The sequence below is a fragment of the Bacillus sp. FSL L8-0358 genome, assembly GCF_038593095.1.
Taxonomy (GTDB): Bacteria; Bacillota; Bacilli; order Bacillales; family Bacillaceae; genus Bacillus; species Bacillus subtilis.
Genome location: NZ_CP151962.1, coordinates 2,414,458 through 2,469,736 on the forward strand (window position 1 = coordinate 2,414,458; position 55,279 = coordinate 2,469,736).

A 55,279-nucleotide genomic window follows, 5' to 3' on the forward strand; every position below is an offset into this window, starting at 1 on the left:
AGGCCTGCTTTTTTTGCTTCTTGCTTTGCATAGTTGGCTTTTAAGAGATTTTGGCGGGCTATATCTTTTACGCCGTTTTTTCCGAGAGCAGTCATGGCCACTGATGCTGCCAGCGCATTTAAAGCTTGGTTCGAGCATATATTTGATGTTGCTTTATCCCGGCGGATATGCTGCTCCCTGGCTTGCAGGGTAAGAACAAAGCCTCTTTTTCCGTTTTCGTCTTCCGTTTGTCCGACGAGACGGCCCGGCACCTTTCTCATTAATTTTTTAGTAACGGCAAAAAAGCCGCAATGCGGGCCGCCGTATGCTGAAGGAATGCCGAAAGGCTGCGCATCACCGACGACGATATCAGACTGAAACTTGCCCGGCGGAGTGAGAAGACCTAGCGCCAGCGGGTTGGCTGAAACAATAAACATGGATTTCCCTTGATGAGCGATAGGCTCAATATCCTTTAGCGGCTCGATCCGGCCGAAAAAATTCGGGTACTGAACGATCACTGCGGCTGTGTTCTCGCAAACGGTTTGGCGCAATGCATCAAGATCCGTAACGCCATCCGCAGCGGGTACTTCAACAACATCAATATACTGACCTTTTGCGTACGTTTTCAGCACCTCTCGCGATTCAGGATGCACGGTTTTTGACACAACGATTTTTTTCTTTTTCGTGTGGCCTGAAGCAAGCATTGCTGCTTCTGCCAAGGCTGTTCCGCCGTCATACATCGAGGAGTTGGCGATATCCATGCCTGTCAGTTCACAGATCATCGTTTGGAATTCAAAAATAGCCTGGAGCTCTCCTTGTGAAATCTCTGGCTGATAAGGCGTATATGCGGTATAAAACTCAGAGCGCGAAATGACATGATCCACAATGACAGGCTGATAGTGGTCATATACACCCGCTCCTAAGAAAGAAGCGTATTGAACGGTATCACGATTTTTAGAGGCCAGCTTTGTCAGTTCTCTTGTTAATTCTGTTTCTGATTTCGCTTTTTTGATTTGATACTCTTTTTTATATTTGACGTTTTCCGGTATATCAGCAAATAAATCATCGATGCTGCTTACGCCGATAGTGGCAAGCATCTCCTGTTTATCCTTTTCTGTTGCGGGCAAATAACGGTGCTTCATGTGTTGTCTCCTCTCTCCAAGAAAAAATATTAGCGTTTATAAAATGGTGTTTTGACAACTTTTGCTTTCACTAATTTTTTGCGAATCTCTACATCTACAACAGTCCCGATCTCACTCGTTTCCGAATCAATTAAGGCAAGGCCGACGTTTTTCCCTAATGTCGGTGACTGCGTGCCGGTTGTCACCTTTCCGACAGACCTGCCATTTTGGAAAACCTCATATCCGTGCCGCGGTATCCCTTTTTCAATCATTTCGAGACCGACAAGTTTGCGCTTTGCTCCGTTTTCTTTTTGTTCACTCAATACTGACTTACCAAAAAAGTCAGACTCCTTTTTGTGCTTTACAGCAAAGCCTATACCTGCTTCAATCGGTGTAATATCCCGGGTCAGCTCCTGACCGTAGAGCGGGAGCTTCGCTTCAAACCGGAGTGTATCACGTGCACCGAGACCGCATGGAATCAATCCGTATGCATCCCCTGCATCGATAATTTTTTCCCAAATATGCATAGCATCATCACTGCGGCAATAAATTTCATACCCGTCTTCTCCCGTATAGCCAGTGCGTGAAATAAGTGCTTTGCGTCCGCTGATATCGGCTTCATCAATAAACGCAAACGGCTTTAATGCAGACACATCTGCATCTGTCAGATTTTTCAAGATCGCTTCTGCTTTCGGTCCCTGTACAGCCAAGAGCGCGATTTGGTCTGACTGATTGTCAATCTGCACATCACCTGCTGCATGTTCTTTCATCCAAGCCAAGTCTTTATCTATATTAGAAGCATTAATGACAAGCAGATAGCGGTTCTCTCCTTTTTGATAGATAAGCAAATCATCGACGGTTCCGCCATCCGGGTAACACATCGCTGTATATTGAGCACGGCCTGGCGTTAACGCGGAAACATCATTTGTCATCAATCTTTGCAAAAAAGACAGACAGTCGTTCCCTGACACTTCGACTTCTCCCATATGAGATACATCAAACAAACCGGCTGCAGTTCGGACAGCCTCGTGTTCTTTTTTTATAGAAGAAAATTGAACAGGAAGCTCCCAGCCTCCGAAATCAATCGTTTTTCCTCCATATTCCTTATACAGGTCAAATAACGGCGTTCTTTTCAGCATCTAATTCCTCCCCTTTTTCAACGGCGCAGCTAAAAAACATACAAAAAAGGACAGAGAAACACCTCATGTAAAATGAAGGTTCTCTGTCCTGGCACCTGAAAGTTTACTTTGCATACGCAAAGACGTCCCCTTTGGTGGTTTGCGCATCCGCACAAACACTCTCCAGAGTTGCGTCGAGCAAGAGTTCTTTTGCCTGAGAGATTCACTCCGCAGTTTGCTCCTTCGGCGCCTGTATCCCGAGGTTTTCGGTCAGGTCTCTCCCCTTGCTGTCATTCGCTCATATTTTCATGCTGTTATGGACATACTATAGCAATATCTTACATCAAATACATACTCATATCCTACCATCATCACTATATGCTGGGCAACAGCAATTTGGGCAGATTTTTCTTATATTATTCATCTTAAGAATCGAAGAATAAGAAAGGCGGTTTCAAAGCAATGAATACAGAAATGATCTACGATGCAAAATGGCCTGAAGAATTTGCTGAAAGACTGAAAAACGATGGCCCTTGGGCAAACTGGGAACTGTACAAGCTCTCTGCAGAAATCCAGAAAACATTAGCAATTCCAGAGTTTGAAGGCTTACGGGCTCCTTTATATCTGCCTTCCTTTACGCCGCTCCCCCACCAGCTTGAAGTGGCGCAAAAAGTGGTTGAAAAAATGAACGGGAAAGCAATTTTAGCAGATGAGGTTGGTCTAGGGAAAACGGTTGAAGCAGGACTGATTCTAAAAGAATATATGATTCGAGGGTTAGCAAAAAAAATTTTGATCCTTGTGCCCGCTTCCCTTGTGTCACAATGGGTCAAAGAGCTTCAGGAAAAATTTTTGATTCCGGCTGTTGAACAAAAGAAAAGCTATGTGTGGGAGCAATGCGATATTGTCGTCTCATCAATAGACACCGCGAAGCGTTCGCCCCATCGAGAAATCGTTCTGTCTATCCCATATGATCTTGTCATTATTGATGAGGCACACAAACTGAAAAATAGCAAAACGAAGAACTATGAATTTGTCCGGAATCTCGTAAAAAAATATTGCCTGCTTCTTACCGCGACGCCAATCCAGAACCGTATCGAAGAGATTTTCAATTTGGTGTCCTTATTAAAACCCGGCCATTTAGGCAGTCAGAATCACTTTCAGGAGGAGTTCGCCAAGAAGAAATCCAGTTTAGAAGCGCATGAACATTTAAAAGATCTTGTGAATAAAGTCATGATCCGTAACAGGCGGCATGATACAGGGCTGAATTGGAAACAGCGCCATGTTGAAACAGTGCCGATTCAATTTTCTCCATCAGAGCAGGCGCTTTATGATGAAATTTCTCGCTTGAAGGAAAGTATCAATAAACCAGCCAGCATGTTCTCGATTATGACCTTGCAAAGAGAATGCTGTTCGAGCAGAGAAGCGGTGTATATGACGCTGAAAAAGATGCTTGATCAAAAAGAGAAACAAGCACCTGCCATTGATGAGGATACGATTTCAGTTTTAATAGATCGCATCAATCAAGTGACACAAAACTCTAAAGCGCTTCAAGTTGTTGACTTGATCAAAAAGATCGACGATAAGGTCATCATTTTTACAGAATACCGTGCAACCCAGATTTATCTGCAGTGGTTTCTTCAGCAAAACGGCATCAGTTCTGTGCCGTTTAGAGGCGGATTTAAACGTGGAAAAAAAGACTGGATGAAGGATCTTTTCCGCGGAAAAATCCAAGTCCTTATTGCAACTGAAGCAGGCGGTGAGGGGATTAACCTGCAATTTTGCAATCACATGATCAACTATGACCTGCCATGGAACCCGATGCGACTTGAGCAAAGAATCGGAAGAATTCACAGACTCGGGCAGGAGCGTGACGTGCATATTTATAACATGGCGACAAAACATACGGTGGAAGAGCATATTCTAAAGCTTTTATATGAAAAAATTCATTTGTTTGAAAAAGTGGTCGGTGAACTTGATGATATTTTAACGAAAATTCAAGTGAACAATTTTGAAGAGCACCTTCATGACATTTTGTATCACTCAGCAACAGAAGAAGAAATGAAAATAAAAATGGATAACTTAACCTCATTTTTGTCTTATAAAAAACAGCTGCCTGCTGAAAAAAGAGGATCTTAGCCTGTAAGGAGGTTTTATTAGTGAGACAGCAAGAGGTTCACGATTTTCTGCTGCGTTTTTTTCAAGCAAACAGCTGCCAAATCGTCGATCAAGGCTTAGGCTATATGACAGTGCAGCTTACAGTTGAAATGGACAAACAAATCATGAACCGCCCTTTCTACTGGCATTGGCGCGAGAAGACAGGCGGTGATCCGAATCCAATGAAAATCACTTTTATTACAGATAAAGAAAATGCGCCAAAAGACCTAGATGGTGAATTTATATATTTTGGGGCCCCGCGTCTTTTTCAAATATTTAAAGCTGTTAAACAAAATGGGAGATTTACCAGAATGTATGAGAAAATTGAATCAGCCGGAGCTAAAGTCCCACTTCAGCCTTGGCTTGGTATAAATGTCACGATTTCATACCAGTCCGACATGAAAAAGGATAAGTTATTGTCACTAGGTCTTCACCTAGTCTCTGGAACGATAATTGAAGATTTTCAAAGCAAGCTGACCCAGTTTTCACTGACGTCTCAAATATGTGACTATTGCTTCACCATTTCACCTATGATCAAACCAGAAAGCGGACTTAAGCGTATGGAAAACTATATTTCCAAATCCGCTATGCAGGAGCCGTCCGACTGGGCGGAACAGGCGGTTAACAGGTGGAAGAATGATATGACATTGCTTGATAAGTTTTACGAGCATATAGAAGAAAAACCAGAAGAATACCATCTAGAAAAACAGGCGCTGAAAACCTTGTATCAACCAAAGATATCAGTTGAAATTGAAAATGGCGGATTGTTTTATCTGCAAAATAATATTTCAAGCTAACTTTTTTACCATTCGACATCATTCTCGTTTTTTTTGAGAAAATACGATTATAATAAAGGTATATTGGAAAAAAATTCTGGCGATTTAATGGCAAATGACTTCCAGAGACTAATGAAGCATACAATAAGTCATGGCCGGACTGGCTGAAATACATAAACAAGTATTTTAGGAGGAGAAACTGCATGAAGAATGCAAAACAAGAGCACTTTGAATTGGATCAAGAATGGGTTGAATTAATGGTGGAAGCCAAAGAGGCAAATATCAGCCCGGAAGAAATACGAAAATATTTACTTTTAAACAAAAAGTCTGCTCATCCTGGTCCGGCAGCCAGAAGTCATACCGTAAATCCTTTCTGAATGTGCTATAATATCACAAGGAAGGTGATGACATTGATTGGCCAGCGTATTAAACAATACCGTAAAGAAAAAGGCTACTCACTATCAGAACTAGCTGAAAAAGCTGGGGTAGCGAAGTCTTATTTAAGCTCAATAGAACGAAATCTACAAACGAACCCCTCCATTCAATTTCTCGAAAAAGTCTCCGCTGTTCTGGACGTCTCGGTTCATACTTTGCTCGATGAGAAACATGAAACCGAATACGATGGTCAATTAGATAGTGAATGGGAGAAATTGGTTCGCGATGCGATGACATCCGGGGTATCGAAAAAACAATTTCGTGAATTTTTAGATTATCAAAAATGGAGAAAATCTCAAAAAGAGGAGTAGTGCCGGAGCAGAGGCACTAACTCCTCTTTTGTCAATAAACATCGAGACGGCCCAGTATATGAATACTGGGCCGTCTCTTTTTATGGCTGTTATTAATTTTTATCCTCGCTGTGCGCTTTTTCATTTTCTTTCACATAGCCGTCTTTATCAGTATGGTCCTTTTTGATTGTCAAGCCGTTCCACTGTGTAGCTTCGAACGAGAATTGAAGCTTAATGGAGTTGCCTTGATATTTATTTTGAACCATAAGCCCATTTTCATCTTTTGTTTTATCATCTTTGAATTGGATTTCCATTTGAACCTGATCGAAGTCAGTTGGTGTTTTTGGAACACCATCATATTCAGGAGCGGTTTTACCGTCAATTGTTGCTACATTGACTTTACCGCTTGCATTTAAGAATTTAGGGTCAATTTGTTTTTTGATTTTTTCAGTAGCCGCTGCATCATTTTTAGCAGACATCAAATACAAGTCTTTAAGGTTGGCATCATCTAAAATAATGTTTTTCGGGTAACCATTGCCGCCCTCTTTTCCAACTGTCAACAATGTCACTTCAAACTGGCTGAGGAAATCTTCTGGAGATGTATTGCTGCCGCCGTTTGCTTTAAAATCTCCATAATTAAGCGCCATTAAAACTTCTTTGATCGCAAGTGATCCGTTATTTTCAAATTGGAAATCCTTTGTCAACTTATCTCCCGGCTTTAGATTTGATAGGTTCACACTCGCTGAATTCTCTTTAGCAGATAAATCAAGCGTACCTGATGCAAAAGTAGCATCCTTTGATTTAATGTCGTTAAATGCTGCCCATGTTCCTCCTCCAACTAAAGCTAATCCTAGTGCTGCAGAAGCAACTCCTAAACTCAATTTCTTTTTCATACCCATGGTAAACTCCCCTTTTATTGAATGATTTTATATCGAAACCTGTTGCCAGGTTTACAACTGAAGTTAAGTAGACATGGTGCTGTCCTTTGTATCTGTTTCCAAGGCTTTTGTCTTTCTTTCAATTTCTCTAATGGCGCTGCTGATCGTCACAAAAGCGTACACTAACAGCATCACGCCGGGAACAATCAATAATACAGCCGTTCCAATCGGCTGGCTGGCAAAATGAAGCATATAGCCTGCATATGGAAGCTGAAAACCTGTGTATTGCGCGCGAACATTTTCGTCCGATACAGGGGCTGAATCAGCTGCTGCATTATTATCACCTTTTGTTTTAAATAACAAATGGTCTTCTTGCTTTGTTATGTCAACTATTCTGTGGGTGACCGCCGTATTTGCATCCTGCATAAATGTAATAACGTCACCTTTTTGGAGCTCTTTCACATCAGCGATTTCTTTTACCAATATTAAGGAACCTGTATTGAACTCCGGCTCCATCGAACCTGACAGAACTGATTTCAGCGTATACCCAAACACCGCCGGCTCTCCCCCGGATGAACGTGTTGAAATCACGACAAGTGTCAGCACAATAATAAGAGTAAAGATGATCACGTATAAAATATTACTGATCAGCTTCATTGCTTTTTTCATCCTCTTCCCCGCTTTCCTTCTGGTCTGATTGAGTTTCATTTTCTTTGGTTACAGCTTCTTGAGATGTTTCTTCTTTCATTGTTTTTTCCTGTATATCCTTTTGTGTTGTTTCATTCTCCTTTTTGACGTCCGACTTTGTTTCTTTTTTAGGGACTGTCGGTTTTTCATCGCATTTTGCAAGCGTCATAGGCTCCGACCACTCAAATGTACTTCCGTTTGCCGGGTAGCCTGCCGGTTTATATACTTTAAATGCATAAATGCCGGGTTTCATTTTTTTCTTCGTCTCAATTTTATAAAGTGAATCGCCAATTTGATTGGAGACAAATCCTTTTTCGATCACGTTCCCATCCTCTAACGGTTTGCGGGCATTTTTAAGCTTATGAAGCTCCCACTTCCACTTTGATTTCTTAAGTTTCTCACCTGTATTTTCGAGCACAGCAAATAAGGCGAAAGGTGAGCATACAGTGCCTTTCGTATCTGTTTGATCTGATATGTGCAAATCACTTTGATCCCAGCGTTTATCATAATGGCAGTTTTTATCTGTATGCTGAAAGTCTTTACACGTTTGAAGTGAGACATCAAATGTTTCAATATCATGAAAAGCAGCGCTTGTATCATCGGAAAATTGTAAGCATATTGCGGCAGTCAGACTGAAAATGACTGAAAGCTGAAAGATAAGCAGAACTTTCAGTTTCGTCTTCGTCTTTTGCTGATTGTGAAACAATCGAAACATATCTTACCTCCTGTAAAACACTGTAACTTGATATGACAGTCGTTCTCTTTAAAGAACCGCACAAGTAGAGTATAATCAACGATTTATAGATTTTAAAACACCGAAATCGCTCATTTCGTTCGTTTAAAAGAATGTTTTCGTCATATTACAAAGTCTTGCTCAGTATTGCTCATCTTTTCATTTTTTGAAATTTTTGGGATTGTTATGTGAGAATTTAAATGCATATACAATTATTATTTGGTAATAATAAACAAAGAAAGGGTGACAGCATGATGATCAAACAATGTGTGATTTGTCTATCTCTTCTCGTCTTTGGCACCACAGCCGCTCACGCAGAAGAAATACCGCTTGTAACCGCCCGCCACATGTCCAAATGGGAAGAGATTGCTGTAAAAGAAGCAAAAAAAAGGTACCCGCTCGCACAGGTACTGTTCAAACAAAAAGTATGGGACCGTAAAAGAAAAGATGAAGCAGTGAAGCAATACCATTTAACTCTGAGGGAAGGGTCAAAAGAATTCGGCGTTTTTGTGACGATTTCATTTGATCCTTATAGCCAAAAGGTCAATAAAATTGCCATATTAGAAGAATATCAATAAGGTCCTCCATTTTTTGAAGGACCTTATTCGTTTATTTGCGGTTATTTTTTCCGTTTCAGCCAAAGTCGGAAGCCATAGGGTAAAATACCGAACCACTGCTGGGAAACAGGCGTTTTTGTTTCTTTCCGCACCTCTTTTCGTTCTTTTCGCTCATCTCTCGGAGTATCTATATATTTGACAAATTGCTGCGTCATATATTTAACATAATCATTCGTTTTCACGTGATCACCTCATCATTCAATTATTATGAAGTGTTGTCTCACATGACTTTTTTTATACCCTTTACACTGTTTTATTCTGTCCATCTCAGCAGTTTTTTCTGTTTTTGATCAAACACGATCTGTGCAGTTCTTTCTGTTCCCGACTCCGTTGACACTCTTAAGTTGATTTCTTTTTGTTCTTTTATCGATGTATCATGAATGTAATAAGAAACCCGTCCATATGGAAATTGCTGCGTACCCTCCTGGCCTTTCCGTTCCTCTAGAACATGCCGAATCGAAAGAAGCACCCCATTTTGAAGCAAGTTCTCTCCTATGTATAACTCTTTTGTTTCCTTCTCAAACATGCAGCGTGAAATATATTGAGCAGCAGCAAAGTTCACGATTAACAGCACAAGCGCTGACACAAAAAGAACAGCTGGATAAATAAACCCTCTTGTACGGTACATTCACCCCCCTCCTAAATACGAATAGACTGGAAAAGCAGTTTGATACACTTTTTGGTCCTCACTCTCAATTTTCAGCAAAACAACACCATTTTCAATATCAGCTTTCATGGCAGTAATATGATCTAAAATCGGAACATGCCCTTTGCCATCCACTCTTTTTCTTATCATTGAGTGATAAATGTCAAAACGGATGTCTTGTCCGGAAAGATTGGTGCAGATTAACACGCTCCCATCCTCGGCTGTCTTAACTGCCTGTGACTCCTTGCATTCATTCATCATCTGTTCTATCGAAATCATCCATTCTTGCTGTGTGAAACCGTCATGTTCCTGCTGTCGAGACAAAAACAGATGGAAAATCGCAGCTAACGATCCTGATATGAGCAAAAAGACTGAGAGCGAAAATAATACGTTAAGAAGCGTGTAGCCATTCTGTCTGCAGGATGCTGAGGCAATATGATTTTTCTTTATAAGCTGTGGCTTTGATACATACGTTTTGATATTCACCCTCCTCCTCCCACTTCATTGCATAGATATGATTGTTCTTTGTAATCGTTTTTGACGCGGCTCCTTCACCACTCATGACATATTTGCTAATGCTCTCATTCATCATCTGATAGCCAATTTCTCGTGATTCCGCCATTTTTTCATCAGACATCAGCTTGTCCCACAAGGGGACGACTGTCAGCAGCACAAACAGCCACAGGCTTAGCGCTGACATTGTTTCTATTGTAGAAAAACCTTTATTTTCTCTCCACATTGACTCTCCCGCTCCCTAGATAAACTGTTATGTCATAAACGGCATGGCCATTTACTCGTATTTTTCCGCCTGCATTCGGGTGCCCTTTCTCATTAAATTCCAAACGGTCTTTTAATGTCAGCAGTTCTATAGATAGTCCCGTTGCATACGGACGTTCAATGACCGTATCACCAATGACTAATTGATATTCTTTTTTATGAAAGAGAATTTTTGTTCTTTGTTGACGGGAAATAGCAGTCTGCTGTGTGAGCATAATATCATTTTTCAGCTGCCTTGCTGCCTGTCGGACAGCTGTATTGTCATAAGCAGGAGGAAGTGTAGTGAAGACGGCAACCAGGAGGATAGAGGCAAGGCTTAACACAAGCAAACTTTCTAAAAGGGTAAACCCCTCCTCCTCGTTTAATTTAATGTTCAACCTTAACTTCTCCGCCGGTGATGATAATGTGCTTCCCATTTGGACAGACAGCATCCTTTTTCACATAGCCCTCTGACTGTAAATCGGCAAGGCTCGGAGTTTGTCCTTCATGATCAAGCTCAAATGCGGTCATTTGTGCCTTAACCATGTTTTGTAGGCCTTCACAGCCCTTTTTTTGAATGGTTTGATTATGTTTCGTGACGTTCGGTATCGTAATTAAAAGCAAGATCGAAATAATAAAGAGCACAATTAACATTTCAACAAGTGTAAATCCTTTCTCATTCATCAGCCTCTTCCTTTCACATTTGATTCATCATCTGATACATAGGCACAAGCATAGATAAATACACAAGTAAGATCATCGCTGCAACAAATCCATAAATCATCGGCTGAAGGATGCCTGTCCATTTTTGCGCTTTGTGTTCCAGCCGCTGCAATATGAACTGACTGTATGTGAAAAGCTCTCGATCCAATCGGCCGCTCAGCTGGCCGTGAGATATGACTTTTGAAAAATCAACTTCATAAAAAGGGCTTCCACAAATAGCGGCTTCAATTGACTCACCGGCTTTTAGCCGTTCAATCAATTGTTCAGCCTCGCAGCGGTAGAAAGGGAGAAACGTTTGATGTTTAAATGCATTAAGGCTGTCATAAATTGAGAGGCCCGATTTTAAAAGGCTGCTTAGCTGCAAAGAAAAAAAGTAGCTGTTAAACAGCTTGACAAGCTTTCCAATCAAAGGAATCCTGACACAAATCAGCATTTGCCGGGCAGGTGATTTTTTCTTAAACACAAGCCAATAATAAATCCCGATACCTGCTGTAAAAAGAGCCAACAAAATGATCACAAGATCAATATGCTGAAAAAAAGCAAAAAGCATATCGGTTGAACGTGAGGTTTCCATATTCATCGATTGATAGATACCGGAAAACTGAGGAATGATGATGGACTGTAACATATAAAACATGACAGCGACCGTAAAAATGAGGAAAAGCGGATAGCGCAGCACTCTTTTCAGCTGGTCTGACTGTGCAATTTTTCGTTCCAGCAGCTCTCCGCTCTGGATCATGGAAGCGGGCAGTTCACCATGTGTTTCAGCAAAATAACAAATACCTACGGCTTCCTTATGAAATGACAAACTCTTTAGTACTTGATAAAACGGAGCCCCTTCCCTCAAACAAGTGACCGTATCAGTCAAGTCAGCAGCCTGCCTCTTATTCATCTGAAGTTCCATCAGGCGTAATCCATCCAGAAGCGTATATCCGCCCGCAGTCATTTCACCAAGCCGCTTTAATAACCTGGCTTGATCCTTTAACGACCAGACTTTTCTAATCTTTTTCATGATAAACCCACCGGTCATAGTTGTTTGTCGTTATATAGCCGAGCGCAATTCCTTTTCTGATAATTTGACGAAGCGTTTGATATTGGTAATTTGCATGATTTCCTTTTGCCTCCTGGATACATTGCTGAAGATTTTTCCCGTAAAGAAGCTCATAAACGCTAGCTCTCCTGGTATTTCGTGACTGGCGGCAATACACTGATGAACATCCGTTTTCACAAAACGGGCAAGCCAAATCAACTAAGCGCTGAGCCGCTATTGCAATGACAGTCTGTTCGATTTCATTCATATTGATACCGAATTCAAGCAGTCTGTAAATTGCGCCCTTTGCGTCTCTCGTATGAAGGCTCGTCAGTACCAGATGTCCCGTCATCGCTGCCCGCACCGCAATTTCAGCTGTTTCCGCGTCTCTGATCTCACCTAAAATAATCATATCGGGATCATGGCGCAAAATTGCTTTCAGACCTGCGGAATAAGTTACACCGGCTTTTTCATTCACCTGAACCTGAAGAACATCTTCGTCCCTTGTTTCAACAGGGTCCTCTAATGTGACAATATTTCGATTAAAGTGTTTTTTTGCATATTGAACGAGAGAGTATAATGTGGTAGTCTTCCCTGAACCAGTCGGCCCGGTAAAAATGAGCATGCCATGGGAATGTTTTAAAAATGAGAGTAATGTGGCTCCTGTCTTCGGAAATAGCGACAATTTATCAATCGAAGGGATATTGTATTGGGGCATCACTCTGATCACGAGGCTTTCTTCATTAATTGTGGGCAGCGTTGACATTCTTAAATGAACATTTCCCTCTTTCAGCTTTAACGTAAGCGAACCGTTTTGCGGCTTTCGCCTTTCACCTATATCCATTGCTGAAAGAAATTTAAAATGTGAAATCAGCCTTACGCACTCTTCTTTTTTCATGTCCCTTTTTTTCAGCAAGGCATGATCGACACGAAAATGAATGATAGCGTCCCGCTCCCTCGGCACGATGTGAATATCAGAAGCCTTTGTTAGATATGCCTCTTCAATCAAGTTTTTGCTTACCTTTTCTATTGAATCCAATTTGATTCCCTCTCCTTTCAACGCATATTGTAGAAAAAGAAGAAACGGTAATCAAACAGGGAAAACGTGATTTTGTGAGATGTTATATGCTGAAAAACCAATTCTTTCTGGCAAGAAAAAAACTTTCAACTGAATGTGCCCCTTTCATTACAATTTTCCCAATAATAAAAAAGCAGACATGGTCACCATGCCTGCTTGATTCCATTTTCATTATGCTGTTTTCGCTTTTTGACCAGTATCTTTTTCAACGGAAAGGTCGCCTAATGCAACAATACCGGTCATTTGGTCATTTTCAAGAATCGATAAACTGTGGATTTAATGCTCTGCCATAAGCGCCTTGACATCGTATCCGGTCACCCTGATATGTCTGGTGAAAAAGCGGGGCACGCTGCACAAAATATGAAACATCCTATAGAGTCCGCCTTTTCCGAGGTTTCTTTTTCTTCTTCCGTTCCTGCAGCATATCTCCCGTCCAGCCTTTTTTCCTCAAATAGAGGTAGATCAGAACTGTAGATGTGACAATCAATAAGAGAGAAAAGAGATATCCGTATTTCCAATTCAGTTCCGGCATCACTGAAAAGTTCATCCCCCATAAGGCACCCAGAGCTGTAATCGGCGTAAAAAGCGTCGTGAAAATGGTCAGTGCTTTTACAATTTCATTCCCCCTATGTGAGGTAATGACTTCCTCTGAATGCAGCAGATTGTTAAGCTCTCCTTCAAATTCGCTGATGTATGTAAATCCCCTGTCAATTTTCAGTTGTGTCCGCTGATAATCCTTTTTCTCTTCATTTTGAGGTAAAAAGGTTTCTTTCAACGCCATTTCAATTTTTTTAGCGCTTAATATCAAGTTTTTCCAAATCATCAGTTCATGGCGCAGGAGATGGACGCGGTTTAAAATGCTTTTGCTATTGTCGTCTTTAATCTGCCATCTAAGCTTTCTCAGCTTTACTTCAAATTCATCAACACCGATTAAATACGCATTCATTAGCTCGCCGAGAAGAATTAAAAACCCCTCTATCGCATTGTCCGCTCTTTCCATTTGCCGGACAACTTCTTTTCCTTTAATCTCTCTCAAAATCGAAAAGTCAAAGTTGATTGTAAAAAAATATTGTCTGGTGATATAAAAGTGAAAAACAGTATGGTCTTTTTCTTCACCAAGCCCCTGATCATAAACAATCGACCCAAATACCGCTTCATTTTCCGTCTCAGTTGTATCTACTCTCAAAAAATTAACGTGATGGTTATTTTCAAACCACTTTTCACACTGAGGCCAGTGAGAAAAATGGATTAGATCCCTTGCCTTACTTCTTTCTTGAGGCCCCATTTGGTACCAAAACCAATCCTTTCCTGTATGTGCCTTCATGTCAAGATCCTCCAAACTTTTGTTCTTTATTCTTTAATTGCCCAATAACCGCGTCACTAAACCAGTCTGCCGCTTCAACACATGTTTTATGAGCATTTTCAGGTGGTATGGAATGTAGAAAGACATCGGAAAAGGGAGGTGCATGCCTTCCTTGGAGAAGGCAGTTGTTTTGGAATTTGTCAATTTACTAGCAGTCGCTATTCTCATTTTGTTAACAGGATTTTTTGTTGCCGTAGAATTTTCAATCGTAAAAGTGCGGCGGTCCAAAATTGATCAGCTTGTCGCAAAAGGAAAGAAAGGTGCTAAAGCGGCAAAGCATGTCATCACTCACCTTGATGAATATTTATCAGCCTGTCAGTTAGGCATCACAGTCGCAGCTTTAGGACTGGGATGGCTTGGGGAACCGACTGTGCAAACTCTGCTTCGACCGCTTTTTCATAAAGCAGGCTTAAATGAATCGCTTACCCACCTGCTTTCACTCGTCATCGCATTTTTAGCGGTTACGTATTTAAATGTCGTTATTGGGGAACTGGCGCCAAAGAGTTTCGCCATTCAAAAAGCAGAAAGCATTACCTTGTTGTTCGCTAAACCGCTTATTTGGTTTTATAAGATCATGTTTCCATTCATTTGGCTGTTGAACCACTCTGCCCGATTGATTACAGGAGTGTTTGGGCTGAAGCCGGCATCAGAGCATGAGCTGGCTTATACAGAGGAAGAACTTCGGGTCCTATTGGCTGAAAGCTATAAAAGCGGCGAGATCAGAAAAAGTGAATTAAAGTACATGAATAATATCTTCACCTTTGATAAACGAATGGCAAAGGAAATTATGGTGCCGCGAAATGAAATGGTTAGTTTGTCACTAGATGAAGACTCCATTTCAAATCTTCAGGAAACAGTCAAGCAAACAAAATATACCCGGTACCCGGTTGTAAGAGAGGATAAAGATAACGTCATTGGCGTGATTAATATGAAAGAAGTGCTGTTTTCCATGCTGACGAAAGATTTTTCAATCAAGAAGCATCAAATTGAACCTTTCGTACAGCCCGTTATCCATGTCATTGAGACGATTCCTATTTATAAACTATTGCTGAAAATGCAAAAGGAACGCACTCATATGGCGATCCTCATAGATGAATATGGCGGGACGTCCGGTTTGGTCACTGTCGAAGATATTATCGAGGAAATTGTAGGAGAAATCCGTGATGAATTTGATGCGGATGAAGTGCCTCATATCCGCGAACTTGGAAAGGATCACTACTTGTTAAATGCAAAATTATTAATCAGCGATGTTAACAGCCTGCTTGGAACCGATTTATCAGACGCAGAAGTAGACACCTTGGGCGGCTGGTTTTTGACACAAAACATAGACGCTGAGCCTGAAAGTACCATAGAATATGATGGCTACTCTTTTAAGGTAAAAGACATCAACAGCCATCACATTTTATTTATAGAAGTTAAAAAAGCTGAATAGCCCGTGAAAGGCTGTTCAGCTGCTATCTTTCAAGATAAACATGGCAAAGGCATCAACACTCTTTTATTTTAAACCCTTTATTGGCCAGGGCTTTAGCAAGACTTTGCTCGGTTTTCACATTCGAAAAATCTAGACCCAGCTTCACGACAGTTTGGGCAATTTCCGGCCTGATTCCTGAAATAATCGTCTCAATGCCGAGCAATTTGGTGCTGTCAATCACTTTAAAAATTTGATAGGCTACCATGGTATCAACGATAGGAACGCCCGAAATATCTAAAAATAAATACGAGAGCTTTAACGCTGAGCACTGCTCCAGCACAGACTCCAAAATCGTCCTCGCTCTGTACGTATCAATCTCACCGACAAGCGGAAGAATCCCAATTCCATCAGTAATCGGCATAATCGGCGCACTCAATTCATTAATCATTTCTTTTTGCGCGTTTAATTGTATCATGGTCACCTGGTGATATTCTTCCGTAAACACTTCGATGATCTCATCAATGTTTTGATTCAAGATCCGGCTCCACTCATAAAAATCCTGAATGCTGATGTCTTGAGAAGAAGCTTCGCTGAATTTCTGAATCCATTCAAACATGATATGCCTGAAGGTGTTAAACTGGCCGACACTTTCTGTTACCGTCACTTCATGAACGGCACGGTCTCTGGCGCATTGAAGAGACCACCGGTTGAGCTCATCCTCTACGTCTTCTTTTCTAAGGGATTTTGCTACGATGGTCACCAATAATTCATGCTGGTCTTTTAACTTTTGTTCTAGTTTTTGCTGATCTTTCGCTGAATACAGCCAGCTGCCTTTTGACGTACAAACTTCCAGCCATTGTTGCGTGATATCTTCTTTGTGCTCTGTTAAGTGCTGATCAAGAGCTATCATCTTAATGAGTTACCTCCTGTTTTTGAAAAATGTACGCTATATATGTATAACGCGTCTGCCTTTACACATACTATGTTTATATTCAATGGGCTATAGCCAAGCGGTAAGGCAATGGACTTTGACTCCGTGATCGTTGGTTCGAATCCAGCTAGCCCAGTTTCTGAACAGGTGAAAAACCGAAGATAAGCTGATTCGTATAAATCAGCGGATCTTCGGTTTTTCATCATGCAGATTGATGAACCGTTTTCTTCTTCGATAACTTCAACAGTTCTCCCGGGTTATAACCAATCACCAGCTTTTTGTTGTCTACTAGAATCGGGCGTCGCAAAAGCTTCGGCTTCTCGATTAAAAGTTCCAGCACCTCATTTACCGTCATTTCTTCAATGTTTAAATTTAAATTTTTGAAAGTCTGGCTTCTTGTCGCCAAAATTTCATCAATTCCTTCTGTCGTTAACGATAAAATGTACTTTAATTCTTCTCTTGTCGGGGTTTCTCTGAATAAGTGCCGTTCGTTAAATTCAATTTGATGTGCTTTAAGCCAATGTTTTGTTTTTCGGCATGACGTGCAGCTTGGATATGAGTAAAAAGTTAATTGTTGTTCCATTCGTTTTTTCCTCCTCAGTTAACCATCTCTTTGTAGAATAACTACCCGGATCATTTTTCATTTAAACCATTTACAGAACTTTTTTCGGATTATTTTTTAAAAAACATTCATACAATAGAAAACACAATCAAAGGGACAAATTCCATTTGTATATTAATAATGAAAATGTTTACATTTCTAGGTGTGATCTATTATAATAACAGTCAGAGGGACTCTCGGGAGGGGATAAAAATGAATCGCATGTTCCGGGTGTTAGGATTTTGGACGGGAATTTTTGCAGTCATGTTTTATTTAGGTGATATGAAAGATGCTTCCCTTTTATTTTTTGGACAGACGATCTTATTTGTGTTTCTATCGTATTTGAACTTAACCGAACGCATGTATATTTATATTTTTGGCGCTTATTTAACAATTTTCTTCGCCGGCTTTACATATTACTCAATTTTTATTATGGTGCCCGGCGGCGGAGGCCATTAAATGCAGAAAGAGACAAACCTTATCGGTTTGTCTCTTTTTTTACAATGAAAAACCATTTAAAAACGGATTTTGGTCCTGCTCAGTCAGTACGTCTGTTTCAGGTCCATGGCCGCTTAACACCAGCGTGTGTTCCGGAAGCGTAAGCAGTTTTTCATGAATGGACGTCAGCAGCGTCTCTTGATCGCCGCCTATTAAATCCGTACGTCCTATACCGCCTTGGAACAAAACATCACCGGAGATGACCAAGTCTGCATCTTTCACGTAGTAAGACACACTGCCTGGTGAATGTCCCGGCGTAAATAATGTTTCCAAATGAAACGGCCCGATATTCAACTCACCGTCACCTTCAATTAGATGATCTGCAGGCTTAGCTGTGACTTCTATCCCTCGCAGCATGCCGGAGCCGTTTAAAGAAGCATCCGTAAGCCAATTTTTTTCATTTTGATGCAGGTAAACAGGGATATCCCATTTTTCTCTCACTTCATCAAGCGCCCCAATATGGTCAAAATGGGCATGTGTAAGCAAAATGGCTAAAGGCGTCAGCCCTTTTTCTTTTATGTATTGATTGACTTTATGTCCCTCGCCGCCCGGATCAAAAATCAGGCATTGATCATCACTGATAAGAAAATATGCGTTCGCTTGAATCGGCCCTACTGGCATTCGTCTCCATTTCACTATTATCACCTCTTTCTTTTTTATGCTCTTATTATGAGGTTTTTTTAAAAAAGATTCAAACAATCGCATTGAAAACGCTATCGACAAACCTATAAAAAACAGGTAGAATAAAACTGGAAAGAATTGCAGGTTTTTCAATGTAAAGGGGGCTGTGTTATGTTACTTGTCGTGATTTTCGGCCTTGTCGCTCTTTTCGCTTTATGGGGAGTCTTGCGTTCTGTTAGAAATAAAAATATACTCGGGTTTTTATTAGCCGGTGCCACCTTATTTGTCTTTGGATGGTTTACCGTGATGACCGTAATAAACAGCGGGTATCCAACCGCACATTAAAACCTGTATCCGATCGGATACAGGTTTATTTTTATGGCTGTAAATGTTTATTGACACTTTCTATTTTGCTCTCAAGCGTCGTTTTTTTGTCACGCCTGTCATCGATACGGATATTCGTTGCCACTCTGTGCAATCCTTTTTGAAATGGCGCTTCGTGAATTGCCTGAATGACTGCAAAAAGGTCACTGAGTTCTCCCTCGATCAGCGTATTCATCGGTGTCAGCTGATATTTGATTTTCCCTTCTGCTTGATATCCTTCTAATATCTTTTGCACATCGGCTACGTAAGCACTGACACTGGGTGTTTCCGTACCGATTGGGATAATGGTTACATCTGCGATAGCCATCGTTATTCCATCTCCTTTTGATCAATGATAAGTTGCTTCGTTTCATGTGATTTCAATAAAATAATTTGCTCAAAATGAAAGCCGTATAACGCATATTTCCCGTTCGGAGATATTTGAATCGGCTCCATTTCCCGCAGAGACACAAGATCTTTTGTCTCTCCCGATGCTACATCGACTGCTGCGAGCTTATATGCATCGCCGCTTTGTTTGAATGTATAAAACAGGCCTCCTGTTTCATCATAGTCATACTCCATTGGAGCCAAACTTGTATATTTCGCTTGGAGCGGCCATTTCGCTGTAACAGGTGATGTTGATTGCGGCGTTTTAAACTGATACGTCCCTTTTCCTCCGGAAGCTGATTTGACAGTAAAGCTCATTTGAAGGAAAGAATCGAAGAATAGAACGTCATCCTCAAGCTTCTGTTCCATCTTAGAAGCTGTATCGAACGTATATAAAGGCCCTGTTTTATCGTCTCTTTCCTCTTTTACATAATCAAATGTATTTTTGGATGTCCAATGAATGAACGGAACCTGTACCGGACTTAAGAAAGATTCGCCTTTTTTAGCATTCACCTGATATGTATGGAAATCCCAGTTTTCATTGAATTCCGTAACCATCATTTGATAAGGATCATACTGATTCCAAGCAGCCTCAAGCTCATACGTTTCGTAATCTTTTTCGTAAAGCGTCTCCCCTTCTGCATTAAGCAAAACCACTGCCGTCTTTTGGCTATGTGTGATTTGCAGCAGAATCATCTGCTCCCTCGCATTGATTTGAACATCAACGATTTGACCATCCGTTTGATAGAGCTTTTTCGCTTTGCCTGTAAAGATGCGGTACGCAAAAAGCTCTGTTTTCGTCGGATTAGACGCAGTATATAATATTGTGCTGTTATTCAGCCAGCCTTCCGCCCCATCCGCTTTTTCCGCGGAAAGCGGTATGATGTCTTTTTTCTCATCTTTTGCCGCCGATGCCTGTTTTTGCTGCTGATGAGATGGTTCGCATGCCGATAGACTAAACAGCAATACCGTCAGCAGAATAAAACAAACTGATCTCATCAGCATTCCCCTCCGATCATCTTTATTCTCTCATATTTGCTTCGGCAGAAAAAAGAAAAAGTTTCAGTTACTCATGAAAAAATAACGCCCTCCACAAGATGCCGTTTGTGGCGTTATATATGTGTGAAAACTGCTGAAACGGCAAAGGATTTTGGCCTTTTCCAAGTTCCACCGTATACCCTTCCTTAAAATAATGGTGAATAAACCAATCACGAAATCCAGCATAGCTGTCTATATCCCTTACTCCCTTATAAATGTTCCCGCTTAACTCCTCAAAATCCTTTATGACGGCAGAAGATTCCTCAGGCTCAAGGCCTTTATAGCCCCAATAAATTTCTTCTCCTTGAGTATGAAGAGCCAGCAGTCTGTCAGGCGGATTCTCCGTGATCAGCCGGTACATCGCAATAGATTCCGGCTCCGTAAGCGGAGAGATTCCCGGAAAATCGCGGTAGCTGGGTGCTGTCGGTTTTCGGTATTTTTCAATTTCCCATAATGATGGAAATTGTTTATTTAAATCAACCCCGTTTATATTCGCCTTCCATTCATTAAAATTCGGACGATGTTCATTTAGCCTTTCGAGCTCATCTCTTCTGGCTCCCATGACTTCTGATCCGTTTAAAACAAGATCAACGCCATCCGGATTGACAAGAGGAACGAGGGATAAGGATGTGCTGTTAAACAGCTTCATGGGAGAAAAGCCAAAGAAAGGCGAATTGCAGCATAATGACATACAGTATTCCTTAAACCATTTTAGCAGGACAGACGTTGTAATCCACTCATTCGCATGAAATGACGCGTTCATATGGACCTTTTTTACGGCATGCTCCCCACCAGCCTTCAGCTCCCAGATAGGCCTGCCGAGTACAGAACGGCCAATTTCCCGGCATGAGACAAACGGAAAAACATCAATAATCTTCTTTATTTCCTTTTCAACAGCTGAATCATCATAGATTTTCTCTTGCTCAATCCAGCTATCAGAAAGTTCCAGCTGCCGAGGCTGTAAAAAGCGCTTTATGTCCTGAATGGTTTGAAGCTCTTTGTCGCTATGCTCCTCTATCACATAACCAGGGCAATACAATTGATGTTTTTGTGCGGAGCGATTTGCACTTTTAAGCAATTCCTCGTCTATCTTCAGTTCTTTCGCCACTCTGGCCAAATTGTTCTTGATCGCAGGTTTCACCGTAATAAACGCCATCATCATCCCCCTTTTTTGTTACTATATGACAGCGTATTTAAAAAAAGAAAGCCTCCCGCTCACTTTGACGCGGGAGACATTGTGATTACGATGCCTGATCAAGCATTTGTTTTTCTTTCCGTTTTGACGAATTGTCCAGCCTTTTCTGGTCATAAAATCGCAACAAATCCCCATAAATGATTTCATCAGAAAGTGATAGCTCCTGTTTTGCTTTATCAGCAAATGCTTCACATTGTTTTGTCTCTTCTAACGGTTTTCCCGTCTCTTTGTCATAACACGCACCGTCTGTATAAACAACCTGATCTGTGATAAAGCTCCCGTCCCGGAGCACCGTAAAGTCCAGTTTTTCGTCTGAAAGCAGATCGTTGCCGAATTGAATTTGATCTTTCGTATCAATCCCTAAAAGATTCATCAGCGTCGGCCTGATATCAATCTGCCCGCCTACTGTTTCAATGGTTTGCGGCTTTTTATCAGTAATACCCGGAATATGAATGACCAGCGGCACTTTTTGGAGCTGTACCTCTTCAAATGGGGTTATTTCTTTTCCTAAAAACTGCCCCATCGCTTCATTATGGTTTTCTGATATACCATAATGGTCACCGTACAATACAATAACAGAGTTGTCGTATAATCCGTCTTCCTTCAGCTTTTCGATAAACCGTTTCAGCGCCTCATCCTGATAACGCACTGTCGGAAAATATTTATTTAGCGTCTGGCTGCTTGAATCATATTCATCAATCAATTGATCCTCTTCATCAAGATCAAACGGGAAGTGGTTCGTCAGTGTAATCAGCCTCGAGTAAAACGGCTGAGGCAGATTTTTCATCAGCTCTGAAGACTGCTCAAAAAATTCTTTATCCTTAAGTCCCCAGCCGACTGAATTTTCGTCAGTTACATCATACGAGTTAATATCAAAAAACGAATCATATCCAAATGAGTCGTACATTAAATCACGATTCCAAAAGCTCTTATTATTAGCGTGGAGCACCGCTGAATAGTATCCGCTGTTTTTCAAAATTTCAGGAGCGGCCATATATTGATTGCCCGCATTCGTAAAAAACACGGCACCTCGTCCAAGCGGATACAGTGAATTGTCCACGATAAATTCAGAATCCGAGGTTTTCCCCTGGCCTGTTTGGTGGTAAACATTATTAAAGTTGTAGCTCTGTTTTATAAAGTCATTCAGAAAAGGCGTGATTTCTTCTCCATTCAATTTTTCATTAATCACGAAGCTTTGCGTCGACTCTAAGGATACGAGAATGACGTTCCTTCCTTTTGCAGCGCCGAATAAGCGTTTGTTGGCATCCTTCGCATTAGCGGTTACGTAGTTTTCAATTTCCGTCAGGCTGTTGCTGTCTGCCAACGCTCTCTGTGCGGATTGCTTTGACTGAAGAACGCCATCGTAAATATGAAAATTAAACAGGCTAATGTTTTTAACAAGCATTTCTCTGTCAAATGAGCGTGTCAATAGCTGAGGTCTTTCCGCCTCAGACAAGCCCAGGTTGAAGAAATAAACAGAAGCAACGAACAAAAAATAAGCCGCCCGTTCATTTTTCGTTGAGGGAATGTCCGATTGAAAAGCTTTTTGCCGGATGTGAAGCCATATTAAAACCGCAATATCTACAGCTAATAGGAGGTCTGTCGGCTCAAGAAGTGTTCCGATGCTGCTTCCGAGATCACCCATATTGCTCGTTTGAAAAAGAACAGGGATTGTTAAGAAATCATTGTAAAAACGGTAAAAAACCATATTTGCCAGCAATACAAACGTGACAAGACAGCTCATCGCGATAATGTAGCGATTTCTGTTTTTGCCTTTTAAAAACAGGCTGAGGCCAAAAATAAGCAACAAAAAACTCAATGGGTTGATAAACAGAATAAATTCCTGTGTTAGATTGTCGATTTTAATATGAAAACTGGTTTTGTAAACAGCATACGTTTTCAGCCACATCAATAAAATGGCAATCAGCATAAATGAAATCTTCGAAAAAAACGTTTTTCGCATTTCAACCTCCTATGCAGCACGCTCAAAAAATCAGTCTATTCCCAACATTCTCATTAACACATCAAATTAAATCTTAACCTGAGCACAACAAAAAATCAATTTCATTTACACAATTTTAACAATTTTGATGTTTCAGCCATTCATTTTTAGCGATCCAAGCGCCTCCGATAACGCCGGCATCATTTCCAAGTGCTGCGATTGAAATATCAGCAGCTTGGGCCGCCCGCGGAAACGCGCATTTGCGGAATGTTTTCTCAACTTTTGATCTCAGCAGTTCTCCGGCTCTCGATACGCCGCCGCCAAGAACGATTTTGGATGGATTAAGCGAGCTTGCCAAATTTCCGAGCACCAAACCAAGGTGCTTGGCTACATAATCAACCACCTCAAGGGCAATTTCATCATTTTCACCCGCCGCTTCAAACACATCCCGCGCTGACAATTGTTCGGTTGCTTTTAAACATGTCGTCTTTTTAGCATTTGCTATTTTTTCTTTTGCAATTCTTACAATTCCGGTTGCTGAAGCAATTGTTTCGATACAGCCCGTTTTGCCGCAGTTGCAGGGCGCTCCGCCTTCAGGGATGCTGCAAATATGGCCGATTTCTCCGCCGGCGCCATTTATGCCATGTACAATTTCACCATTTGCAATGATGCCGCCGCCAACTCCTGTGCCAAGCGTCACGAGAATGACGTCTTTTGCGCCATCACCCGCTCCCTTCCACATTTCCCCGAGCGCAGCAATATTCGCGTCATTTTCTATAACAGCTGGGATGCCGGTTTCTGTCTCCAGATGGTTTTTTAAAGCATAATTTTTCCACCCTAGATTTACTGTTTCATAAACAACTCCTGCCGCCATATCTACAGGGCCTGGTGCACCCATTCCGATGTATTTGATGATGTGCTTCGGTTTTTGCAGCTCATCCAGCTTGCTGTCGATTGTTTTTGCAATTGTGACAGTAATCGTGTCGCCGGTTTTATCAGTCGGAACTTCCCACTTATGCTGAATTTCGCCATATTGATTAATAAAAGCGAGTTTAATCGTCGTTCCTCCCAGGTCAATGCCCGCAAACCATATCTCGTCCATTTTTATCACCTTAGCCTTTATAGAAATCTCTTCCGTTTTTTGTTTGCTCCAATTCTTTTCGAAGGACAGCTGCCGCTCTGGTCCACTGCTCCTTTTCAATCATGTGGTTCATGTATAATTCCTTTAATTCATCCAGCATAAACTCAATTTCAAGCTCTCTGTCTCCAAAATAAACAATGTGGCCAAACGTTTTTAACAGCTGCTGCACATCATAAAATGTATTCATTTTCCTCACCATTTCTTGAACTTAACTATCATAAGCGTATTCATAAGGAAGCGGTCAGTCAAGAAGAAAACGCTGACAAAAAAGCCAGCCTCCTTTCCATATTCCACCTTTATGATTCTTTATTGTTTTCAATTTGTTGCTGAAGCTCCTTGTAGCGCTGCTCCTTCGGCTCCAATTTTAAAGCCAGCCTGATAGCCTTTTCTGCTTGTGCAAGCTCATTTTTTTCCGCATACAATAAGGCTAAATTGTAATATGAGGCATGGTCTTTAGGTTCTTTTTTCACTGCTCGTTCCAAAAGGGAAACCGCCTGATCATATTCGCCGATTTTAATATCAGAAACAGCAAGAATTTTCAAAAGATCGGCAGAGGCATCTTTTTGCGCTGCTTCTCCGTTCAGCAATTCTGTTACTTCTTCATACTTTCCTTCCTGATACAGCTCGCTTGCCTGCTGAATCAGCGCTGACTCCTGGTGTGAAGGCGAATGCAATCCGTAATATAAAAATCCGGCAGCCAAAGCAATCAGCAAAACCGCTGACAACAATCTTTTTCCAAAGGCTCTGGCTTTGGGCAACCCCAATGCCGCTGCAGCGAAAAAGCCGCCAATCAAGCCGCCGATATGTCCTGAATTATCAATATTCGAAACTGCAAAACCAAAGCCCAGATTGATGATAATAATGACAATAATATTGGTTCCTATGGTTCTTAAAAACATTTTTCGATTAGACAAAGCAACATACAGTAATGCACCTAAGCATCCGAATATGGCTCCTGATGCCCCTGCCGAAGGATACGGGCTGAACACAAAACTCGCAATCGAACCCGTAATGCCAGCAGCCAGATAAATCAGCAAAAACCTGCCCGATCCATACATCCGCTCAACCGCTGTACCAACCGACCATAAAGCCAGCGTATTAAAAGCTAAATGCGCTATGCCGATGTGAAGCACAATGGGTGTCAGAAGCCGCCACCATTCTCCTTGTGCAATCAGGCTGTTTTCTTTTGCTCCAAAAGCGACCAGCGTCTCCGTATTAGTGCTGCCTCCGTTTATTTCGAGCAAGAAAAACATCAGGATCTGAAGCGCAATAAATAAATATGTAAAAATCGGTTTTCCGTTTTGAAAAACCGCCGCTTCAGTTTTTCTCTGTTCTTCTTGTTTCAGCACTAGCGAAAGGAAGCGTTCTCGCGCCATTTGCGAGTCTTCAAACGAAATGTGTTCCTCTGTACAATCTTCTGTACGAAATGATGGAAAAACCGCTTGAAGATCATCTCGAAGCATCGTTCCTCTAACGATTGCCGGCTCAACTGACACAGTTCCCTTCTCAAAAGTTTTTTTTGCAATCTCTTCCCAGTCATCAACAGGGGCTTCCGTTGAAAAAAACACATTCAGCAGCTTCATCCTTCGTCTGCCCAATTGATGTCTGACTCGTTCTACTCGTTCGGCCTGCTCTTCGATGTCTCTAACCATTTCTTGACGGAAATCAAGATCGTGCTTATATAGACGAACTAGATCATGAGAGGACTTGTCCGGAGCTTCCAGCCATATTTCATCTGACTCACCGGCTTGTATGACGCCATACCCGCTATTCACCAGGTGCGCCGCAATTTTCCAATATGTATACTCCAGCAAAAACATGTTTACCGCTCCAATAGTTTTTTTTCATTATAACAGCTGGCGCTCCGAAACGCCTACTGAAAGCAAAAAATCCCGTTTTTCACGGGATTTTAGAAAGCTTGCTGTATAAACTTATTGCGGATAAATGGAATTCTTAAAAACAAATGGATAAAAGACCGCCTGATTCCTGGCTGGCTGAGTACAGTATTCATAAGACGGTAGCGATTTTGATAAAACATGACGGCAGAAACCGCGAAAATGGCATATATCAAAAGTTTTTTCATTATATCCCTCCTGCCAATAGGGTTTGTTATTCTACCTTATTTATTCTCGAATAAGGGACATGAAAGTTATGAAAAACAAGAAATAATCCGATCCTCTGTTATCAGCTTATGTACCGGGATGTCATGCGGCAGACTGGGTACGTGCGCAAACAACTGGCACTCCAAAAGCAAAGAGACTGTCTTCCCTTCATATTCACTTAAATAGCGATCATAATAGCCGCCTCCAAAGCCGACCCTAAACCCGTTAACATCAAAACAAACACCTGGAACGATCATCAAGTCAATTTGTGATGGGTTTACTTCTTTTGTTTTTTCAATTACCGGCTCGAGCAGTCCGGCGTAAACGGTTTCGAGCTGATCATCGGTCTGATATGTGCGAAATTGCATTTTCTTCGTGTCCGGATGGCATTTTGGGATGCAAACTTGTTTCCCTTCTTCCCAAGCCTGCTCAATGACAGGACGCGTCGGTATCTCTAATCCTCTGGAAATAGTGACGGCAATGGTGCCGGCATTTTGCCACTCCGGCAGAGAAAACAAGTACTTATACATACGTTCCGTTTTTTGAAGCAGATCTTCATTTGATAAAGCAGACAGTGCCTCCAGCGTCTTTTTTCTTAATTGTGATTTCATCTCTCATCCCCCTCGGAATAGAAAAAAAGCCAGAACCTTTTTCAAAGCTCTGGCTTTTTTCTTACACCTCAAACAGCAAGGCTGTTATTTTGTTTCACGGTGTAACGTAGATTTTTTATCACGTGGGCAATATTTTTTAAATTCAACGCGGTCTGGATTGTTGCGTTTGTTCTTTTTAGAAATATAGTTACGCTCACCACATTCAGTGCAAGCCAAAGTAATATTAACGCGCATTATTTTCCCTCCAAACTAAAATCATTTACTTATTCAGACTTATATATAATACCACTATAATGGACGGAATGCTAGGCTGTTTTTCAATGAATTGCTGAATTATTGAAGATACGCTCATAAAGCTGCAAATATGATGACATAATGAGTCGGGGGTGGTGGAGCTTGAACACTTGTTGTCTGCCAGCTTCTTTTATCCGGCGGGCTTTTCCCTGGTCTTTAAAAAAACTGTCCAGCAGATCAGCCGCTTCCTGTACGAGCGTAAAATCAGCGATGATTGCCGTTTTGTCATGAACGGCATAATCACAAAAACCACCCGACTGAGAAACGACAGTCAGCACACCTTGTTCCATGCTTTCTTGCGCGGCAAGCCCAAACGGTTCATAAGAACTAGGGAAAACAGCCATTTCACATTGAGACAGTAACGTTCTGATGTCTTTCCTATTGAGAAACGGCAGGAACATGACGCGATCCTTCAGGTTATATGCCGCAGCCAATTTCTCATAGCAGGACAGCGACGGCCCCTCCCCAGCCAGCACAAGATAGAGGTCAGGCTGACGCTGCTTCAAGATGGCAAACACCTTTAACAGCTGCGAAAATCCTTTTTCCGGAACAAACCTTCCATATGAAAAGAGAAATCTTCTATTCATGCTTCTTGGGATTTTCCCCTTCTCTTCCTCCATCGATACAGGACTCGGGATAACGGTTAATTTTTTATGTGCCGCCTTATCAAGAGACCGCTTCATAAATGTGCTTAATACGATCAATGCATCAGCGGATTCAATAAGGAGCCGTTCGGTCTTGAGCCTGTATGGGTGTGGGGCTTCTCGGCACACCTTCTTCCTTTCGCTTTCAAGGCCGTGGATTGTCGCAGCAAGCGGAAGACCAAGCCGTTGTTTCAAATACTGGGCGGCAGGGGCTGTTGTGTCATCATGGGCATGAATCAGATCAAAGCGTTCATTGCGTGATAACACATGGCGAACCATTGTAAAGTTAGCATCAGCTATGTAATCTTCAAACTTCGCATACGAAAACAGCTGCCCGCTCGGAGTACAAACCGTAATGTTGATTTGAGGGTTTAAATAGGAAATGAGGCGGTTTAAATGCACACCGAGCCCACTTTTCGGCTCATCGGGATGTTCGGGTGAAAGCATGAGAATGTTCACCGTTCTCTCTCCCCTCTCCCATAACAGGTGTATGCAGAAAATTGCTCCTCCCATCTGGTGTGCGCTTCCTCAATCTGAAAGCTGCTTATATGACGAATCCCATTTTCATCAAGATAGATGTCGTCTGTACCGGCAAGCTTGAGAGAGACATTCATTGAATTCACAATTCTGTATTCAGCCCGATATACAGCATCACCAGCCGCCTGTCTAATCGTCCATTCGCCTTTATCATACGTTGTGCGTTTTGTCCTGACAGCTTCAATGTCTTTTCTTTTGATGACAATGCGCAATTCTTTTATCATATCCTGCGTTTTTTCGAAAAGGACCGCTTCAGCCAGCCGCATTGTTTCTTCTGAGATTTCCCAGCTTACGGTCAGGGTGTGAGCGTTTTGAATGATCATGTCGAATGTGTCCCTAAAAAAGGCAAGCTTATGTCGTATATTATAGGGAAATGGGTGTTTATCCATGGACTCCTAACATTTCTCCTTTCCAATCGTTCACTTCGTGTTCCTATTAAACCATTACATAAAGAAGAAGCAAAGAAAGATTTCTCGACAAAATCTCGTTTTTTTCGCGAATTCCTTTAGAAACTATTGGTTTTATGGTATAAAAAAGAAGGATAAAAAAAGAATAGAAGGTGATGAAACGTGGAAATTGCTATTATTGCGTTGTTTATCGTCAGTATAGCGCTAATTGCATTCTCATATTCTCAAAGAGACCCGATGAAAGATGTAGAACAGGAGCTCGAAACACTGCAGCTTTCTGCGATGCAGGAAATTTACAAGCTCAAAAAGAAAATGACAGTGCTTGAGGAAGAATTACTGGAAACAAACCTTGTCATTCGCAAATCAAAGCAGAACGACATCAATCAAAAAATCGCTAAACAAATACTTTCTAAATATAATAACGGTATGTCAGCTGAAGCGATTGCTAAAGCTGAGCATGTATCAGTGGAAGACGTGAATACGATTATCAAAGATAATGAGAAGGTGCTCGTATGACAAAACGGGGCATTCAGGCATTTGCTGGCGGCATCATTTTAGCGACAGCCGTTCTTGCAGCTGTTTTTTATCTGACTGACGAAGACCAGGCCGCTGCTGTAAAAGATAATAAAACAGTAACTGAACAAGACGTGAACAATTACCTTGATTCTAAAAAAATGGTTTCTGTGAACCGTGATGAATATCAAAAACTTCTTGATTCAAAAGAGAAATCGTTGACCGATGACAGTAGCTCAGACACGAAAACAGACAAAGTCAAAACGTACAAGCTCAAAATTAAAGATGGCATGAGCACTGCGGATGTATCTGCTATTCTTGAAAAAGAGGGCATTATCTCTTCGGCTCAAGACTTTAATGACTATGTCATTGATGCCGGCTATCACAAAGAAATTCGTGCCGGCGAGTTTAAAGTAAAATCAGACATGAGTTTCAAAAAGATCGTAAAAACGTTAACACGATAAAAAAACAGGCTGACTCAGCCTGTTTTTTTCATCCAAACTTTCCTGAAATGTAATCGAGCGTTCTTTGGTCCTTCGGGTTAGAGAACATTTTATTCGTATTGTCGCATTCAACAAGCTCGCCCATGTAGAAAAAGGCGGTTTGATCAGAAACCCTTGCTGCCTGCTGCATGTTATGCGTGACAATGACAATTGTATATTTATTTTTCAGCTCTAGAATGAGTTCTTCAATTTTTCTCGTTGAGATTGGATCTAGTGCAGATGTCGGTTCATCCATCAGCAAAATATCAGGATTGGTCGCAAGTGCTCTAGCGATGCAAAGACGCTGCTGCTGGCCCCCTGACAGCGAAAGAGCGGACGTATGCAATCGATCCTTCACCTCATCCCATAATGCCACGTCTTTTAATGACTTTTCCACAATTTCCTGAAGCTTCTTTTTATTTTTGGTGCCGTGGACTCTCGGTCCGTAAGCCACATTATCAAAAATAGATTGCGGAAACGGATTCCCTTTTTGGAATACCATGCCGATATTTTTTCGCAAATCCACGATGTCCACTTTATCCTTTAAAATGTTGCTGCCATTATAGTTCAGCTCACCTGCAAGCTTTACATTCGGCGTCATTTGAATCATTAAATTCAATGTCTTGATAAAGGTCGATTTCCCGCATCCGGATGGCCCGATAATCGCCGTAACCTCATTTTCATAAATGCTCAAATTGATATTTTTTAAAGCATGATGCTGTCCATACCATAAGTTCATTCCATTGACTTGATAGACTTCCTGTTTCATTACAGCTTCGGTAGCAATACTCATTGCCGCCCTCCTATCCGAATTTTCCGTTAATATAATCCTCTGTCTTTTGCTTTTTCGGACTCGTGAAAATCTGTTCGGTCTGTCCGTACTCTACAAGCTCTCCGTTTAAAAAGAATGCCGTCCGGTCAGAAACCCGCAGAGCCTGCTGCATATTGTGCGTGACAATAATAATTGAGTATTCTCTTTTCAATCCTGTAATTAATTCCTCTATTTTTGCATTTGAAATCGGATCAAGCGCTGAAGCTGGTTCATCAAGCAGAAGAACAGCCGGCTTCATCGCAAGCGTTCTCGCGATGCATAAACGCTGCTGCTGGCCGCCGGATAACGAGAGTGCTGATGAATGTAAACGATCCTTCACCTCATCCCAGAGCGCTGCTTTTGTTAAACTTTCTTCCACAATTTCATCTAAAACGGCTTTATTCCGCTCTCCGGCATATTTCAATGCATGTGTGATATTCGCATAGATCGATTTCGGAAATGGATTTGGTTTTTGGAAAACCATTCCGATTTCTCTTCTCAAGCTGACAACGTTAATATTGCCGCCCAATATATTTAATCCCTCATAAAGGATTTCACCTTCCGCTCTTGCAGATGGAATTAAATCGTTCATTCGGTTAATATTTCTCAAAAAAGTGGATTTTCCGCATCCCGACGGCCCAATTAAAGCAGTCACCGCATTTTTTTCAATATCCATGTTTACATGATGAACCGCTTGTTTATTTCCGTAAAAAATAGACAGATCTTTCACCTCAAGCACGTGGTTCTGCTTCGGAACAATAACAGCTCGCTCAGGTTTTTCTTTTACCATTTGTTCAGACATGTTTTTCGCCTCTTTCCGTTCTAATTAGCCGTAAGCTTTTTGTAGATCATCGTGCCAAGCCATCTCGCTGCGAGATTAAACACAAGAACAGAAATCACCAGCACGGCAGAACCACCGTTGGCAATCGCTTCAGCATCCGGAATCATTCCTTGTGTATTGACGTTCCAAATGTGGACCGCAAGTGTTTCAGCGGGCCTGAAAATATTAAGCGGTGATGTTTCCGAAAACGGGTTCCACTCCGTAAAATTAAGACGCGGTGTTGTCAGGCCTGCCGTAAATAATAATGCGGCCGCTTCCCCGAACACCCTTCCTGACGCTAAAATTGCTCCTGTGATAATAGAAGGAATCGCACTTGGAATTAAAACCGTTTTTACGGTATGCCAGCGTGATACACCTAAAGCGAGAGAGGCTTCCTTCAGATCTTTAGGGACTGAACGGATCGCGTCTTCTGTCACACGCACCATGACAGGAAGGTTAAAAACAGTTAACGCAAGCGCCCCGCCTATGATCGTATATCCCCAGCCTGTTAAGTTGACAAACATCAATAATCCAAACATCCCAATGACAATAGACGGAAGAGATGAAAGCACCTCTATACATGTTCTGATGAAGTCAGTCACTTTGTTATTAGGCGCATACTCAGCCATGAAGACTCCGCCGCCCACACCGAGCGGGATTGTAATCAGCATTGTAATAAACAAAGTATAAAAGGAGTTAAACAGCTGATCTCGTATGCCTCCTCCAGCTGCAATGGCGCTCGATTTTGTTGTAATAAATTGAAAACTGAGCTGAGAAACACCGTTTATAATAATATAGGAAAACAAACCTACTAAAATGGCAGCGATAATGGCTGCACACAAACCAAACATTCCGGTCGCCAGTTTATCTGTTATTTTGCGGTTCATTACACTTTCCTCCTAGATGACAAGTAGCGAATAAGCAGGATGAACAAGAATGACATCACCAGAAGCACAAGCCCCATTGACCACAGCGTATTGTTTTCAACGCTTCCGTATGTGGTGTGGCCCATATTCAGCGTGATGATCGTTGTCAGCGTTCCCGCAGTGTCAAACAGGCTTTCCGGCAATACTCTTGTATTTCCAATGACCATCTGAACAGCCAAAGCTTCGCCGAACGCCCGAGCCATGCCTAACACAACAGCTGTCATCAATGTTGGAAAAGCTGCAGGCACAAGTACTTTTCTGATCGTCTGCCATCTTGTCGCACCAAGCGCGTAAGAACCCTCTCGTAAACTCTTCGGAAGAGAAGCCATTGCATCAGCAGAAATCGATGTGATCGTCGGCAGAATCATGACGGAAAGGACAATCGTTCCCGCCAATAAACTGTGCCCTGTTCCGCTCGATTTGAACTGGGCGATAAACGGCACCAATACTGTAAGACCTATGAATCCATAAACAACAGATGGAATACCGACTAAAAGCTCAATTACCGGCTGCAGCACTTTCTTTCCCCAATTCGGGGCAATCTCTGTCATAAAAATCGCACCTGCAATGCCAAGCGGCGCAGCGATTAGAGCAGAAAGAATCGTTACTGCAAATGAGCCAAAAATAAATGGCAGCACTCCGTATTTCGGATCAGTATCTGTAGGATTCCAATTTAAGCTCGTTAAGAATTCAATTGGGCTTACACCATTTACAAGAAAAGATTGCAGCCCCTTCACGCCGAGGAAAATGGTGATTGCAACAGATGCCGCAATCATAATCAGCGCACATGCTGTTACAATCATTCTTCCCCGAACTTCATCCAATTGCCGATTTTGCCTTGAGCTGATTAAACGCTCGCTCACAGACATATTTTCTCTATTGTTTATCATTGTTTTACACTCCTATGAATGTGTTAAGAGGAGAAACGGTTGTCCCCGCACTCCTCTTTTTATTAAGATCAGCTTTGCTTCCCGTTGGCATCGCGTGTCACTTTCATATCAGTAACCGGAATGTAGCCTTGGTCAGTAACAATGCTTTTTTGAATGTCTTCACTCTTTAGATAATCAAGAAATTCTTTAGCTAAACCTGTCGCTTCACCTTTTGTATAAGAATGCTGATAAGCCCAGATCGGATACTCGCCAGTTGCTACATTTTTCGCTTCAGGTTTAACACCGTCAATAGATAGAGCAGTTACTTTGTCATCTGTTAAATATGAGAATGCAAGATATCCAATCGCTCCCGGAGTATCAGCAATGATCTTTTTCACCGTGTTGGAGGAATCTTCAGTAATGCCTTCTGCAGGCTCCGCTCCGTCAAGCGCATATTTCACAAATGTAGCACGTGTGCCAGAAGAATCAGGACGGTTTACAAGTGTAATCTTTTGGTCTTTGCCGCCGAGCTCTTTCCAGTTTTTGATTTTTCCAGTGAAGATTTTTTTCAATTCATCTTTTGAAATATCCTTCACACCAGCATCAGGGTTTACAGCTGCTGCCATACCAACTACAGCGACTTGATGATCGACAAGCGCTTTTGCATCGATGCCTTCTTTTTCTTCAGCAAAAACGTCTGAATTCCCGATCTGAACAGCACCTTCAGAGACTTGAGAAAGCCCTGTTCCAGAACCGCCAGCTTGTACCTGTATATCAGCATCAGGGTTTTCTTCCATAAATTTTTCCGCGGCTGCAAGTACTAGTGGCTGCATAGCCGATGAACCAGAAATGGTTAAAGAACCTGATGCCTTTTCTTCTCCTTTTGCAGAATCGCTATTCGATTTTTTACTTTCTCCTGCATTTCCGCATGCAGCTGCAATCATCATAAAAGCAGCCATCAGAAGCATAAGCATCAATTTGTTTTTTTTCATTTCCTGAATTCCCCCTGCGTATAATGTGTAATTTGTCCTACACGTATAGAGTAAAGGTTCTATGTAAAAAGGGTTTGAACCGAATGTTAAGGTTTTGTAAATCAGTGCGTTTTTTTGTATAAAAAAAACGCCCACATCATGTGAGCGTTTCTTTTTAGTTATCAGAAGACGTTGTGTTTTCTGCACTTTCTTCGATTTTGTCTTTATTCTTTTGCTGAGTATCTTCTTTGTCCTGCTTCGATTTCAGCTCAAAATATTTATCCATTACTTCCCTGCCGATTTCGTTTGTAATGGTATATTTAGCGCTGTAATCAATATAAGCCCAAGGGACTACTACAGAGATTGCAATCTCAGGATTATCAGCCGGTGCATAGGCGACAAGTGTCGTATTATAAGTCGATGTTCCTGTTTTTGATTTATCAGGTCCATCATAGAACGATTGTGCTGTTCCTGTTTTACCGGCAGGCTGATATGACGCTGAAGCAAATTGGCTGGCAGCTGTCCCTTTTGTCATCACCCGTCTGAATCCGGCCTGAACCTCTTTAATGTATTCACTCTTCATGTCGATTTTATTCAGCACTTCTGGCTGAACGGATTGTACGACAGCACCGATCCCTCTTTTAGCATCAGGTTCTCTGACTTCCTTTACAAGCTGAGGCTTTAAGCGATATCCGCCGTTTGCAATCGTTGATACGTATTGCGCGAGTTCCAGCGGTGTATACGTGTCGTATTGGCCGATCGCATAGTCAAGCAAGAATCCCGTCAATCTGTCTGTTCCTTTATAGCCTGTCATTTCATTCGGAAGATCAATTCCAGTTTTGACACCCAGTCCAAATTGGCTGAAGTAATTACGGAACGTATCAAAGGCCGTCGTATCAATCGGTAAAGCCTGGTGCGGTTTATATTCACCTTTTCCGAGCGCGATCGCAGTTTTAAACATAAATACGTTGGAAGACTGCTCTAAGGCTCTTTGAATATTGACCGGTCCTAAGTTAGTCCATGACTTTTTACCGCGTTTATCCTGACTGCCGATATACAATGGTTCATCTTGAAAAACAGTATTCAGATTAATAGCTCCGGTTTGAAGGCCTGTCAAGACTGTTGCGCCTTTGACCGCTGATCCCATGGCATAAGATGACGTCATTGTACCTAAAGCGTAATCATCAATTTTATATTTCCCATTTTCTTGTTTAATCTGCTTGCCCGCCATTGAAAGCACTTCACCGTTTCTTGGGTCCATCATGACAACGAATGCACGGTCTAACAATTGCGTGCTTGGTCTTGCTTTAGCAGATTTGAGGTTCTTCTCAATGATTTTTTCCACTTCTTTTTGCAAATCAATGTCAATCGTAAGCACGAGATCTTTACCGGCTTTGCCTTCAGATACCGTTTTTGTTCCCGTGACATTGCCGTTTGAATCTGTGATATTTTCGACTTTGGCTTTTTGGCCCTGCAGAAGGCTTTCATATTGGTATTCCAAATAGCTTTTTCCGACCCTGTCATTACGGCTGTAGCCAAGCGACAGATAATGGTCGAGCAAGTTGGACGGCAACCCTTCATTAGAGCTGGAAACACTTCCGAGCACTGAGCGAAGAAGGTTTTTATACGGATATTCACGTTCCCAATCGGACGTGACATCAACACCTGGCAGTTCGTCTAAATGTTCACTTACCACTGCCATTTCCTTCGCTGATACATCTTCGTTTTTGATATATTGAGGGGTCAATGCATAGCCCGAATCCATCTGTCTTTTGATAGCGAGGATCTGCATATCTTTATCCGTTAATTCATTCAGCTGCTTATCAGTAATCCGTTTTAGCTGAAGCTGGTATAAATCGTCATCGGATATTTTTTTGTCTTCAACCTGCTGTCTTTCTTTAGAGCTAATGAGCTTTTTCGCTTCTTTCGGTCTAGTCAAAATCCAATAATCTTTTTTATCCCGTTCTGTTACTTTTTTTGTATCGACTTTGATCATGTCAGACAGCTTTTTTGCGATCTTTAAGCGCTGTTCTTGCGTGGTCGATTTAGATCTCGTGTATGTGATTGCATTTAAAGCCTTATTTGTCACAATGGCATTAAAGTTTCGATCATAAATTTTCCCGCGCGGTACCGCTGAGCTGACTTCACTTTGTTCCTGCTTATTCGCTTGGTTTTTGTAATCATCGCCTTGCACGATCTGCTTGATGCCCAGTTCCACAATAATCCAGGTAAATATAACAAAGGCAGCTAAAAATAAAATATTCAGCCGGATCGGAAGCGACTTCTTTTTCTCTTTATGATTTTGCTTTTTTGGTTTATTTCTCCTCATAACATCACCTTTTCTATTTACAGAAAGAAAAGACACTCAAGTAAGAGTGCCAGTTTTCATTTTAAAGGTTTTTTCGACTTTTTTCTACAGATAACCCCTTTTTGGCAAAAAAATTATCTCTCGCCTTTTAACAGGGTCGGTTCTGTTACCCGTTTTTGGCCGTCTTCTTCCATGGTTTCATTTTCCCCTTCTTTCTCCTTAAAACGGATATCCTTGACAAAGTAATAAATCAAAGGATGTCCTATACCCAATATCGCAAGTGACAAAGGAATTCCCACATCCTCTTTCAGAAGGGCCACAATCAGGAGAAAGCACAAAATGGAAACAATTCTGCCGGCGTTCAAGAACATTTCTCTAAGCACGATATATTCAATTCTTGCTTTTCTTGCATGCCTCGCGCGCCCTATCACATCATATGTAAGTGATACATATGGCACAAGCAACAGAGGATAGCCGATGGCAATAAAAACGCCGTACGTTAATAATGTCGAAAAGCTCATATGGAACAGAATCAAAAACAGCGCGCCATACAAAATAAGTCCGCCCAGCAAAATCGATTTTTTTCTCGCCTTTTTCTTAATCAGCCTGGATGCAAAGTAGTAGGCAAAGAAGGAAACAGCTGAATTGACAAGACCGAATGTACCGAGAGCAAGTTCGCTGTTTGTCTCAATAAATACAAACACACTGATTAAAAAGACAAAAATCCCTTCTCTCAAACCCTGAAAAAAATGCGCATTCGTGATTCTCCGCCAATTCATATTGCTATGGCGCTCTCCAAATACTTTGCTCAGCATAAAACGGCCCTTTGATTCTCTCCGTTTTAAGAAAAAGCTCATCACGACAGCCAGGGCAAATAAACTGAGGGAGAGACTGAAAATCACTGTATAACCCGTATTATTTTCAAGCCTTGAGATCACGAATCCGGCTACAATCGGGCCGATCATTCCTGCAGAGGAAGACAGAATGCCCATAAACCCGTTGAAAAAGTCCCGCGTATCCGGCTCTGTTATTTCAAAGGTCAGCACGTTAAACGCTAGCCAATAAAAGCCATAGCCCACTCCGAGCACCGCGCCTATTAGCACGAGGCGGCTGGCCGCCGTTTCTCCGGCTAAAAGCACACTTAAATAAAAGGCAGCTAAAAAAATGACGCCGAACCTTAAAATAAATACCCTGTCTATTTTTTTGGCTAACCGTCCAGCCAAATAAAAGGTTATCGGCTGCATTGTCACAATGGATAAATTATATATCGCCAAATCAATAAATTTCCCTGACTGCTTCCAAAGATACACATTAACAAATGTATTGGACAGTGCAATTCCCAGCGAGTAAAGCCCGCCAATGGTCAGCAGAAAGAGTAACCCTTTGTTTACGTCTACATCGCCTATCACTTTTTTTAGTTTGCTCATTACTGACTCCCCTTTACTATCCCTTAGTCTGTCTCACTCAAACCGAGATATGTAAAAAGAAGACATAAAAAAACAAGGTCCCATAATGAGGACCTTGTTTGTGCCATTATTTTGCTTCACTGTATAGACGAGCCACTTCGTCCCAGTTTACAACATTCCAGAAAGCTGAAATGTAATCAGGACGGCGGTTTTGATAGTTAAGGTAGTAAGCATGCTCCCAAACGTCAAGACCTAAGATAGGCGTTTTGCCTTCTGAAAGCGGAGAATCTTGGTTTGGCGTGCTTGTGATTTCAAGTTTACCGTTGTTCACAACAAGCCATGCCCAGCCAGAACCGAAGCGTCCAGCTGCAGCTGCTGCGAATTGCTCTTTGAATTTGTCAAAGCTTCCAAATACACTGTTGATCTCTTCAGCAAGCGCGCCAGTCGGTTCGCCTCCGCCGTTTGGAGATAAAAGTGTCCAGAATAATTTGTGGTTCGCGTGTCCGCCGCCGTTGTTGCGGACTGCAGTGCGGATGTTTTCAGGAACAGAATCAAGATCTGCAACAAGCTCTTCAACTGATTTGTTGGCAAGAGCAGTGTTTCCTTCAACCGCTTTGTTTAAATTTGTCACGTATGTGTTGTGGTGTTTCGTATGGTGAATAGTCATAGTTTCCTTGTCGATATGCGGTTCTAAAGCATCGTACGCATAAGGTAATTCTGGAAGTTCGTAAGCCATGATAATTCCTCCTTAGTATATATGTACTGAAATGCCGCTTCACAGCGAGCCTTTCTTCATTCAATGTAACAAAAGAATGCTTTGTAATCAATGAAAAAGCTCACGATTTGGCTCATTTCAGCGGACATACTTCACTTTAACCGATAATCTGCCCCATTAAACCTGCCGCCAGCATTTCTTATAGGACCGTCCATAAAAAGTATCCGATCATCAAAAGCTGTATGATGCCCTTGGCAATAACCCCTGTTAAAAAACCAATGAGTGAGCCGAGGCCAATTTTAAACGCTGACTTTAAGTCCTTCTGATGGACGATAAGTTCTGCGCAAACAGCCCCGATAAACGGGCCCAATATGATCCCTGCAACCGGAATGACAAAAGGCCCGACTAATAAACCGATCGTGCTTCCCCATATGGCAGCTTTGCTTCCTCCGAACCTTTTTACTCCAAGCAGATTCGACACGTAATCTGCTGCGAATAATACTGCGGCAAAAACTGCCTCAACAAGCCAGAACATATAAGAATACGGACTGAATGAAAATAAAAATCCGTACAATACAAATCCGGCAACAATAAATACTACGCTCGGAATAACAGGATACACCAGCCCGATAAAGGCAATGATAAAAACCGCTGCAATCAACAGCCAATACAACATATCCATAGCTTCCATCCTCCCATTTTACTCTGTCTTCTTCATGTCTTCCTTGTATTCACACGCATGCAACGATACAATAAGCAACATATATTAGTTTAGCTAGGAAGTGAAGATAGTGAATGTGTTTCAGCTTTTCATTAAAAGTACATACTCTCCCCGTGATATTGCAAAAACAAGATTTCAAGGAATCGGAAAAGCGATTCTTTATGTATTTTTGCTCTCTGTCCTGTTTGCAATCCCTACCGCTTATTATGTAAGTACAGGGACCGTAAAATCAATGAACGGCTTTAAAACTGTTTTAAACAAAGATTTCCCTGATTTCACAATTTCAAACGGCAAACTTCAAACGGATGAGAAAAAAGCCACGGAATCTCAAGCAAATGGTTTCGTTATCGTGTTCGATCCGACAGACTCCTATGGCACTGAACAAATTGAAGCAAAGCAAAACGCGATCGGCATCCTTCAGAACAAATTTGTTTTGGCCATTGACGGACAAGCCCAAGAAATGTCTTACTCAATGATGCCGTCAGAGTTACAGAAAAAAGATGTCATTGCAGGGTTAAACCAAAATAAAGCGATGATTGTCACTGTTCTCTCAGCTCTTATTTTTCTCGTAACAGCAGCGGGAAAATTTATTGAAGTATCGTTTTTAGCGCTTATCGGGTTAATCATTAAGAATTCGCAGAAAAAACATTTATCCTATCATCAGCTCTGGAAGCTTTCTGCTTATTCCATCACCCTTTCAACTGTATTCTTTACAATCATGCGGGCATTAGAAGCAACCGTACCAAGTGAATTTTTGCTGAACTGGTTTGTCAATTTTGTCATCCTGTTTCTCGTTTTAAAAGAGATTCCGTCCAAAAAAGCTGCTGTATAAACCGAGGCTGCATTCGCAGTCTCTTTTCTTTTGTCATGAATCTAAATGGACAAGCATACTATGGTATAAAATTTCGTATGCGGGAGGAAAAGCGATGAAGCGTCTCACCTTAGTATGCAGCATTGTTTTTATACTTTTTATTCTTTTTTATGACCTTAAAATTGGAACCATACCCATTCAGGACCTCCCTGTCTATGAAGCATCAGCAAAAACGGCTGCACAAGAACCGGATTATAAAACGGTGAAGGTAAAGCCGGGTGAGACGGTTATGTCGATAGTCGGATCAGCAGGTTCTCCGGATGACATTGTAAAGGATTTTGAAGCACTGAATCCAAATGTGAAAGCCAATGCCATTCAAGCGGGAACAGCGTATAAATTCCCGGTCTACCCTTAATTTAACGTTAATTTCTTGTCAGTTCGGCGAAGACACTGTTACAATGTAATTTGTAAAATAAATTCACATAAACCATACTAGAATTGTTATATCTAGAAGCGGCAACTACAATTAAGGAGCGATTGCAAGTGAGTGAAATCACACATCGTACAAAAACGCGTCCCGTCAAAGTGGGACCTTTAACAATAGGCGGCAACAATGAAGTTGTCATCCAAAGCATGACAACAACAAAAACACATGATGTAGAAGCAACGGTTGCGGAAATTAACCGTTTGGCTGAAGCCGGATGCCAAATCGTTCGGGTAGCATGTCCGGATGAACGGGCAGCAAACGCCATTGCGGATATTAAAAAGCGCATTTCCATTCCTCTCGTTGTTGACATACATTTCGATTATAAACTTGCGTTGAAAGCCATTGAAGGCGGCGCAGATAAAATCCGAATCAACCCCGGCAACATCGGCCGGCGCGAAAAAGTTGAAGCGGTTGTTAAAGCGGCCAAAGACAAAGGCATTCCGATCAGAATCGGAGTAAACGCCGGTTCATTGGAAAAACGGATTTTAGAAAAATACGGTTATCCGACTGCCGATGGAATGGTAGAAAGCGCACTTCATCACATTAAAATTCTTGAGGATCTTGATTTTCACGATATTATTGTCAGCATGAAGGCCTCTGACGTGAACCTTGCAATCGAGGCTTATGAAAAAGCGGCGAAAGCGTTTGACTACCCGCTTCACCTCGGGATCACCGAGTCAGGAACGCTGTTTGCCGGCACAGTAAAGAGCGCAGCAGGACTCGGCGCCATTTTAAGCAAAGGCATCGGGAACACCATGCGCATTTCACTAAGCGCAGACCCTGTAGAAGAGGTAAAAGTAGCAAGGGAGCTTCTGAAATCTTTCGGCTTAGCCTCCAATGCTGCCACGCTCATCTCATGCCCGACTTGCGGCCGTATTGAGATTGATCTAATCAGCATTGCCAATGAAGTGGAAGAGTATATTTCTAAGATAAAAGCGCCGATTAAAGTTGCTGTTCTCGGCTGCGCTGTAAACGGCCCTGGTGAAGCGAGAGAAGCTGATATCGGAATCGCCGGCGCACGCGGTGAAGGACTGCTGTTCCGGAAAGGGAAAATTGTCCGTAAGGTTCCAGAGGAAACGATGGTAGAAGAACTCAAAAAAGAAATTGACATTCTTGCTGAGGAACACTACGCAAAACTTGAAGCTGAAAAAGCAAAATTAAAAGAAGAAACACAAAAAGCTTGACGGGAACCCGTCAAGCTTTTTTGTGTTAGAAAAATGGAATAATAAATATTCCAAGCACTAATGAAACGACACCGATACCCATTGCCCAGGCTCCAAGGCCTTGAGCACCTCTTCTTCTTGCGATATAGCCGACAATAATACCAGCAGCTCCCAATAAAACAGGCAGTACAAACAATGATATGATGGACAAGGCTAAAGCGATATATCCTATTCCCCGTCCTTCATTGACATTGCCGCCGCTGCGATCATTGTCTTGGTCATTGCTGCGGTCAGCAGCACGATAAGGCTCTGCGATTTCAGCAGCTGTTTCCTCAAAAAAACCGTCATTGTCGCGGGTAATATTTGTCCCTTCAGATCCATGATCAACATAGTAACTGTTGTTATCACGCTTTTCGTAATCGTTTGCCACCTTCAATTCCCCCTTCTGTTTTATTAAAGGAGCTTTTATAGTTTGATCCATTTTGCCTGATTCATGTTTGCTAAACTTTTCTGTTAATGTCAATTGTTTATGTTACACTTGAAGGGATGAAACTGAAGGAGTGTGGGCATGTTACGCTTAGGAATAGATATTGACGGCACAATCACGGCTCAGGATACATTCGTCCCTTATTTGAACCGTTCGTTTAATCTTTCCATTTCATTAAACGATATGACGGATTATGATTTAACAAAGCTGTTAAACATTACCCAGGAAGAATTTTGGGATTGGATGAATCAAAATGAAGCGATCATATATAAGGAAGCATTGCTTGCACAGCATGCGAAACAGTCACTTGATCTTCTCAAAGAGGAGCACAAGCTTATTTATATTACAGCGAGACGGACTCATTTAACTGATATTACCTATGAATGGTTTGACAGACAAAACATTCATTATGACCACATCGAACTCGTTGGCGGTCATCACAAAGTTGAAGCGGTCAAGAATCATAACATCGACCTGTTTTTTGAGGATCATCACGGGAACGCCATGATGATTGCGAAAGAAGCCGGGATACCGGTGATTTTGTTCAATTCCCCTTATAATCAGCTTCCGATTGATTCAAACATCATCAGAGTAAACAACTGGCTAGAAGCCGTTCAATGGATGAACAACAACAAGCATCACTTAATACGCGTCAATAACTGAAAAAGGAGCCCAAACCGGGCCCCTTTTTCATATATACGCATTTTACGCAGTAGTGTTTTCTTGGTTTTCCGCTGTACAATCAGGGCATGTGCCATAAATCTCAAATTTATGCCCGCTGACCTGATAGCCATCCAAATCATCACAAAGCTTGTCCATCGGACATGATTCAATTTCCTTTGTTTTGCCGCAGGCAAGACAAATAAAATGATGGTGGTGATGGGTGAATGAACACTTAAATCGGAAGAGCTTTTCACCGGACAGCTCAGTTGTTTCCAAAATCCCAAGTTCTTCATATAAAGAAAGATTTCTGTAGATTGTATCAAAGCTTAAGCCTGGATAATCATCATTCAGTGCAGACAGTACGTTTTTAGCGGTAAGATATCTGTCTGAATCAGCAAAAAGCTGCAGCATATCCTCCCGTTTGTTTGTATATTTATATCCGTTTTCTTTTAGTAGGTTCAGCGCTTCTTGTACGTTCATGAAGGGTCCCCCTTTTCGCTTTGCTTAAGAACGTATCACATGTATGAAAAAGAAAATGGCAGCTGTCTGTCCAGCAAGCCATTTTCTTTACTGCAGATAAAATTATACCCATAAAATGAATAAAAGTAAATGAAAGCCTAGTGGATTGCGTTTTTGAATTTTCCGCCTCTCGTTTCATGAGTATTCATAATTGTTATGAATGCATTTTGATCAACTTCAAACACGATCGATTTGAGCTTTGTCACTTCCAGCCTTGTGACAACCGCGTAAATTACGTCTTTTTCTTCGTCCGTATATCCGCCTTTCCCCTTCAGCTTCGTTGTGCCCCGACCGAGACGGTGCAAAATCGCGTCGGAAATCTCATCATACTGCTCAGACACAATAATGACAGCTTTTGTTTCATCAAGCCCTTGGATCACGGCATCAATCGTTTTCATCGCAATATAATAAGTCATGAATGAGTACATCGCTTGCTCAGGACCGAACACAAAAACTGCCCAAATGAAAATGAACACATTGATGAACATAACGAACTCACCTACTGAAAACGGGAGTTTTTTGGTCAGCAAAATACCGAGAATTTCTGTACCATCCATTGAACCTCCGTTTCGAATAACAAGCCCGACGCCAAAGCCGAGTAAAAGACCTCCGAACACAGTAGCCAAAATAGGCTGGGTTGTGATGGCTTCTACATGGTGAAGTGAGGATTCAATAACGGCAAGCCCGACAATCCCTATAAACGTAGAGACTAGAAAGGTCTTACCGATATATTTATATCCGAAGATCATAAAAGGAATATTTAATATGACAACGAAAAAGGCGAAATTCAGAAAGGGGTTTGACATAAAGAGGTGGTCTAAAATAAGTGATACACCGATAATCCCGCCATCAATAAAATCATTGGGGATTAAAAATAATTCAATACTTACAGCCGCAGATGCAGCTCCTACCAGAATCATAAAGACCCTGAAAATAAAATGGGTAAATGTTTCTTTCTTATGTTGTTTTGTTGGGGTCATAAAATCTCCTTTCCTGCAATAACTATTTTAAATACATTATAAATCTATTTTACCATTAAACACTGACACATTTTACTGATTTGCCCATACATTAAGTCTGGAGGTGGAATGACCGATGATTTTATTTCAAAGAATTATTTTACAGCGGCTTAATCAGGCTACTGCTGACGATTTGCTGAAGTACTCAAAACAATACGGAATCAGCTTAACAAGGTCACAGGCCGTTGAAGTAGCGAACCTGTTATACGGGAAAAATGTAAACATCTTTAATGAAAGTGAACGAATGCGGCTGCTGAAACAAGTAGAGACGATTACATCGAAAGAAACAGCTCAAACAGTTAATGAACTATTCAAACAATTTACAAGCTAAAAAATGGGGGTGTTATCCCCCATTTTTTATTGCTGTAAAATCTTTTCGAGCAATGTATCATCAAATTGTTTTTCTTTCAGCATTTCAATCTCAAAACGGTATGGCGGTTTTTTGTTCTTTTTATCTTCACCGACATATGGTGTTTCAAGAATTTTTGGAATGTCTTTTAACTGCTCATGGTGAACAACATATTGCAGTGCGTCAAAACCAATTTCACCAAAGCCAATATTTTCATGGCGGTCTTTTCTCGCACCTTTGACATTTTTGCTGTCATTGATATGAAGCACTTTAATACGGTCAATGCCAATGATTTTATCGAACTCATTCAGCACTCCGTCAAAGTCTTCAACAATGTTATACCCGGCATCATGTGTATGGCATGTATCAAAGCACACTGACAGCTGCTCATTGTGTGTAACGCCTTCGATAATCTGCGCAAGCTCCTCAAAGCTTCTGCCGCATTCTGATCCTTTTCCAGCCATTGTTTCTAATGCAATCTGGACATTTTGATTCGGATCAATCACTTCATTTAAGCCTTCAATAATTTTTTTGATGCCGGCTTCAGCTCCTGCCCCTACGTGAGCGCCAGGATGAAGGACAATTTGCTTCGCTCCGATGGCCGCTGTCCGTTCAATTTCTGAACGAAGAAAATCAACACCCAGCTCAAAAGTGGACGGATTTGTCGTGTTGCCAATATTAATAATATAAGGCGCGTGTACGATAATCTCGTCAATGCCGTTTTCTTGCATATGTGCCCGGCCTGCTTCTATATTTAAGTCTTCAATTTTCTTTCGGCGCGTATTTTGCGGTGCGCCTGTATAGATCATAAACGTATTCGCCCCATAAGAGACTGCTTCCTGGCTTGCAGCCAGAAGCATATGTTTTCCGCTCATAGAGACGTGTGAGCCTATTCTCAACAACAGGTTCCCCTACTTTCTTTTCTTAGATTGGTTTCTTCTCTGTTTTTTCTTGATTTTCTCCATCTCATAGCTCATTTTCTTTTTATACCCAGGCTTAACCTTCTTAGGCTTTTTCACGAGACGATGAGCAATTTCATCCGCTTCATTCGGCGTTTTTTTACGCTTTTTGCGGCGCTGACGGTCATCGCCTTTTTTCCATTCGCCCTTTTCAAGCTCTAAGTAATCAAATTCGATGCCCATTTTTTCAAGTCTTACTAATGCATCCTCATCAGTAAGTTCATAAATGGTCATCGCTTGTCCTGATGAGCCGGCACGAGCCGTTCTGCCCACACGGTGGACATAGAAATCGAGATCATCCGGCAGCTCATAGTTGATAACATGGCTGACACCTTTAATATCAATGCCTCTTGCGGCAAGGTCAGTTGCAATGACATAAGTGAATTCCAAATCATTGATCTGCTTCATGACTTTTTTCCGCTCACGTGGTGTTAATCCGCCGTGCAGCAAGCCGATTTTCATGCCTTTGCCAGTCAGATACTGGGCAATATGGTCAGCCGTATTTTTCGTGTTGGCAAACACAATCCCCAGGTATGGATTCAAATGCGACATGATGTCAAAAAGGAGCTTGTCCTTGTCACGATGTTTCGAAGGAATGAGGATATGCTCGATTTTCGCAGCAGTCACCTGTTTTGGCTCCACATGGGCGTATTTCGGATTTTCCATGTATTTCTTCAAAAATGGTTTCAGCTTTTCCGGTATGGTCGCTGAGAACACAAGCATTTGCAGATCCTCAGGCATGCGGGAACCGATGTAATCTACATCTGCAAGGAATCCCATGTCCAGCATTAAATCCGCTTCATCAATAACAAGAGATTCCGCTTTATGAACACTTAACGCCTGTTCTTTGGTTAAGTCAGCAATCCGTCCGGGTGTACCGACAACAAGATGCGGCTGTATTTTCAATTTATCAATTGATTTTTGTTTATCAGTGCCTCCGATAAAACATTTCGAGCGAATCTGACTGCCTTCCTCACCCTGCGTGATTTTAAGCGCTTCCTGATAAATCTGGTTGGCTAGCTCTCTTGTCGGAGCCGTAATGACTACCTGAACGACATCCTTAGCAGGATCGATTTTGTTTAATAAAGGCAGTAAATAAGCGTGAGTCTTTCCAGTACCCGTCTGAGACTGGCCGATGACGCTTTCTTTTTTTAACACTGCAGGAATCAGCCTTTTCTGGATATCAGTCGGTTCGTAAAAACCAAGGCGATGTACTGCATCTATAATAAATGGTTTCAATTCATAAAGTTCAAATTTCGTTTCTTTCATTTTTCCCAGCTCCTTAAAGCGGCACATTATGTGTCCATCATCACATTATACCCGATTTTGCTTAAAAACACCACGTTTGCAAGGTGTTTGTTTTATTCAGTTATGTAAAGCAAATACCGCAGCCCATGCATATTCTAATAGCAGAGAGAGCTGAAAGGAGGTACAAGTATGTTTTCACCGCAGCAGCCAATGAGAAATTACCCACAGCCCGGACCGCCCCGCCCCATGCCAAATCAGCGAATGATGGGCAGAAGACCGCCTAATATGCGAGGACCTTCATTTGGAGCACAGCAGCAAGGTTTTCAGCAAGCCGGACAATTTCTTCCTCAGGCAAATGCCGGAGCGAGAAATGGTGCAGGTGCAGGCGGAGGCTTAAAAGGAATGCTGTCAAGGTTCCTACCCGGCGGAGGAGGCGCTGGCAGCGCCGGAGTTTCTGGAATTCCAGGAGCAGGTGCAGCAGCGAGCGGAGGTGCTGGCCTGCAAGGCATTCAAAATATCGCCAATCCTGCATCATTATCCAGTATGCTTGGAAATGTGCAAAAAGTACTCGGCATGGCGCAGCAAGTCACCCCTATGATCCAGCAGTACGGCCCATTAGTCCGCAATCTGCCAGCAATGATGAAGCTGTACAGCCAATTAAGTAAAAGTGATGAAACTGAGACAGAGGCCAATGAGGAAAGTGAAAAACAATCCGTTTCAGAAGAATCATCAGAAAAAGAGACTGAAACAAAAACCTCAGATGGGAACAAAAAATCAAAACCAAAAAGTTCTTCTCTCCCAAAGAAATCTAAAACAACTGACAATAAAGAACAAGAATCAAAAACATCTGCCCCGAAGAAAAAGGAAGCTGCCTCTCCTGCTCCGAAAAGAACATCAGGCAGTTCAAAACCGAGATTATATATTTAACATTCTTTGATATCTGAAGTGAGATTGGCTATAATGAGATCAGAAGAATGCAAGAATAGAGCCGTTTGATTACGGCTTTTTATATTGCCTTTACTCACTTCAGTATTGGAGGACAACCAAAAATGGACGTAATTAAAATTTCACCGCGCGGCTATTGCTATGGTGTTGTTGATGCTATGGTCATTGCCAAAAATGCGTCACTAGATAAAAGCTTGCCAAGACCCATCTATATACTCGGGATGATTGTTCATAATAAACACGTCACTGATGCGTTTGAAGAGGAAGGGATTTTTACATTGGACGGCTCTAACCGTCTGGACATCTTAAAGCAGGTTGACAAAGGAACTGTCATTTTCACTGCGCACGGTGTTTCTCCCGAAGTCAGAAGAATCGCAGAAGAAAAAGGGTTAGTCGCAATTGATGCTACATGTCCGGATGTGACGAAAACTCATAATCTAATCTTAGAGATGAAAGAAAAAGGATATCACGTGATCTATATCGGCAAAAAAGGGCATCCAGAGCCTGAGGGAGCCGTTGGCGTAGCGCCAGAGATCGTTCACTTAGTTGAAACAGAAGAAGATGTAAAGAACCTTGATATCCAAGCAGAGAAGTTAATCGTGACGAATCAAACAACAATGTCTCAATGGGATGTTCACGACATTATGGAGCTTGTCAAAGAAAAATATCCTCATGTCGAATATCACCAAGAGATTTGCCTCGCTACTCAAGTGCGGCAGGAAGCTGTATCAGAGCAGGCAAAAAAAGCGGACTTAACAATCGTTGTCGGAGACCCGAAAAGCAACAATTCAAATAGGCTTGCTCAAGTGTCAGAGGAAATAGCCGGGACAAAAGCATACCGGATCGGCGACTTAAGCGAACTGAAGCTCGAATGGCTGAAAGGCGTTAATACCGTTGCAGTTACAGCGGGAGCTTCAACACCGACGCCGATCACAAAAGAAGTCATTCGCTTTTTAGAGCAGTTTGATCACGAAGATCCATCAACTTGGACAACTGAACATAATATACCGCTCAAAAAAATACTTCCAAAAGTAAAAGCAAAAAACTGAGGCTGTAAAAGCCTCAGTTTTTTTTTATAGAAATGTAAATGGATTTGTATCTGTTTCAGAAACAAAGATATTCACGTCAAACTTTTTATCATTACACATTGATGTCAGTTTTCTCGTGACGCCTTCTTTCATGATTTTTTCCGCGTAATGGCCCGGATCAACCACATTTAGGCCAAGCATCATCGCATCATGGGCCACATGGAAGTATAAATCTCCTGTGACGTAAACATCGGCTCCCTTTCGTTTTGCATGATGAATATACTTGTTTCCATCTCCACCAAGAACAGCTACCTTTTTCACCATGCTGTCAGCATCCCCCACCATTCTGACACCATTGACGTCAAGCTTGTCTTTCACAAATAAAGCGAATTCCTTAAGCGTCATCTCATTTTTAAGGGTTCCGACACGGCCGAGCCCTTTTTCGGCGGGAGTCTGTTCGACAGGATAGATATCGTAAGCGACTTCTTCATATGGATGGCTTTTTATCATTGCATTGATAACAGCTTTTTCGATGCTTTTAGGAAATACAGTCTCAAGTCTTACTTCATGAACAAGCTCAAGCTCTCCCACTTCACCGATAAAAGGCTTGGCTCCATCCAATGGCTTAAAGCTGCCGATCCCTTCAGATGAAAACGCGCAATGGCTGTATTCACCGATATGGCCGGCCCCCGCATTTCCGAGCGCGGCTCTGACCTGCTCTTCATATTCCTTCGGCACGTATACTGCCAGCTTTTTCAGAGGATCCGTATAAGTAGGTGCCAGCACTTCCGTCTCACTCAGCTCTAATGCTTCAGCAAGCAAATCATTCACGCCGCCGTCCGCAACGTCTAAATTTGTATGAGCTGCATAAACAGCAATATCATGCTTCAAACACTTTTCAATTAACCTTCCGGCAGGCTGATCTGTTGAAATATGCTTTAGCGGCCGGAAAATAGGAGGATGATGTGCAATAATCAAGTCAACCTCTTTTTCAATCGCTTCATCGATAACGCTCTCTAACACATCAAGTGTAACCATCACATTTTTAATTGGTTTGTTTAAAGTGCCGATTTGCAGGCCGATTTTATCTCCTTCAACCGCATAGGCTTTCGGGGAAAATTGTTCAAACAGCTGGATGATCTGCTGCCCATTTACACTTTTAGCCATGATCGATTACCTCCTTTAACAGCTCCATTCGATCGGAGAGCTCCTTTAATTTTTGTTTGTTTTGCTCTGTATCCGCCGCTTGGCTAATCTGTTCATAAATGCTTTGAGTGTGCTGAAGCTCTTGTGTCCACTTTTTCAAAAAGACAGCATTTTTTTCTTTTGCCAAGAAAGGGCCGACGAGCATCCCGGCTGATAAAGAAATACCGTCATAAGCCGCATCCCTGTCTCCCGCTTCTGCTACCAGCACCTCATAGCACTTTCCGTCCTCTTCAAGGATTACCTCATCTATCAGCGCATATCCTTCTTTATAAAGCCACTCCCTGATATGAACAGCATGAATATTCGGCTGTAAAATGAGCCGTTCCTTCCCCGTTAATTTGTCTTTGCCCGCTTCTAAAATGTGAGCGATCAAAGCCCCGCCCATTCCGGCAATCGTAATGGCATCAGCTTCACCTTTTTTAATCACTTCCAGTCCGTCTCCCTGCCTTACAGAAATGTGCGAGTTTAAGCCTGATTTTTCAACCTGCCGCTTTGCAGACAAAAATGGGCCGTCTGTTATTTCTCCGGCAATCGCCCCGCTGGCTTTATGATTCAGCACCGCATAACAAGGAAGGTATGCGTGATCAGAGCCGATATCGGCCATCACCGCTCCATTCGGTATGTACTCCGCTACTGTTTGCAATCGTTTAGATAATTTTAATTCGTTCACTTGTCATCACAACTTTTCTCAATCATTTTTTCCTTTACTATCATATAAAAAATCAGCCCGGAATCCAAGCTGAAGCAAATGATTTTGAAATTATTTCTTTTGATGCCGGTCTGCACGCGGCAGTCAAAAATAAAAGGCTGTCGAGAACATCTCGGCGGCCTGTGAATGTATAAAGAGAAAAATAGTTCTTTTATTTAATTTTTGACACCCACTCTGCCATATCATCCAGCTTATCGGCCGGAACAAGACCGGAAGGCATTCCATTACCGCCTTTTTCGATCTTTGTTTTAATTTCAGCGACATCTTTCTTATCCCCTACACCTTTTAAGCTAGGACCCGAAACACCTTCATAATTTTCACCGTGGCATGCGATGCAGTTTGCCTTGTAAATTTCTTCTGGTGAAGCGTTTGCATCTTTCTTTTCAGCAGATTTGCTTTCTCCTCCGCTCGCAATCTCCCGAGAGTCATCAAGTCCTTTTACTGATAAAAAGAAAGTTAGACCAATTCCTAAAACAGCGATCAGCAAAAATGGAATAAGCGGGTTCCATTTCATTTCCCTTCCCCCTTTTTGATCCTTCCCCCTATGTAAACACTTCTAATTCTAACTTATTTTTACAAAAAGTAAATGGATTGCTATACAAAAGTTTTTTATTCACACTTTATACAAAATTGAATAGAAACATGCCTAAATCTCTAATATCCTTTTTATTCTATTGTATAATGTATTGTATACGCTTACAATAGAAAATATGGAATTAGATTTTGAAATTTTTCACCACAATGTTCATTTGCAAATGACATCATTTTTCAGTAAAATAAAGGCATATTATCCATATATCTTTTTAAAAAAAGAAGAACGGATCTTCAAGACCCGTTCCATCTTATTCGAGGAAATCTTTCAAACGTTTACTTCTGCTAGGATGTCTTAGTTTCCGCAACGCTTTGGCTTCGATTTGTCGAATACGCTCTCTCGTTACTCCAAATACTTTGCCAACCTCTTCTAATGTTCTTGTACGGCCGTCATCAAGACCGAATCGAAGACGCAATACATTTTCTTCACGATCAGTTAACGTATCAAGCACATCTTCCAGCTGCTCTTTCAATAGCTCGTATGCGGCGTGGTCAGAAGGTGAAGTTGCTTCTTGGTCTTCAATGAAATCACCAAGGTGCGAGTCATCCTCTTCACCGATCGGTGTTTCCAGAGATACCGGCTCTTGAGCAATCTTTAAGATTTCGCGTACTTTTTCAGGCGTTAAATCCATATCTTCCGCAATTTCTTCAGGTGTTGGTTCTCTGCCTAAGTCTTGCAGTAATTGACGCTGCACACGGATTAATTTATTAATGGTTTCAACCATATGAACGGGAATCCGGATCGTTCTCGCCTGATCGGCAATGGCGCGTGTAATCGCCTGTCTGATCCACCACGTAGCATACGTACTGAATTTATAACCTTTGCGATAATCAAATTTTTCAACGGCTTTCATCAGTCCCATGTTTCCTTCCTGGATCAGGTCAAGGAACAGCATACCGCGTCCGACATACCGTTTTGCGATACTGACAACAAGCCGCAGGTTCGCTTCAGCCAATCTGCGTTTAGATTCTTCGTCACCTTCTTCAATCTTTTGAGCGTAGGCGATTTCTTCTTTTGCAGAAAGAAGGTTAACCCGACCGATTTCCTTTAAATACATACGAACTGGGTCATTGATTTTAACACCAGGCGGTACACTTAGGTCATTAAGGTCAAATTCTTCTTCGGCTTTGGCAAGCTGCTGAATATTAGGATCTTCTGTTTCTTCATTCTCACTAATTAATTCAACACCTTGTTCACCTAAAAATTCATAATACTCATCCATTTGGTCTGATTCAATTTCAAAGCTGGACATACGCTCAGCAATTTCTTCATATGTCAAAACGCCACGTTTTTTACCAGACTCTGTTAATTGCTCTTTTACTTGGTCGAATGTTAATTCTGTCTCGTGGGTTTGTTTATCAGCCATTATGGATCCCTCCTTCCAAAGCTTGCAACGAATTCTATAAGCGGTATGATTCTTATTCGGTCCATTCAGGCGTTTTCTATGTGAACTGCCTTTAACAATGTGCGAATAATGAAATGACAATTCATGATGAGGTTAAGCGATCTATTTGCTCCTCCGCAAGGAATCATTGCCAATAAATGCTCCTCATCAGTTCTCCAGTTATTTTAAAGATCGGTTCAATGTAACGATTTCTTGAGCCAGAGAAGCAGCTCTTAAAAAATCTTTTTGCCTTTCGGCTTCGGCTCTTTCCGCCTCTTTTTCTTTTATCATTGACCAATTTCTTTGATTCAACACTTTTTTTACATAATCTGATAACTCGGCTTCGCTAAGCTCTTGATTAACCTGAAGCATTAATATATCAGACAAGAGCTGGCTTATATGATCATCCGTCACCCTGGCCATCAGATGCTGAGGCGTCAGCTCGGCTCCCTCTTCATAAAAAGCATAAAGATAGGCGGCTAATGCCCGGTGCTCATCAATATTAAATTGAAACCCTACCCGGTCAATCACTTTTTTGATGACGCTCCGATCTCGAAGCATGTGAGCGAGTAACAGCCTTTCTGCATTTTCATACGCCGGACGCAAACGTTTTTGCCTTGCTTTTGTCGTCAGATGCGCTCGCCGCGTTTTTGTTTCACCGCTATTGTCAGCAGGTTTGTTTTGCTTGCTGAAAACAGACAGCTGCTCAGTTAAAGACTCCTGTGAAAGCGAAAACTCTGAAGCAAGCTGCTTTACATAGACTTCCTGCTCTAGAGACCCTGAAAGCGTGCTGATTTCTTTCAGTACGTCTTTAATGTAAGCTAGTCGGTCGCCTTCATCGGACAGGTTCTTTCCTTTTCGGAAATATTGCATTTTGAACGCCATTACGGTGACACTGGCGTCAATAATGTCGTTTTTAAATTTTTCCCCGCCGAATTTTTTGATGTAATCATCAGGGTCCAATCCGTCAGGAATCATTGCAACTCTGACTTTGCAGCCTTTTTTTTGCAGAAGCTCCGAAGCTTTTAAGGTGGCTTCATAACCGGCTTTATCAGAGTCATAGCAAAGAATGATTTCTTCGACGTTTCTTCTCAGGATCTTGACATGATCATCTGTAAGAGACGTTCCCATCGTGGCTATGCTTTCTTTTACACCCGAGCTTACGGCCGATATGACATCAGCAAACCCTTCAAATAAGACTGCTCTTTCCTGCTTTCTGATATGAAGGCGGGCCTTATAAAAATTGTAAAGCAGTTTACTTTTATGAAAGAGCGGGGTTTCAGGACTGTTCATATACTTAGGCTGCTGGCTGCCAAGAGCCCTGCCTGAGAAAGCAACAACAGCCCCGTGATGATCATGGATCGGAAACATGACACGGTTTCTGAAGCGGTCGAAATATCCGCTTCCGTCTTCGCGTCTGATCAGGAGACCCGCTTTTTCCATTTGCGCCTCACTAAATCCCCTCTTTACAAGGAATTTCGTGATAAAGTCCCAAGAATCAAGAGCATAGCCAATCTGAAATTCATCAATCAGCTCTTTCGTAAAGCCCCTAGAAAGCAGATAATCCAGTGCCTCTTGACCTTCTTTTGTATTTATTAACAAATGATGGTAAAATTTCTTCGTGAGCTCATGTGCCTCAGCCATTTTTTGTTCTCCAGAAGACTCTTGCCGGGCCCCGGAATGGACTGTTATATCATCTGGAAAATCAATTTGGTATTTGTCAGCAAGGTGAGAAACCGACTCGGCAAATGAGTAGCCTTCCATCTGCCTTAAAAAAGAGAAAACATTGCCGCCCGCTCCGCAGCCAAAGCAATGAAAAATCTGTTTGTCGGGCGATACGGAAAACGAAGGTGTGCTTTCTCCATGAAAAGGACAGAGTCCAAAGTAGTTTCGACCTTGCTTCTTTAATTGAACATAATCACCTATGACTTCAACGATATCTGCCGACTTTTGCACCTGATCCACAATTTCATCTGGTATCCGATTTCCCATCTTATAACACTCCGTCGTACATTATTCGATGCTTTAGTGCAAAATCCCTTCATCGTTCGACAGGATTTT

The 55,279-nt window shown here is 41.8% G+C and carries 66 protein-coding genes, 1 tRNA gene and 1 riboswitch (2 of these 68 running past the window's edge); of the genes, 18 read left to right on the forward strand and 49 right to left on the reverse strand.

The window, feature by feature from the left end; genetic code table 11:
- Both gcvPA and gcvT read right to left on the reverse strand, forming a co-directional pair.
- A protein-coding gene (gene gcvPA, locus NYE49_RS12310; RefSeq protein ID WP_029317920.1) for an aminomethyl-transferring glycine dehydrogenase subunit GcvPA crosses the window boundary here: on the reverse strand, positions 1 to 1,121 show its 5' portion. 226 nt of this gene lie to the left of the window's left edge; the window shows 1,121 of its 1,347 coding nt (coding positions 1-1,121); it begins with the start codon at positions 1,119 to 1,121; its stop codon lies beyond the left edge, outside the window.
- A gap of 29 nt (positions 1,122 to 1,150) precedes the next feature.
- Positions 1,151 to 2,239 carry a glycine cleavage system aminomethyltransferase GcvT gene (gene gcvT / locus NYE49_RS12315; RefSeq protein WP_015384081.1) on the reverse strand — a complete coding sequence of 363 codons (1,089 nt, stop codon included), beginning with the start codon at positions 2,237 to 2,239 and terminating at the stop codon, positions 1,151 to 1,153.
- A 171-nt stretch (positions 2,240 to 2,410) separates the two neighbouring features.
- A riboswitch (glycine riboswitch) is annotated at positions 2,411 to 2,512 on the reverse strand.
- 168 nt (positions 2,513 to 2,680) lie between these two features.
- Here gcvT and NYE49_RS12320 point away from each other — a divergent pair.
- The 4 genes from NYE49_RS12320 to sinR all read left to right on the forward strand — a co-directional run bounded on the left by NYE49_RS12320 (position 2,681) and on the right by sinR (position 5,894).
- Positions 2,681 to 4,354, forward strand: a complete 1,674-nt coding sequence (locus tag NYE49_RS12320) for an SNF2-related protein (protein ID WP_047182869.1) — start codon at positions 2,681 to 2,683, stop codon at positions 4,352 to 4,354.
- 20 nt (positions 4,355 to 4,374) lie between these two features.
- Complete coding sequence (locus tag NYE49_RS12325) at positions 4,375 to 5,169, forward strand: YqhG family protein (RefSeq protein WP_003230200.1); 795 nt, start codon at positions 4,375 to 4,377, stop codon at positions 5,167 to 5,169.
- Positions 5,170 to 5,351: 182 nt separating this feature from the next.
- On the forward strand, positions 5,352 to 5,525 hold the full coding sequence (locus NYE49_RS12330) for an anti-repressor SinI family protein (protein WP_003230187.1): 174 nt from the start codon (positions 5,352 to 5,354) through the stop codon (positions 5,523 to 5,525).
- A 33-nt stretch (positions 5,526 to 5,558) separates the two neighbouring features.
- Entirely contained in the window at positions 5,559 to 5,894 is a 336-nt protein-coding gene (gene sinR, locus NYE49_RS12335) for a transcriptional regulator SinR (RefSeq protein WP_003226345.1), read from the forward strand.
- A gap of 92 nt (positions 5,895 to 5,986) precedes the next feature.
- Here the strand turns inward: sinR and tasA are convergent, their stop codons facing one another.
- The 3 genes from tasA to tapA all read right to left on the reverse strand — a co-directional run bounded on the left by tasA (position 5,987) and on the right by tapA (position 8,153).
- Positions 5,987 to 6,772, reverse strand: a complete 786-nt coding sequence (gene tasA / locus NYE49_RS12340) for a biofilm matrix protein TasA (RefSeq protein WP_003230183.1) — start codon at positions 6,770 to 6,772, stop codon at positions 5,987 to 5,989.
- A 63-nt stretch (positions 6,773 to 6,835) separates the two neighbouring features.
- Positions 6,836 to 7,408 carry a signal peptidase I gene (locus NYE49_RS12345; RefSeq protein ID WP_080030740.1) on the reverse strand — a complete coding sequence of 191 codons (573 nt, stop codon included), beginning with the start codon at positions 7,406 to 7,408 and terminating at the stop codon, positions 6,836 to 6,838.
- The gene (gene tapA / locus NYE49_RS12350) at positions 7,392 to 8,153 is read right to left on the reverse strand and encodes an amyloid fiber anchoring/assembly protein TapA (RefSeq protein ID WP_047182870.1); all 762 of its coding nucleotides are present in this window, start codon (positions 8,151 to 8,153) and stop codon (positions 7,392 to 7,394) included. The genes NYE49_RS12345 and tapA overlap by 17 nt, the downstream gene beginning before the upstream one ends.
- A gap of 269 nt (positions 8,154 to 8,422) precedes the next feature.
- On the opposite strand from tapA, the gene NYE49_RS12355 reads away from it, so the two are divergent.
- Positions 8,423 to 8,749 (forward strand): YqzG/YhdC family protein, encoded by a 327-nt coding sequence (locus NYE49_RS12355; protein WP_047183570.1) that lies wholly within the window; start codon positions 8,423 to 8,425, stop codon positions 8,747 to 8,749.
- A gap of 41 nt (positions 8,750 to 8,790) precedes the next feature.
- Here the strand turns inward: NYE49_RS12355 and NYE49_RS12360 are convergent, their stop codons facing one another.
- The 9 genes from NYE49_RS12360 to corA all read right to left on the reverse strand — a co-directional run bounded on the left by NYE49_RS12360 (position 8,791) and on the right by corA (position 14,345).
- Positions 8,791 to 8,970: a YqzE family protein gene (locus tag NYE49_RS12360; RefSeq protein WP_003230176.1), complete on the reverse strand. Its 180-nt coding sequence runs from the start codon at positions 8,968 to 8,970 to the stop codon at positions 8,791 to 8,793.
- A 71-nt stretch (positions 8,971 to 9,041) separates the two neighbouring features.
- Positions 9,042 to 9,416: a ComG operon protein ComGG gene (gene comGG, locus NYE49_RS12365; protein WP_014480253.1), complete on the reverse strand. Its 375-nt coding sequence runs from the start codon at positions 9,414 to 9,416 to the stop codon at positions 9,042 to 9,044.
- Positions 9,417 to 9,800 carry a ComG operon protein ComGF gene (comGF, locus tag NYE49_RS12370; protein ID WP_015384087.1) on the reverse strand — a complete coding sequence of 128 codons (384 nt, stop codon included), beginning with the start codon at positions 9,798 to 9,800 and terminating at the stop codon, positions 9,417 to 9,419.
- A 25-nt stretch (positions 9,801 to 9,825) separates the two neighbouring features.
- Positions 9,826 to 10,173 carry a ComG operon protein 5 gene (gene comGE / locus NYE49_RS12375; RefSeq protein ID WP_047182872.1) on the reverse strand — a complete coding sequence of 116 codons (348 nt, stop codon included), beginning with the start codon at positions 10,171 to 10,173 and terminating at the stop codon, positions 9,826 to 9,828.
- Entirely contained in the window at positions 10,157 to 10,588 is a 432-nt protein-coding gene (gene comGD / locus NYE49_RS12380; protein WP_015384089.1) for a comG operon protein ComGD, read from the reverse strand. The genes comGE and comGD overlap by 17 nt, the downstream gene beginning before the upstream one ends.
- Positions 10,578 to 10,874, reverse strand: coding sequence for a comG operon protein ComGC (comGC, locus tag NYE49_RS12385; protein WP_014477332.1), 297 nt, complete (start codon positions 10,872 to 10,874; stop codon positions 10,578 to 10,580). The genes comGD and comGC overlap by 11 nt, the downstream gene beginning before the upstream one ends.
- A gap of 13 nt (positions 10,875 to 10,887) precedes the next feature.
- The gene (comGB, locus tag NYE49_RS12390) at positions 10,888 to 11,925 is read right to left on the reverse strand and encodes a comG operon protein ComGB (RefSeq protein ID WP_047182873.1); all 1,038 of its coding nucleotides are present in this window, start codon (positions 11,923 to 11,925) and stop codon (positions 10,888 to 10,890) included.
- Entirely contained in the window at positions 11,912 to 12,982 is a 1,071-nt protein-coding gene (gene comGA, locus NYE49_RS12395; protein WP_015483431.1) for a competence protein ComGA, read from the reverse strand. The genes comGB and comGA overlap by 14 nt, the downstream gene beginning before the upstream one ends.
- 409 nt (positions 12,983 to 13,391) lie before the next feature.
- Positions 13,392 to 14,345: a magnesium transporter CorA gene (corA, locus tag NYE49_RS12400; protein WP_015483432.1), complete on the reverse strand. Its 954-nt coding sequence runs from the start codon at positions 14,343 to 14,345 to the stop codon at positions 13,392 to 13,394.
- A gap of 142 nt (positions 14,346 to 14,487) precedes the next feature.
- Here corA and NYE49_RS12405 point away from each other — a divergent pair, with 142 nt between their 5' ends.
- On the forward strand, positions 14,488 to 15,816 hold the full coding sequence (locus NYE49_RS12405) for a hemolysin family protein (RefSeq protein ID WP_003230150.1): 1,329 nt from the start codon (positions 14,488 to 14,490) through the stop codon (positions 15,814 to 15,816).
- 52 nt (positions 15,817 to 15,868) lie between these two features.
- On the opposite strand, the gene rsbRD is transcribed toward NYE49_RS12405, so the two are convergent.
- Positions 15,869 to 16,705, reverse strand: coding sequence for an RsbT co-antagonist protein RsbRD (gene rsbRD, locus NYE49_RS12410; protein ID WP_015384093.1), 837 nt, complete (start codon positions 16,703 to 16,705; stop codon positions 15,869 to 15,871).
- Between the two features lie 86 nt (positions 16,706 to 16,791).
- On the opposite strand from rsbRD, the gene NYE49_RS12415 reads away from it, so the two are divergent.
- Positions 16,792 to 16,862: transfer RNA gene (locus NYE49_RS12415), tRNA-Gln, on the forward strand.
- 66 nt (positions 16,863 to 16,928) lie between these two features.
- On the opposite strand, the gene mgsR is transcribed toward NYE49_RS12415, so the two are convergent.
- Positions 16,929 to 17,309 (reverse strand): transcriptional regulator MgsR, encoded by a 381-nt coding sequence (gene mgsR / locus NYE49_RS12420; protein WP_003230147.1) that lies wholly within the window; start codon positions 17,307 to 17,309, stop codon positions 16,929 to 16,931.
- A gap of 231 nt (positions 17,310 to 17,540) precedes the next feature.
- Here mgsR and NYE49_RS12425 point away from each other — a divergent pair, with 231 nt between their 5' ends.
- Entirely contained in the window at positions 17,541 to 17,786 is a 246-nt protein-coding gene (locus NYE49_RS12425) for a DUF2626 domain-containing protein (RefSeq protein ID WP_003226300.1), read from the forward strand.
- A 39-nt stretch (positions 17,787 to 17,825) separates the two neighbouring features.
- Here the strand turns inward: NYE49_RS12425 and NYE49_RS12430 are convergent, their stop codons facing one another.
- Positions 17,826 to 18,461: an MBL fold metallo-hydrolase gene (locus tag NYE49_RS12430; RefSeq protein ID WP_047182874.1), complete on the reverse strand. Its 636-nt coding sequence runs from the start codon at positions 18,459 to 18,461 to the stop codon at positions 17,826 to 17,828.
- A 156-nt stretch (positions 18,462 to 18,617) separates the two neighbouring features.
- On the opposite strand from NYE49_RS12430, the gene NYE49_RS12435 reads away from it, so the two are divergent.
- On the forward strand, positions 18,618 to 18,791 hold the full coding sequence (locus NYE49_RS12435; RefSeq protein WP_003230141.1) for a DUF2759 family protein: 174 nt from the start codon (positions 18,618 to 18,620) through the stop codon (positions 18,789 to 18,791).
- 31 nt (positions 18,792 to 18,822) lie between these two features.
- On the opposite strand, the gene NYE49_RS12440 is transcribed toward NYE49_RS12435, so the two are convergent.
- The 12 genes from NYE49_RS12440 to NYE49_RS12495 form a co-directional block, all read right to left on the reverse strand.
- Entirely contained in the window at positions 18,823 to 19,137 is a 315-nt protein-coding gene (locus NYE49_RS12440; RefSeq protein ID WP_003230139.1) for an MTH1187 family thiamine-binding protein, read from the reverse strand.
- A 2-nt stretch (positions 19,138 to 19,139) separates the two neighbouring features.
- A complete protein-coding gene (locus tag NYE49_RS12445) occupies positions 19,140 to 20,201 on the reverse strand; it encodes a hypothetical protein (RefSeq protein ID WP_080344212.1) in 1,062 nt (353 codons plus the stop codon).
- A gap of 61 nt (positions 20,202 to 20,262) precedes the next feature.
- Entirely contained in the window at positions 20,263 to 21,393 is a 1,131-nt protein-coding gene (locus tag NYE49_RS12450) for a M14 family metallocarboxypeptidase (RefSeq protein ID WP_080344276.1), read from the reverse strand.
- A gap of 82 nt (positions 21,394 to 21,475) precedes the next feature.
- The gene (locus tag NYE49_RS12455) at positions 21,476 to 23,392 is read right to left on the reverse strand and encodes an LTA synthase family protein (RefSeq protein ID WP_003230133.1); all 1,917 of its coding nucleotides are present in this window, start codon (positions 23,390 to 23,392) and stop codon (positions 21,476 to 21,478) included.
- Between the two features lie 115 nt (positions 23,393 to 23,507).
- Positions 23,508 to 24,473, reverse strand: a complete 966-nt coding sequence (glcK, locus tag NYE49_RS12460) for a glucose kinase GlcK (RefSeq protein WP_047182877.1) — start codon at positions 24,471 to 24,473, stop codon at positions 23,508 to 23,510.
- 10 nt (positions 24,474 to 24,483) lie between these two features.
- Positions 24,484 to 24,699: a YqgQ family protein gene (locus NYE49_RS12465; RefSeq protein ID WP_047182878.1), complete on the reverse strand. Its 216-nt coding sequence runs from the start codon at positions 24,697 to 24,699 to the stop codon at positions 24,484 to 24,486.
- Positions 24,700 to 24,808: 109 nt separating this feature from the next.
- Positions 24,809 to 26,332, reverse strand: coding sequence for a rhomboid protease YqgP (gene yqgP / locus NYE49_RS12470; RefSeq protein WP_047182879.1), 1,524 nt, complete (start codon positions 26,330 to 26,332; stop codon positions 24,809 to 24,811).
- A gap of 89 nt (positions 26,333 to 26,421) precedes the next feature.
- Positions 26,422 to 26,595 (reverse strand): hypothetical protein, encoded by a 174-nt coding sequence (locus NYE49_RS12475; RefSeq protein WP_003230126.1) that lies wholly within the window; start codon positions 26,593 to 26,595, stop codon positions 26,422 to 26,424.
- 66 nt (positions 26,596 to 26,661) lie between these two features.
- A complete protein-coding gene (locus NYE49_RS12480; protein ID WP_015483437.1) occupies positions 26,662 to 27,225 on the reverse strand; it encodes a 5-formyltetrahydrofolate cyclo-ligase in 564 nt (187 codons plus the stop codon).
- An 84-nt stretch (positions 27,226 to 27,309) separates the two neighbouring features.
- Positions 27,310 to 27,459 (reverse strand): 50S ribosomal protein L33, encoded by a 150-nt coding sequence (gene rpmG, locus NYE49_RS12485; protein ID WP_003153056.1) that lies wholly within the window; start codon positions 27,457 to 27,459, stop codon positions 27,310 to 27,312.
- Positions 27,460 to 27,542: 83 nt separating this feature from the next.
- Complete coding sequence (locus NYE49_RS12490) at positions 27,543 to 28,622, reverse strand: glycosyltransferase family 4 protein (protein ID WP_047182880.1); 1,080 nt, start codon at positions 28,620 to 28,622, stop codon at positions 27,543 to 27,545.
- Positions 28,619 to 29,089 (reverse strand): hypothetical protein, encoded by a 471-nt coding sequence (locus tag NYE49_RS12495; protein WP_047182881.1) that lies wholly within the window; start codon positions 29,087 to 29,089, stop codon positions 28,619 to 28,621. The genes NYE49_RS12490 and NYE49_RS12495 overlap by 4 nt, the downstream gene beginning before the upstream one ends.
- 180 nt (positions 29,090 to 29,269) lie before the next feature.
- On the opposite strand from NYE49_RS12495, the gene NYE49_RS12500 reads away from it, so the two are divergent.
- Positions 29,270 to 29,623 (forward strand): hypothetical protein, encoded by a 354-nt coding sequence (locus tag NYE49_RS12500; protein ID WP_003245993.1) that lies wholly within the window; start codon positions 29,270 to 29,272, stop codon positions 29,621 to 29,623.
- Positions 29,620 to 30,084 (forward strand): endolytic transglycosylase MltG, encoded by a 465-nt coding sequence (locus tag NYE49_RS12505; protein WP_014480272.1) that lies wholly within the window; start codon positions 29,620 to 29,622, stop codon positions 30,082 to 30,084. Before NYE49_RS12500 ends, NYE49_RS12505 begins: the two co-directional genes overlap by 4 nt.
- Positions 30,085 to 30,112: 28 nt before the next feature.
- Here the strand turns inward: NYE49_RS12505 and pstB (NYE49_RS12510) are convergent, their stop codons facing one another.
- From pstB (NYE49_RS12510) to NYE49_RS12550, 9 genes are all read right to left on the reverse strand, one after another.
- Entirely contained in the window at positions 30,113 to 30,895 is a 783-nt protein-coding gene (pstB, locus tag NYE49_RS12510) for a phosphate ABC transporter ATP-binding protein PstB (protein ID WP_014480273.1), read from the reverse strand.
- A 10-nt stretch (positions 30,896 to 30,905) separates the two neighbouring features.
- Positions 30,906 to 31,715, reverse strand: coding sequence for a phosphate ABC transporter ATP-binding protein PstB (pstB, locus tag NYE49_RS12515; protein WP_015384102.1), 810 nt, complete (start codon positions 31,713 to 31,715; stop codon positions 30,906 to 30,908).
- Between the two features lie 20 nt (positions 31,716 to 31,735).
- Positions 31,736 to 32,620, reverse strand: coding sequence for a phosphate ABC transporter permease PstA (pstA, locus tag NYE49_RS12520; protein ID WP_174616720.1), 885 nt, complete (start codon positions 32,618 to 32,620; stop codon positions 31,736 to 31,738).
- The gene (pstC, locus tag NYE49_RS12525) at positions 32,620 to 33,549 is read right to left on the reverse strand and encodes a phosphate ABC transporter permease subunit PstC (RefSeq protein WP_015714268.1); all 930 of its coding nucleotides are present in this window, start codon (positions 33,547 to 33,549) and stop codon (positions 32,620 to 32,622) included. Before pstC ends, pstA begins: the two co-directional genes overlap by 1 nt.
- Before the next feature lie 68 nt (positions 33,550 to 33,617).
- On the reverse strand, positions 33,618 to 34,520 hold the full coding sequence (locus NYE49_RS12530; RefSeq protein ID WP_047182883.1) for a phosphate ABC transporter substrate-binding protein: 903 nt from the start codon (positions 34,518 to 34,520) through the stop codon (positions 33,618 to 33,620).
- Positions 34,521 to 34,674: 154 nt separating this feature from the next.
- On the reverse strand, positions 34,675 to 36,828 hold the full coding sequence (gene pbpA, locus NYE49_RS12535; protein WP_047182884.1) for a penicillin-binding protein 2A: 2,154 nt from the start codon (positions 36,826 to 36,828) through the stop codon (positions 34,675 to 34,677).
- Between the two features lie 113 nt (positions 36,829 to 36,941).
- Positions 36,942 to 38,234, reverse strand: a complete 1,293-nt coding sequence (locus NYE49_RS12540; RefSeq protein WP_003230095.1) for an MFS transporter — start codon at positions 38,232 to 38,234, stop codon at positions 36,942 to 36,944.
- Between the two features lie 106 nt (positions 38,235 to 38,340).
- Positions 38,341 to 38,949 (reverse strand): superoxide dismutase SodA, encoded by a 609-nt coding sequence (sodA, locus tag NYE49_RS12545; protein ID WP_004398583.1) that lies wholly within the window; start codon positions 38,947 to 38,949, stop codon positions 38,341 to 38,343.
- Between the two features lie 178 nt (positions 38,950 to 39,127).
- Positions 39,128 to 39,610, reverse strand: coding sequence for a DUF456 domain-containing protein (locus NYE49_RS12550; RefSeq protein WP_015483441.1), 483 nt, complete (start codon positions 39,608 to 39,610; stop codon positions 39,128 to 39,130).
- Between the two features lie 109 nt (positions 39,611 to 39,719).
- On the opposite strand from NYE49_RS12550, the gene NYE49_RS12555 reads away from it, so the two are divergent.
- The 3 genes from NYE49_RS12555 (at position 39,720) to ispG (ending at position 42,131) form a co-directional block, all read left to right on the forward strand.
- On the forward strand, positions 39,720 to 40,481 hold the full coding sequence (locus NYE49_RS12555) for a DUF1189 domain-containing protein (protein ID WP_015384107.1): 762 nt from the start codon (positions 39,720 to 39,722) through the stop codon (positions 40,479 to 40,481).
- Between the two features lie 94 nt (positions 40,482 to 40,575).
- Complete coding sequence (locus NYE49_RS12560; protein WP_047182885.1) at positions 40,576 to 40,875, forward strand: LysM domain-containing protein; 300 nt, start codon at positions 40,576 to 40,578, stop codon at positions 40,873 to 40,875.
- A gap of 122 nt (positions 40,876 to 40,997) precedes the next feature.
- Complete coding sequence (gene ispG / locus NYE49_RS12565; RefSeq protein WP_010886567.1) at positions 40,998 to 42,131, forward strand: flavodoxin-dependent (E)-4-hydroxy-3-methylbut-2-enyl-diphosphate synthase; 1,134 nt, start codon at positions 40,998 to 41,000, stop codon at positions 42,129 to 42,131.
- A 25-nt stretch (positions 42,132 to 42,156) separates the two neighbouring features.
- On the opposite strand, the gene NYE49_RS12570 is transcribed toward ispG, so the two are convergent.
- The gene (locus NYE49_RS12570; RefSeq protein ID WP_010886568.1) at positions 42,157 to 42,546 is read right to left on the reverse strand and encodes a DUF308 domain-containing protein; all 390 of its coding nucleotides are present in this window, start codon (positions 42,544 to 42,546) and stop codon (positions 42,157 to 42,159) included.
- 132 nt (positions 42,547 to 42,678) lie between these two features.
- On the opposite strand from NYE49_RS12570, the gene NYE49_RS12575 reads away from it, so the two are divergent.
- Positions 42,679 to 43,260 carry a nucleotidase gene (locus NYE49_RS12575; protein ID WP_003246215.1) on the forward strand — a complete coding sequence of 194 codons (582 nt, stop codon included), beginning with the start codon at positions 42,679 to 42,681 and terminating at the stop codon, positions 43,258 to 43,260.
- Between the two features lie 42 nt (positions 43,261 to 43,302).
- Here NYE49_RS12575 and zur read toward each other — a convergent pair whose 3' ends face one another.
- On the reverse strand, positions 43,303 to 43,740 hold the full coding sequence (gene zur / locus NYE49_RS12580; protein ID WP_004398578.1) for a zinc uptake transcriptional repressor Zur: 438 nt from the start codon (positions 43,738 to 43,740) through the stop codon (positions 43,303 to 43,305).
- Positions 43,741 to 43,877: 137 nt separating this feature from the next.
- Complete coding sequence (locus NYE49_RS12585; RefSeq protein ID WP_003230077.1) at positions 43,878 to 44,759, reverse strand: YitT family protein; 882 nt, start codon at positions 44,757 to 44,759, stop codon at positions 43,878 to 43,880.
- A gap of 115 nt (positions 44,760 to 44,874) precedes the next feature.
- Here NYE49_RS12585 and NYE49_RS12590 point away from each other — a divergent pair, with 115 nt between their 5' ends.
- Positions 44,875 to 45,129 carry a DUF2624 domain-containing protein gene (locus NYE49_RS12590; protein WP_003230076.1) on the forward strand — a complete coding sequence of 85 codons (255 nt, stop codon included), beginning with the start codon at positions 44,875 to 44,877 and terminating at the stop codon, positions 45,127 to 45,129.
- A gap of 26 nt (positions 45,130 to 45,155) precedes the next feature.
- On the opposite strand, the gene NYE49_RS12595 is transcribed toward NYE49_RS12590, so the two are convergent.
- Both NYE49_RS12595 and cshB read right to left on the reverse strand, forming a co-directional pair.
- Positions 45,156 to 46,049, reverse strand: coding sequence for a deoxyribonuclease IV (locus NYE49_RS12595; RefSeq protein WP_009967756.1), 894 nt, complete (start codon positions 46,047 to 46,049; stop codon positions 45,156 to 45,158).
- A 9-nt stretch (positions 46,050 to 46,058) separates the two neighbouring features.
- The gene (gene cshB, locus NYE49_RS12600) at positions 46,059 to 47,375 is read right to left on the reverse strand and encodes a DEAD-box ATP-dependent RNA helicase CshB (protein ID WP_047182886.1); all 1,317 of its coding nucleotides are present in this window, start codon (positions 47,373 to 47,375) and stop codon (positions 46,059 to 46,061) included.
- Positions 47,376 to 47,543: 168 nt separating this feature from the next.
- Between cshB and NYE49_RS12605 the strand changes: the two genes are divergently transcribed.
- Positions 47,544 to 48,281, forward strand: coding sequence for a YqfQ family protein (locus NYE49_RS12605; RefSeq protein ID WP_100506300.1), 738 nt, complete (start codon positions 47,544 to 47,546; stop codon positions 48,279 to 48,281).
- Positions 48,282 to 48,403: 122 nt separating this feature from the next.
- Positions 48,404 to 49,348, forward strand: a complete 945-nt coding sequence (locus NYE49_RS12610) for a 4-hydroxy-3-methylbut-2-enyl diphosphate reductase (RefSeq protein WP_014477361.1) — start codon at positions 48,404 to 48,406, stop codon at positions 49,346 to 49,348.
- 24 nt (positions 49,349 to 49,372) lie between these two features.
- Here NYE49_RS12610 and NYE49_RS12615 read toward each other — a convergent pair whose 3' ends face one another.
- From NYE49_RS12615 to NYE49_RS12640, 6 genes are all read right to left on the reverse strand, one after another.
- Positions 49,373 to 50,494: a Nif3-like dinuclear metal center hexameric protein gene (locus NYE49_RS12615; RefSeq protein ID WP_047182888.1), complete on the reverse strand. Its 1,122-nt coding sequence runs from the start codon at positions 50,492 to 50,494 to the stop codon at positions 49,373 to 49,375.
- A complete protein-coding gene (gene trmK, locus NYE49_RS12620) occupies positions 50,487 to 51,137 on the reverse strand; it encodes a tRNA (adenine(22)-N(1))-methyltransferase TrmK (protein WP_014480286.1) in 651 nt (216 codons plus the stop codon). The genes NYE49_RS12615 and trmK overlap by 8 nt, the downstream gene beginning before the upstream one ends.
- Before the next feature lie 256 nt (positions 51,138 to 51,393).
- The gene (gene cccA / locus NYE49_RS12625) at positions 51,394 to 51,756 is read right to left on the reverse strand and encodes a cytochrome c550 (protein WP_003230068.1); all 363 of its coding nucleotides are present in this window, start codon (positions 51,754 to 51,756) and stop codon (positions 51,394 to 51,396) included.
- A gap of 328 nt (positions 51,757 to 52,084) precedes the next feature.
- A complete protein-coding gene (gene rpoD, locus NYE49_RS12630) occupies positions 52,085 to 53,200 on the reverse strand; it encodes an RNA polymerase sigma factor RpoD (protein WP_003226225.1) in 1,116 nt (371 codons plus the stop codon).
- A gap of 198 nt (positions 53,201 to 53,398) precedes the next feature.
- Positions 53,399 to 55,210: a DNA primase gene (dnaG, locus tag NYE49_RS12635; RefSeq protein ID WP_047182889.1), complete on the reverse strand. Its 1,812-nt coding sequence runs from the start codon at positions 55,208 to 55,210 to the stop codon at positions 53,399 to 53,401.
- A 33-nt stretch (positions 55,211 to 55,243) separates the two neighbouring features.
- On the reverse strand, positions 55,244 to 55,279 hold the 3' end of the coding sequence (locus NYE49_RS12640; RefSeq protein ID WP_003230065.1) for a YaiI/YqxD family protein. The gene runs 459 nt beyond the window's last position; 36 of the gene's 495 nt are visible here — the last part of the coding sequence; its start codon lies off the right edge, out of view — the gene reads right to left on this strand; it ends in the stop codon at positions 55,244 to 55,246.

Excerpts from the sequence above, each read along its gene's own strand:
- cshB (WP_047182886.1), bottom strand. The coding sequence starts at position 47,375 with ATGAAAGAAACGAAATTTGAACTTTATGAATTGAAACCATTTATTATA.
- NYE49_RS12505 (WP_014480272.1), top strand. The coding sequence starts at position 29,620 with ATGACAAAACGGGGCATTCAGGCATTTGCTGGCGGCATCATTTTAGCG.
- NYE49_RS12465 (WP_047182878.1), bottom strand. The coding sequence starts at position 24,699 with ATGAATACATTTTATGATGTGCAGCAGCTGTTAAAAACGTTTGGCCAC.
- yqgP (WP_047182879.1), bottom strand. The coding sequence starts at position 26,332 with ATGTTTTTGCTGGAGTATACATATTGGAAAATTGCGGCGCACCTGGTG.
- NYE49_RS12320 (WP_047182869.1), top strand. The coding sequence starts at position 2,681 with ATGAATACAGAAATGATCTACGATGCAAAATGGCCTGAAGAATTTGCT.
- rpmG (WP_003153056.1), bottom strand. The coding sequence starts at position 27,459 with ATGCGCGTTAATATTACTTTGGCTTGCACTGAATGTGGTGAGCGTAAC.
- NYE49_RS12345 (WP_080030740.1), bottom strand. The coding sequence starts at position 7,408 with ATGAAGCTGATCAGTAATATTTTATACGTGATCATCTTTACTCTTATT.
- sodA (WP_004398583.1), bottom strand. The coding sequence starts at position 38,949 with ATGGCTTACGAACTTCCAGAATTACCTTATGCGTACGATGCTTTAGAA.
- NYE49_RS12590 (WP_003230076.1), top strand. The coding sequence starts at position 44,875 with ATGATTTTATTTCAAAGAATTATTTTACAGCGGCTTAATCAGGCTACT.
- mgsR (WP_003230147.1), bottom strand. The coding sequence starts at position 17,309 with ATGGAACAACAATTAACTTTTTACTCATATCCAAGCTGCACGTCATGC.
- pstB (WP_015384102.1), bottom strand. The coding sequence starts at position 31,715 with ATGTCTGAACAAATGGTAAAAGAAAAACCTGAGCGAGCTGTTATTGTT.
- NYE49_RS12560 (WP_047182885.1), top strand. The coding sequence starts at position 40,576 with ATGAAGCGTCTCACCTTAGTATGCAGCATTGTTTTTATACTTTTTATT.
- NYE49_RS12475 (WP_003230126.1), bottom strand. The coding sequence starts at position 26,595 with ATGAAAAAACTTTTGATATATGCCATTTTCGCGGTTTCTGCCGTCATG.
- pbpA (WP_047182884.1), bottom strand. The coding sequence starts at position 36,828 with ATGAGGAGAAATAAACCAAAAAAGCAAAATCATAAAGAGAAAAAGAAG.
- NYE49_RS12450 (WP_080344276.1), bottom strand. The coding sequence starts at position 21,393 with ATGATGGCGTTTATTACGGTGAAACCTGCGATCAAGAACAATTTGGCC.
- NYE49_RS12355 (WP_047183570.1), top strand. The coding sequence starts at position 8,423 with ATGATGATCAAACAATGTGTGATTTGTCTATCTCTTCTCGTCTTTGGC.
- trmK (WP_014480286.1), bottom strand. The coding sequence starts at position 51,137 with ATGGCCGATATCGGCTCTGATCACGCATACCTTCCTTGTTATGCGGTG.
- comGB (WP_047182873.1), bottom strand. The coding sequence starts at position 11,925 with ATGAAAAAGATTAGAAAAGTCTGGTCGTTAAAGGATCAAGCCAGGTTA.
- corA (WP_015483432.1), bottom strand. The coding sequence starts at position 14,345 with ATGAAGGCACATACAGGAAAGGATTGGTTTTGGTACCAAATGGGGCCT.
- comGG (WP_014480253.1), bottom strand. The coding sequence starts at position 9,416 with ATGTACCGTACAAGAGGGTTTATTTATCCAGCTGTTCTTTTTGTGTCA.
- NYE49_RS12495 (WP_047182881.1), bottom strand. The coding sequence starts at position 29,089 with ATGGATAAACACCCATTTCCCTATAATATACGACATAAGCTTGCCTTT.
- tapA (WP_047182870.1), bottom strand. The coding sequence starts at position 8,153 with ATGTTTCGATTGTTTCACAATCAGCAAAAGACGAAGACGAAACTGAAA.
- rpoD (WP_003226225.1), bottom strand. The coding sequence starts at position 53,200 with ATGGCTGATAAACAAACCCACGAGACAGAATTAACATTCGACCAAGTA.
- NYE49_RS12615 (WP_047182888.1), bottom strand. The coding sequence starts at position 50,494 with ATGGCTAAAAGTGTAAATGGGCAGCAGATCATCCAGCTGTTTGAACAA.
- pstB (WP_014480273.1), bottom strand. The coding sequence starts at position 30,895 with ATGAGTATTGCTACCGAAGCTGTAATGAAACAGGAAGTCTATCAAGTC.
- NYE49_RS12550 (WP_015483441.1), bottom strand. The coding sequence starts at position 39,610 with ATGGATATGTTGTATTGGCTGTTGATTGCAGCGGTTTTTATCATTGCC.
- comGC (WP_014477332.1), bottom strand. The coding sequence starts at position 10,874 with ATGAATGAGAAAGGATTTACACTTGTTGAAATGTTAATTGTGCTCTTT.
- NYE49_RS12330 (WP_003230187.1), top strand. The coding sequence starts at position 5,352 with ATGAAGAATGCAAAACAAGAGCACTTTGAATTGGATCAAGAATGGGTT.
- zur (WP_004398578.1), bottom strand. The coding sequence starts at position 43,740 with ATGAACGTACAAGAAGCGCTGAACCTACTAAAAGAAAACGGATATAAA.
- tasA (WP_003230183.1), bottom strand. The coding sequence starts at position 6,772 with ATGGGTATGAAAAAGAAATTGAGTTTAGGAGTTGCTTCTGCAGCACTA.
- pstA (WP_174616720.1), bottom strand. The coding sequence starts at position 32,620 with ATGAACCGCAAAATAACAGATAAACTGGCGACCGGAATGTTTGGTTTG.
- NYE49_RS12445 (WP_080344212.1), bottom strand. The coding sequence starts at position 20,201 with ATGCTGATGAGATCAGTTTGTTTTATTCTGCTGACGGTATTGCTGTTT.
- dnaG (WP_047182889.1), bottom strand. The coding sequence starts at position 55,210 with ATGGGAAATCGGATACCAGATGAAATTGTGGATCAGGTGCAAAAGTCG.
- NYE49_RS12575 (WP_003246215.1), top strand. The coding sequence starts at position 42,679 with ATGTTACGCTTAGGAATAGATATTGACGGCACAATCACGGCTCAGGAT.
- NYE49_RS12440 (WP_003230139.1), bottom strand. The coding sequence starts at position 19,137 with ATGGCTATCGCAGATGTAACCATTATCCCAATCGGTACGGAAACACCC.
- NYE49_RS12530 (WP_047182883.1), bottom strand. The coding sequence starts at position 34,520 with ATGAAAAAAAACAAATTGATGCTTATGCTTCTGATGGCTGCTTTTATG.
- NYE49_RS12435 (WP_003230141.1), top strand. The coding sequence starts at position 18,618 with ATGTTACTTGTCGTGATTTTCGGCCTTGTCGCTCTTTTCGCTTTATGG.
- NYE49_RS12425 (WP_003226300.1), top strand. The coding sequence starts at position 17,541 with ATGAATCGCATGTTCCGGGTGTTAGGATTTTGGACGGGAATTTTTGCA.
- glcK (WP_047182877.1), bottom strand. The coding sequence starts at position 24,473 with ATGGACGAGATATGGTTTGCGGGCATTGACCTGGGAGGAACGACGATT.
- NYE49_RS12610 (WP_014477361.1), top strand. The coding sequence starts at position 48,404 with ATGGACGTAATTAAAATTTCACCGCGCGGCTATTGCTATGGTGTTGTT.
- NYE49_RS12480 (WP_015483437.1), bottom strand. The coding sequence starts at position 27,225 with ATGAAATCACAATTAAGAAAAAAGACGCTGGAGGCACTGTCTGCTTTA.
- comGE (WP_047182872.1), bottom strand. The coding sequence starts at position 10,173 with ATGTGGAGAGAAAATAAAGGTTTTTCTACAATAGAAACAATGTCAGCG.
- rsbRD (WP_015384093.1), bottom strand. The coding sequence starts at position 16,705 with ATGATAGCTCTTGATCAGCACTTAACAGAGCACAAAGAAGATATCACG.
- NYE49_RS12455 (WP_003230133.1), bottom strand. The coding sequence starts at position 23,392 with ATGCGAAAAACGTTTTTTTCGAAGATTTCATTTATGCTGATTGCCATT.
- NYE49_RS12605 (WP_100506300.1), top strand. The coding sequence starts at position 47,544 with ATGTTTTCACCGCAGCAGCCAATGAGAAATTACCCACAGCCCGGACCG.
- NYE49_RS12585 (WP_003230077.1), bottom strand. The coding sequence starts at position 44,759 with ATGACCCCAACAAAACAACATAAGAAAGAAACATTTACCCATTTTATT.
- gcvT (WP_015384081.1), bottom strand. The coding sequence starts at position 2,239 with ATGCTGAAAAGAACGCCGTTATTTGACCTGTATAAGGAATATGGAGGA.
- cccA (WP_003230068.1), bottom strand. The coding sequence starts at position 51,756 with ATGAAATGGAACCCGCTTATTCCATTTTTGCTGATCGCTGTTTTAGGA.
- NYE49_RS12540 (WP_003230095.1), bottom strand. The coding sequence starts at position 38,234 with ATGAGCAAACTAAAAAAAGTGATAGGCGATGTAGACGTAAACAAAGGG.
- NYE49_RS12405 (WP_003230150.1), top strand. The coding sequence starts at position 14,488 with ATGCCTTCCTTGGAGAAGGCAGTTGTTTTGGAATTTGTCAATTTACTA.
- pstC (WP_015714268.1), bottom strand. The coding sequence starts at position 33,549 with ATGATAAACAATAGAGAAAATATGTCTGTGAGCGAGCGTTTAATCAGC.